This is a genomic window from Pseudomonas sp. NBRC 111139, from assembly GCF_001753955.1.
Lineage (GTDB): Bacteria > Pseudomonadota > Gammaproteobacteria > Pseudomonadales > Pseudomonadaceae > Aquipseudomonas > Aquipseudomonas alloputida.
Map to the genome: position 1 here is coordinate 1 of NZ_BCBP01000060.1, position 45,802 is coordinate 45,802.

At 61.5% G+C, this 45,802-nt stretch carries 43 protein-coding genes and 6 tRNA genes; 12 read left to right on the forward strand and 37 right to left on the reverse strand.

Translation table 11 applies throughout. The features are described from left to right. Positions 1-17 precede the first annotated feature (17 nt). The 14 genes from BJQ17_RS22530 to BJQ17_RS22595 all read right to left on the reverse strand — a co-directional run bounded on the left by BJQ17_RS22530 (position 18) and on the right by BJQ17_RS22595 (position 13,872). Positions 18-1,580, reverse strand: a complete 1,563-nt coding sequence (locus BJQ17_RS22530) for a flagellar hook-associated protein 3 (RefSeq protein ID WP_060538762.1) — start codon at positions 1,578-1,580, stop codon at positions 18-20. 13 nt (positions 1,581-1,593) lie between these two features. After that, positions 1,594-3,636 (reverse strand): flagellar hook-associated protein FlgK, encoded by a 2,043-nt coding sequence (flgK, locus tag BJQ17_RS22535; RefSeq protein WP_070096679.1) that lies wholly within the window; start codon positions 3,634-3,636, stop codon positions 1,594-1,596. A 12-nt stretch (positions 3,637-3,648) separates the two neighbouring features. Beyond that, entirely contained in the window at positions 3,649-4,803 is a 1,155-nt protein-coding gene (gene flgJ, locus BJQ17_RS22540) for a flagellar assembly peptidoglycan hydrolase FlgJ (protein ID WP_003254457.1), read from the reverse strand. A gap of 11 nt (positions 4,804-4,814) precedes the next feature. Next, positions 4,815-5,924 (reverse strand): flagellar basal body P-ring protein FlgI, encoded by a 1,110-nt coding sequence (locus BJQ17_RS22545; protein ID WP_004575771.1) that lies wholly within the window; start codon positions 5,922-5,924, stop codon positions 4,815-4,817. A gap of 12 nt (positions 5,925-5,936) precedes the next feature. After that, positions 5,937-6,632 (reverse strand): flagellar basal body L-ring protein FlgH, encoded by a 696-nt coding sequence (flgH, locus tag BJQ17_RS22550; protein ID WP_003254461.1) that lies wholly within the window; start codon positions 6,630-6,632, stop codon positions 5,937-5,939. Positions 6,633-6,668: 36 nt separating this feature from the next. Beyond that, positions 6,669-7,454, reverse strand: coding sequence for a flagellar basal-body rod protein FlgG (gene flgG, locus BJQ17_RS22555; RefSeq protein WP_003254462.1), 786 nt, complete (start codon positions 7,452-7,454; stop codon positions 6,669-6,671). A 47-nt stretch (positions 7,455-7,501) separates the two neighbouring features. After that, a complete protein-coding gene (flgF, locus tag BJQ17_RS22560; protein WP_003254463.1) occupies positions 7,502-8,242 on the reverse strand; it encodes a flagellar basal-body rod protein FlgF in 741 nt (246 codons plus the stop codon). 160 nt (positions 8,243-8,402) lie between these two features. Then, on the reverse strand, positions 8,403-8,600 hold the full coding sequence (locus BJQ17_RS22565) for a hypothetical protein (RefSeq protein ID WP_070096680.1): 198 nt from the start codon (positions 8,598-8,600) through the stop codon (positions 8,403-8,405). Between the two features lie 70 nt (positions 8,601-8,670). Further along, entirely contained in the window at positions 8,671-9,993 is a 1,323-nt protein-coding gene (gene flgE, locus BJQ17_RS22570) for a flagellar hook protein FlgE (RefSeq protein WP_003254466.1), read from the reverse strand. Positions 9,994-10,021: 28 nt separating this feature from the next. Further along, positions 10,022-10,723 (reverse strand): flagellar hook assembly protein FlgD, encoded by a 702-nt coding sequence (gene flgD / locus BJQ17_RS22575; protein WP_070096681.1) that lies wholly within the window; start codon positions 10,721-10,723, stop codon positions 10,022-10,024. Positions 10,724-10,735: 12 nt separating this feature from the next. Further along, positions 10,736-11,179 (reverse strand): flagellar basal body rod protein FlgC, encoded by a 444-nt coding sequence (flgC, locus tag BJQ17_RS22580; RefSeq protein ID WP_003254469.1) that lies wholly within the window; start codon positions 11,177-11,179, stop codon positions 10,736-10,738. Positions 11,180-11,181: 2 nt separating this feature from the next. Then, the gene (flgB, locus tag BJQ17_RS22585) at positions 11,182-11,592 is read right to left on the reverse strand and encodes a flagellar basal body rod protein FlgB (protein WP_012051595.1); all 411 of its coding nucleotides are present in this window, start codon (positions 11,590-11,592) and stop codon (positions 11,182-11,184) included. A 472-nt stretch (positions 11,593-12,064) separates the two neighbouring features. Further along, a complete protein-coding gene (cheR, locus tag BJQ17_RS22590) occupies positions 12,065-12,892 on the reverse strand; it encodes a protein-glutamate O-methyltransferase CheR (protein WP_003254473.1) in 828 nt (275 codons plus the stop codon). Positions 12,893-12,942: 50 nt separating this feature from the next. After that, on the reverse strand, positions 12,943-13,872 hold the full coding sequence (locus BJQ17_RS22595) for a chemotaxis protein CheV (RefSeq protein WP_003254476.1): 930 nt from the start codon (positions 13,870-13,872) through the stop codon (positions 12,943-12,945). 77 nt (positions 13,873-13,949) lie between these two features. On the opposite strand from BJQ17_RS22595, the gene flgA reads away from it, so the two are divergent. The 4 genes from flgA (at position 13,950) to BJQ17_RS22615 (ending at position 16,521) form a co-directional block, all read left to right on the forward strand. Continuing rightward, positions 13,950-14,702 carry a flagellar basal body P-ring formation chaperone FlgA gene (gene flgA, locus BJQ17_RS22600; protein WP_003254477.1) on the forward strand — a complete coding sequence of 251 codons (753 nt, stop codon included), beginning with the start codon at positions 13,950-13,952 and terminating at the stop codon, positions 14,700-14,702. A 164-nt stretch (positions 14,703-14,866) separates the two neighbouring features. After that, positions 14,867-15,181 carry a flagellar biosynthesis anti-sigma factor FlgM gene (flgM, locus tag BJQ17_RS22605; RefSeq protein WP_003254479.1) on the forward strand — a complete coding sequence of 105 codons (315 nt, stop codon included), beginning with the start codon at positions 14,867-14,869 and terminating at the stop codon, positions 15,179-15,181. A gap of 49 nt (positions 15,182-15,230) precedes the next feature. After that, positions 15,231-15,698 (forward strand): flagella synthesis protein FlgN, encoded by a 468-nt coding sequence (locus BJQ17_RS22610; protein WP_003254480.1) that lies wholly within the window; start codon positions 15,231-15,233, stop codon positions 15,696-15,698. 79 nt (positions 15,699-15,777) lie between these two features. Then, complete coding sequence (locus tag BJQ17_RS22615) at positions 15,778-16,521, forward strand: flagellar brake protein (RefSeq protein WP_003254481.1); 744 nt, start codon at positions 15,778-15,780, stop codon at positions 16,519-16,521. Positions 16,522-16,614: 93 nt separating this feature from the next. Here the strand turns inward: BJQ17_RS22615 and BJQ17_RS22620 are convergent, their stop codons facing one another. The 3 genes from BJQ17_RS22620 to bkdR all read right to left on the reverse strand — a co-directional run bounded on the left by BJQ17_RS22620 (position 16,615) and on the right by bkdR (position 20,068). Next, positions 16,615-17,955, reverse strand: a complete 1,341-nt coding sequence (locus tag BJQ17_RS22620; RefSeq protein ID WP_064614948.1) for an MFS transporter — start codon at positions 17,953-17,955, stop codon at positions 16,615-16,617. A 132-nt stretch (positions 17,956-18,087) separates the two neighbouring features. Further along, complete coding sequence (locus BJQ17_RS22625) at positions 18,088-19,329, reverse strand: glutamine synthetase family protein (RefSeq protein ID WP_175442752.1); 1,242 nt, start codon at positions 19,327-19,329, stop codon at positions 18,088-18,090. A gap of 253 nt (positions 19,330-19,582) precedes the next feature. Continuing rightward, a complete protein-coding gene (gene bkdR / locus BJQ17_RS22630; RefSeq protein WP_003254485.1) occupies positions 19,583-20,068 on the reverse strand; it encodes a Bkd operon transcriptional regulator BkdR in 486 nt (161 codons plus the stop codon). Positions 20,069-20,266: 198 nt separating this feature from the next. Between bkdR and BJQ17_RS22635 the strand changes: the two genes are divergently transcribed. Genes BJQ17_RS22635 through lpdA form a run of 4 tightly spaced genes read left to right on the forward strand, consistent with a single transcriptional unit; the run spans position 20,267 to position 25,213 of the window. Continuing rightward, a complete protein-coding gene (locus BJQ17_RS22635; RefSeq protein ID WP_003254486.1) occupies positions 20,267-21,499 on the forward strand; it encodes a 3-methyl-2-oxobutanoate dehydrogenase (2-methylpropanoyl-transferring) subunit alpha in 1,233 nt (410 codons plus the stop codon). 1 nt (position 21,500) lies between these two features. Beyond that, the gene (locus BJQ17_RS22640) at positions 21,501-22,559 is read left to right on the forward strand and encodes an alpha-ketoacid dehydrogenase subunit beta (RefSeq protein ID WP_003254487.1); all 1,059 of its coding nucleotides are present in this window, start codon (positions 21,501-21,503) and stop codon (positions 22,557-22,559) included. Then, on the forward strand, positions 22,560-23,831 hold the full coding sequence (locus BJQ17_RS22645) for a dihydrolipoamide acetyltransferase family protein (RefSeq protein ID WP_004575764.1): 1,272 nt from the start codon (positions 22,560-22,562) through the stop codon (positions 23,829-23,831). A gap of 2 nt (positions 23,832-23,833) precedes the next feature. Then, on the forward strand, positions 23,834-25,213 hold the full coding sequence (lpdA, locus tag BJQ17_RS22650; RefSeq protein WP_003254489.1) for a dihydrolipoyl dehydrogenase: 1,380 nt from the start codon (positions 23,834-23,836) through the stop codon (positions 25,211-25,213). Positions 25,214-25,485: 272 nt separating this feature from the next. On the opposite strand, the gene BJQ17_RS22655 is transcribed toward lpdA, so the two are convergent. Continuing rightward, positions 25,486-26,484, reverse strand: a complete 999-nt coding sequence (locus tag BJQ17_RS22655; protein ID WP_014861695.1) for a diguanylate cyclase — start codon at positions 26,482-26,484, stop codon at positions 25,486-25,488. Positions 26,485-26,699: 215 nt separating this feature from the next. On the opposite strand from BJQ17_RS22655, the gene BJQ17_RS22660 reads away from it, so the two are divergent. Beyond that, a complete protein-coding gene (locus BJQ17_RS22660; RefSeq protein WP_003254492.1) occupies positions 26,700-27,227 on the forward strand; it encodes a hypothetical protein in 528 nt (175 codons plus the stop codon). Between the two features lie 312 nt (positions 27,228-27,539). Then, positions 27,540-28,922, forward strand: coding sequence for an amino acid permease (locus BJQ17_RS22665; RefSeq protein ID WP_003254493.1), 1,383 nt, complete (start codon positions 27,540-27,542; stop codon positions 28,920-28,922). An 82-nt stretch (positions 28,923-29,004) separates the two neighbouring features. On the opposite strand, the gene BJQ17_RS22670 is transcribed toward BJQ17_RS22665, so the two are convergent. From BJQ17_RS22670 to BJQ17_RS31335, 3 genes are all read right to left on the reverse strand, one after another. Continuing rightward, positions 29,005-29,081: transfer RNA gene (locus tag BJQ17_RS22670), tRNA-Arg, on the reverse strand. Between the two features lie 111 nt (positions 29,082-29,192). Then, positions 29,193-29,786 (reverse strand): phosphonate metabolism protein/1,5-bisphosphokinase (PRPP-forming) PhnN, encoded by a 594-nt coding sequence (phnN, locus tag BJQ17_RS22675; RefSeq protein WP_054888707.1) that lies wholly within the window; start codon positions 29,784-29,786, stop codon positions 29,193-29,195. 71 nt (positions 29,787-29,857) lie between these two features. Further along, entirely contained in the window at positions 29,858-30,061 is a 204-nt protein-coding gene (locus BJQ17_RS31335) for a hypothetical protein (protein WP_014755754.1), read from the reverse strand. Between the two features lie 69 nt (positions 30,062-30,130). On the opposite strand from BJQ17_RS31335, the gene BJQ17_RS22680 reads away from it, so the two are divergent. Continuing rightward, positions 30,131-30,457 (forward strand): Arc family DNA-binding protein, encoded by a 327-nt coding sequence (locus BJQ17_RS22680; RefSeq protein WP_003254499.1) that lies wholly within the window; start codon positions 30,131-30,133, stop codon positions 30,455-30,457. 106 nt (positions 30,458-30,563) lie between these two features. Here BJQ17_RS22680 and mgtE read toward each other — a convergent pair whose 3' ends face one another. After that, positions 30,564-32,006, reverse strand: coding sequence for a magnesium transporter (mgtE, locus tag BJQ17_RS22685; protein WP_003254500.1), 1,443 nt, complete (start codon positions 32,004-32,006; stop codon positions 30,564-30,566). A 193-nt stretch (positions 32,007-32,199) separates the two neighbouring features. Between mgtE and BJQ17_RS31340 the strand changes: the two genes are divergently transcribed. Next, positions 32,200-32,382, forward strand: coding sequence for a hypothetical protein (locus BJQ17_RS31340; RefSeq protein ID WP_127644222.1), 183 nt, complete (start codon positions 32,200-32,202; stop codon positions 32,380-32,382). 20 nt (positions 32,383-32,402) lie between these two features. Here the strand turns inward: BJQ17_RS31340 and BJQ17_RS22690 are convergent. The 15 genes from BJQ17_RS22690 to BJQ17_RS22760 form a co-directional block, all read right to left on the reverse strand. Then, positions 32,403-32,479: transfer RNA gene (locus tag BJQ17_RS22690), tRNA-Arg, on the reverse strand. A 73-nt stretch (positions 32,480-32,552) separates the two neighbouring features. Further along, a tRNA-Arg gene (locus BJQ17_RS22695) sits at positions 32,553-32,629 on the reverse strand. Positions 32,630-32,703: 74 nt separating this feature from the next. After that, positions 32,704-32,780: transfer RNA gene (locus tag BJQ17_RS22700), tRNA-Arg, on the reverse strand. 71 nt (positions 32,781-32,851) lie between these two features. After that, positions 32,852-32,928, reverse strand: a tRNA-Arg gene (locus BJQ17_RS22705). A gap of 106 nt (positions 32,929-33,034) precedes the next feature. Next, positions 33,035-33,125 (reverse strand) — tRNA-Ser (locus BJQ17_RS22710). Positions 33,126-33,197: 72 nt separating this feature from the next. Further along, positions 33,198-33,386: a carbon storage regulator CsrA gene (gene csrA / locus BJQ17_RS22715; RefSeq protein WP_003254503.1), complete on the reverse strand. Its 189-nt coding sequence runs from the start codon at positions 33,384-33,386 to the stop codon at positions 33,198-33,200. 166 nt (positions 33,387-33,552) lie between these two features. Next, entirely contained in the window at positions 33,553-34,788 is a 1,236-nt protein-coding gene (locus BJQ17_RS22720; RefSeq protein WP_003254504.1) for an aspartate kinase, read from the reverse strand. 102 nt (positions 34,789-34,890) lie between these two features. Further along, on the reverse strand, positions 34,891-37,515 hold the full coding sequence (gene alaS / locus BJQ17_RS22725) for an alanine--tRNA ligase (protein WP_070096683.1): 2,625 nt from the start codon (positions 37,513-37,515) through the stop codon (positions 34,891-34,893). Between the two features lie 384 nt (positions 37,516-37,899). Next, entirely contained in the window at positions 37,900-38,907 is a 1,008-nt protein-coding gene (astE, locus tag BJQ17_RS22730) for a succinylglutamate desuccinylase (protein ID WP_003254507.1), read from the reverse strand. Between the two features lie 10 nt (positions 38,908-38,917). Continuing rightward, the gene (locus BJQ17_RS22735; RefSeq protein ID WP_003254508.1) at positions 38,918-39,208 is read right to left on the reverse strand and encodes a topoisomerase II; all 291 of its coding nucleotides are present in this window, start codon (positions 39,206-39,208) and stop codon (positions 38,918-38,920) included. 14 nt (positions 39,209-39,222) lie between these two features. After that, complete coding sequence (gene astB, locus BJQ17_RS22740) at positions 39,223-40,572, reverse strand: N-succinylarginine dihydrolase (protein WP_070096684.1); 1,350 nt, start codon at positions 40,570-40,572, stop codon at positions 39,223-39,225. Positions 40,573-40,595: 23 nt separating this feature from the next. Continuing rightward, the gene (gene astD / locus BJQ17_RS22745; RefSeq protein WP_003254512.1) at positions 40,596-42,059 is read right to left on the reverse strand and encodes a succinylglutamate-semialdehyde dehydrogenase; all 1,464 of its coding nucleotides are present in this window, start codon (positions 42,057-42,059) and stop codon (positions 40,596-40,598) included. Next, positions 42,060-43,088 (reverse strand): arginine N-succinyltransferase, encoded by a 1,029-nt coding sequence (astA, locus tag BJQ17_RS22750; protein WP_003254513.1) that lies wholly within the window; start codon positions 43,086-43,088, stop codon positions 42,060-42,062. A gap of 78 nt (positions 43,089-43,166) precedes the next feature. Further along, entirely contained in the window at positions 43,167-44,186 is a 1,020-nt protein-coding gene (gene aruF / locus BJQ17_RS22755) for an arginine/ornithine succinyltransferase subunit alpha (RefSeq protein WP_003254515.1), read from the reverse strand. A gap of 147 nt (positions 44,187-44,333) precedes the next feature. Continuing rightward, entirely contained in the window at positions 44,334-45,554 is a 1,221-nt protein-coding gene (locus BJQ17_RS22760) for an aspartate aminotransferase family protein (protein WP_003254516.1), read from the reverse strand. Positions 45,555-45,802: the final 248 nt, after the last annotated feature.

Sequence of the window (45,802 nt, forward strand, 5' to 3'; positions counted from 1 at the left end):
AGGATCAGGCAGGCAGATCAGAGCTTGTTGAACAGGCTCAGCTGGGAAATACGCGAGAAGGCCAGCTGCGAGGCCTCCAGCATGGCCTGCTGCAAGGTCAAGGTGATGGCCGCCTGCGACATGTCGGTGTTGCCGATGGCGTTCTGGGTGGTCTTGTTGGCCAGACCCAGGCTGGTGTTCTCCTGGCGTTGAATCTCAAGCGAGTTGCCGCGAGCACCGATCGAACCACGGGTGATATCGACCTGCTCACGGGCACTGGCCAGGTTTGCAATGGCCGAGGCCGCCGCATCTTTCAGCGCATTCGCCGCGCCAGCGCCGGTCACCGGTGTTTCCAGTGCCGCGCGCAGCTGGCTGAGGGTTTCCAGCACGTTCTGGTTCTGGTGAGTATTGGCCGTGACCGCAAACTGGTCGCCTGCCTCCGGCGAACCGGACACCTGGTAGGTCACCCCGGCCACCGTCAACGACGGCGCCGAAAAGGTACCTTTGGCGACCGGCTTGCTGTCGGCCGTCAGCGGCTGGGCATAGAACTCGTAAGCGCCCGGCCCCGTGAACTTGATCACCGCACCATCACTGGGGAACGTGCTGCGATAGGCGGCCTCATCAGTCACACTACTGCTGGTGACCTGGGCGCTGGAGGTGTTGCTGCCATTTCGGGTGGTATTGAACGAATCCGGGCGTGCTTCCAGAGAGAACTCGCGACCGCCCACGGCGGCGTCGGCATCGGCACCCTCCTCCAAGGTAACGGTTATTTCGAACTCGACGCCACGCAGGGCAATCTTGTTGGCACCTTCGGTTTTGCTGTCAAAGGTACCGTTGGTGGGCGTTTCCGAAGTGATGTCATTACCGTTGGCGTCAGTGATGGTGTACTGCGTCGCGCTGGTGAAGGTCAGCTTGTAGGGCTGGCCTGCCGTGAAACTGTTGTTGTAGGTGGTGCTTGAGGTCAGCAGACCGGACGACACCCCGACCACGCTGTCGTCAGTCGCCGGCACCAGCAGGGTCGATTGGGTGCGGCTCTTGTTGCTGGCCGAGTCGAAGATGCTGAAACCGGTGTCGTTGGTGGCCAGGCTCAGGGTATCGGATACCTGCAGGCTCAGCTGGGTCTGGTCGCCGTGGTAGCTGTAGGTGCCATCGGAGTTACGCACATAGGGCGGCGTGGTGCTCTTGGAGCCTCCAAACATGTAATCGCCGTTGGCATCGCGCGAGTTGAGCAAGCCAAAGATGTTGGCCTCGATCTCTTTGAGTTCGGTGCCGATGGCCACACGGTCAGAATCGGTCACCCCGGCGCCACCGGCACGGATCGCCAACTCGCTGGCACGCTGCATGGCATCGTTGATGGTAGAGAGCACACTCTCTTCCTGCAGCAGCGAGTTGCTCACGGTGTTGATGTTGCCGCTGTACTGGTCCAGCAACGATTGCTGCTGTTGCAGCAGCAGCAGGCGCGCAGCACCGACCGGGTCATCGGCAGCGGTCTGGATACGGATACCCGACGTCACCTGGTCGTTGGTCTTGTTCATGCTGGAGAAGTTCTTGGAGTAGCTACTGGCGCTGGCCTCATAGAACTGAGCAGTGGAAATACGCACGATAGTCTACTCCTTACAAAGCGTTGATCAGGGTGCTGAAGGTTTCTTGCGCCGCCTTGATGATCTGCGAGGACGCCGTGTAGTAATGCTGGAACTTGACCAGGCTGGCCGCTTCGTCATCCAGGTTGACCCCGGACACCGCGCTGCGGCTTTCGCTGGCGGACTTGAGCACCGCCTCGGTCGCAGTGCTGTCGATGGACGCCTGGTTCGCCTTGGCACCCACGCGCTCGACCAGCGAGGCGTAGGCCGAAGTGAAGCTGGTACCGCCGCCGGAACCGGTGTTCACCGTCGACTTGGTCTGCAGGTCGAGCAGTGCCGTTGCGTTGCGGTTATCGGCCTTGCCGTCGGCATTGAACGACAGGGTAAAGCTGTCATTGGCCGCAGGGCTGCCGCCGATGGTGGTCTCGACGGCGAACGTGCGCGGGTTGCCGCTGCCATCCAGAATCGGGTCGCCGGCCGCATCGAGCATCGGCACGGTCACCGACAGTTTGTTGTCGGTACCGGGCACCACGCTGCCGGTACCAATCTGGGTGCCCTTGGCATCGAACAGCTTGTAGCCCTGGGAGCCACCGCTGGCAGCGTCGAACACCACGCGCACCGGCATCGAATCGCGAATCGACTGCTGGATCAGCGCGGTATCGGCACCGCCGTAGATGTCCAGCGACTCGCTCAGGGTCGGCTGGGTGATGGTGCCAGTACCGCTGTTGCCACTGCCCGAGGTCGCGCTGACAGGGCCGGCGAAGGCCAGCTTGTTGCCATCGGTCAAGGTCGTGGTAATGCTCCCGGCAGCTGCACGGGTGGGGATGACCTTGAAGCTGTCGCCGGCCGCCAGGCCGCCGCCTTTCAACGCCAGGCTGAAACCATCGATTACCGGTGCCGGGTCGGCATTCAGGTCGAAGCTGCCCATGTCGGTGCCGTCCGAGCGGCGCACACTGTACTGGTTGGCGCTGGTGAACTTCACCTCGTAGTCGTAGGTGGTCAGCGCACCGCTGTTGGCGATGGTGACATCCAGATTGCCAGAGCCGGCACTGTTGTTCGACGAGGCCAGGCTGCGCTGGGCAATGGCGGTGGCGCTGTTGATGCTGGAGAACAGCGAGCTGCCGAACTGGCCGTTGGCATCCAGGCCCTGCCCCAGCTGGCTATTGATGCTGTCGGCGACGACCAGGGCAACGCGACCAAGCTCGTTCATCGACGGCGTCAGCACGTCCTGGCGATAACGCAACAGGCCACCAATGGCGCCACCAGACACCACCGAGGTCACGTCCGAGCTGAACGAGTCATAGTTGATGCGCAGGGCAACCTGGCTCTTGTCGGCCACACCCGGCTCCACCGACAAGGTGTTGGCCTTGGTTCCGGTGACCAGCGATTGGCCACTGCCCAGGTACACGTCGTAGTTGCCATCACGCTCCTGCACCGTCACCCCTACCAGCTCGTTGAGCTGGCGCACGGCTTCGCTGCGCGCATCCAGCAGGCTGTTGGGGGTGTTGCCGGAGGCGCTGGCGGCGGTGATCTGCTTGTTGTACTCGGCAATGTTGGCGGTGAGCTTGTTCACCTGGCCGGCCATGGTGTCGAGCTGGGAGTTGATCGTGGCGTTCTGCTGGGTCAGCTGGGTGCTCACCGCGTTGAAACGGTTGCTGAGGGTTTGCGCCTGGGTCAGCAGCAGCTGACGCGAGGCAACGTCACCCGGTTTCGCCGCCGCAGTCTGCAGGGCCGAAAAGAAGGCGGTAAGGACCGAGCTGATGCCGGTGTCACGGTCGGCCAGCAGTTTGTCGACGCTGGTGATCTGATCCTGGAACGTCAGTGAGTCTGCCTGCAACGAGGTGGCTGTCTGCAGCTGGTTGTCCAGGTAGGAACTGTAGATGCGACGCACATCCGCCAGCGTGGTCCCGGTACCCAGGAAACCTGCGCCAATGTTATGCGAGGGCCCCGCCGCCTGAACTGTCTGCTGGCGCGAGTAGCCACTGGTCGCGGCGTTGGCGATGTTGTTACTGGTTACCGACAAGGCCGCCTGGCTGGCACTCAGGCCACTCAGGCCGATGGAAATCAGGCTCGACATGATTTAGTCCTTTTATAAGTTCGTGGTTCTGCCAGCCATGGCGTATTGCGGGGTTGACTGCATTTGCTGGGCAATGCTGATGATTTTCTTCGCATAGCCCGGGTCGGTCGCGTAACCTGCTTTTTGCAGCTCTCTTGCAAACTGCTCAGGGTTATCGGCCGCATCCAGCGCACCTTGATAGCGAGCATTGCTCTGCAGCAAGGTAACGAGATCGTGGAAGCTGTCCTGGTAGGAGTCGTAGCTGCGGAACGCCGCGGTTTCCTTGACGAACTGGCCATCGCGGAATTCGCTGGTGATCGCCCGCGCCTGCTCGCCTTGCCAGCTGCCGGTGGCTTTGATGCCGAACAGGTTGTGGCTGCTGCTGCCGTCGCTGTTGCGCATCACCGACTTGCCCCAACCGGTTTCCAGCGCGGCCTGGGCCACCAGGTAGCGTGGGTCGACACCAATGCGCCGGGCGGCCTGCTCGGCCATTGGCAGCATGGTGGCGACGAAGGCGTCGCTGTCGGTGAAAGCCTTGTTCGGCGCCAGCGGTGGCTGGGCCACGGCGCGGCCGACAATGCGCAGGCCGTTGTCCGGTACGGCGAAGGCCTTGGCGACTGGCTGACCGTCACGGGCAGGCACGGCGGCGTTATTGGTGGTTTGCGCCGACGGCACGATACCGGCCAACAAGCGGTCGGTGAGTTTGCTGGGCAAGGCCAGGCGCCGCGCGTTGAGTGCAGCAACGTCATTGCGGGTAGCGGACGAGGCCATGGCATGCGCTGGCTCCGCCACCTTGTTGCCCCACAATGCCGGACCACCGCTATCAACGCGCGGGAACGGGCTGGTATTGGCCGCTGCACTGCGGCCCTTGGTCAGCTGGCGCACCAGCACGTCCTGCAGGCCGATACCGCCACCTTCGCGAGACATGCTCACGGCCAACTGCTGGTCGTACATGTCACGGTACTGCTTGACCGTTTCGGTGTTCATCGGGTTGTCGTCGGCCAGCACGTCACTGGCCTTGCGCGAGGCCTTGAGCATTTCGCTGATGAACAGCGACTCGAACTCCTGGGCCACCTTACGCACATTGGCTTCGCTGTCGCGATCGCCGTGCTTGAGGGCACTCAGACGGTTGAGGTCGGTGTAGGCGCCGCTGTCGGCACTACCGGATACCTGGCTTTTGATATTCATCCGCGCCGTCCTCAAATCACGATCAGGTCGGCCTGCAAGGCGCCGGCCTGTTTCAAGGCTTCGAGGATCGCCATCAGGTCGCCGGGCGCTGCGCCCACCTGGTTCACCGCGCGGACGATTTCATCCAGCGTGGTGCCTGGGCCGAACTTGAACATCGGCTTGGCTTCCTGCTCGGCATTGACCCGCGAGCGTGGCACCACGGCAGTCTGGCCATTGGAGAAGGCACCCGGCTGGCTGACGATCGGGTCTTCGGTGATGGTCACGGTCAGGCTGCCGTGGGTCACCGCCGCCGGCGACACCTTGACGTTCTGGCCGATGACGATGGTGCCGGTACGCGAGTTGATGATGACTTTGGCCACCGCCTGGCCCGGGTCGATTTCGAGGTTTTCGAGGATCGACAGATAATCCACGCGCTGGCTTGGGTCCATCGGCGCGCTGACCCGTACCGAACCACCATCCACGGCCTGGGCCACGCCAGGGCCGAGCAGGTCGTTGACCTTGTCCACGATGCGCTTGGCGGTCGTGAAGTCGGGACGATTGAGGTTCAGGGTCAGGGTATTGCCCTGGTTGAAGCCGCTCGGCACCGCACGCTCGACACTGGCACCACCCGGAATACGACCGGCCGACGGCACGTTGACAGTGATCTTCGAGCCGTCACGACCTTCGGCATCAAAGCCGCCCACGACCAGGTTGCCCTGGGCAATGGCGTAGACATTGCCGTCGATACCCTTGAGCGGGGTCATCAACAGGCTGCCGCCGCGCAGGCTCTTCGAGTTACCGATCGACGACACGGTGATGTCCACCACCTGGCCCGGCTTGGCGAACGGTGGCAGGTCGGCATGCACCGACACTGCGGCAACGTTCTTCAGCTGCACGTTGCCGGAACCGGCCGGCACCTTGATGCCGAATTGCGACAGCATATTGTTGAAGGTTTGCAGGGTGAACGGCGTCTGGGTGGTCTGGTCACCCGTGCCATTGAGGCCCACCACCAGGCCGTAACCAATCAACTGGTTGGAACGTACGCCAGAGATGCTGGCAATGTCCTTCAGGCGCTCGGCCTGGGCAGCGAAGGCGCAGGACAAAAGCAGGGTTGTGGCAATCAGCTGCCTTACGTTGAACATGGTCATCCGTACTCAGAAAGGCCAAAGCGGGCTGATGAAGAAGCGGTCCAGCCACCCGGGCTGGCTGGCATCGGCGAACGAACCGGTACCGGAGTAGGTGATGCGCGCGTCGGCCACACGGGTGGACGGCACGGTGTTGTCGGTGGCGATATCGTCAGCGCGAACCATACCGGCAATGCGCACCAGCTCTTCGCCGGTGTTCAGGGTCAGCCACTTCTCGCCGCGCACGGCGATGATGCCGTTGGGCAGCACCTCGGCCACGGTGACGGTGATCGAACCGGTCAGCGTGTTGCCCTGGGTGGCTTTGCTGTCGCCCTTGGTCGCGCGATCGCCGCTATAACCGGCCTCCAGCGAAAGGTCACCGCCACCAAACGGATTATTGGTGTTGGGCGTGCTACCAAACAGCGAAGTCAGGCCAATGTCGGTCTTGCTGGTCTTGGCGATCTGCGAGCCCGCGTTCTTGCTGGCGGACGTGCGCTCATTGAGCGTGATGGTGATGATGTCACCCACCCGGAACGCCTTGCGGTCGCTGTACAGGTTCTGCTCGAAACCGGCCTGGTAGATCGAACCGTTGTTGGCCGCTGCCGGCAACGGGGTGCGCGGCAACACCGGCGCATAGTACGGGTCGTTGGGCTTGGGCGTCGGTGCGACGCAACCTGCCAGCAACACCGCCCCCCCCAGGGCGAAAACGGACAACAGACGATTCATGACACTTACCTCACGGGCGCAGCTGAGTGACAGGGCTTAGAGCTGTTGAGTAACGAACGACAGCATCTGGTCGGCCGTGGAAATGACTTTGGAGTTCATCTCATAGGCACGCTGAGTGGTGATCATGTTCACCAGCTCTTCCACGGTGCTGACGTTGGAGTTCTCCAGCGTCTGCTGCAAGGTGGTGCCAAAACCGTTCAGGCCTGGGGTACCGACCTGCGGTGCGCCACTGGCGGCGGTCTCGAGGAACAGGTTGTCGCCGATCGCCTGCAGGCCAGCCGGGTTGATGAAGTCGGCGGTCTGGATGTTGCCGATCACCTGTGCAGCCGGGTTGCCGGCGGTGGTGATCGACACGGTGCCGTCCTGGCCAACGGTGAAGGTCTGGGCGTCGTTAGGCACGACAATGGCAGGTTCCAGGGCGTAGCCGTTGGCGGTGACGATCTGGCCATCGGAGTTCAGGTGGAAGGTGCCGTCACGGGTGTACGACACGGTGCCGTCCGGCTGCAGGACCTGGAAGAAACCGCGGCCGTTGACTGCCATGTCCAACGGGTTTTCGGTGGTTTGCAGGCTGCCGGCGACGAAGCTTTTCTGGGTGCCCACAATACGCACACCGGTACCGACCTGCAGGCCCGAGGGCAGCTCGCTGTCCTGAGTCGACTGGGCGCCAGGCTGGCGCTTGATCTGGTAGAGCAGGTCTGCGAATTCGGCGCGATCACGCTTGAAGCCGGTGGTCGAGACGTTGGCCAGGTTGTTGGAAATGACCGTCAGGTTGGTGTCCTGAGCGGACAGGCCGGTTTTAGCGACCCAAAGAGCCGGAAGCATGTGAGTTCTCCTCGTGCGCCTGTTTTACGGCACCCGTTCAAAAGTGATTAGCCGATTTGCAAAACCCGAGCCATGGCTTCGTCGCCTTCCTTGGCCGTATTCATCATCTTGACGTGCAGTTCGAACTGGCGGGACAGCGCCAGCACCGAGGTCATTTCCTCGACAGCGTTGACATTGCTGCCCTCCAGGAAGCCAGCCACCACCCGCACGTTGACGTCGGCATCGGCCGGCTGGCCGGAGGCGGTATGGATCAGGCCGTCCAGGCCCTTTGTCAGGCCTTTGGTGTCCGGGTTGACCAGCTTGATGCGGTCGACCTCGGCCATCACCCGCGGGTCTTCACCCATGGAGCGGATGCTGATGGTACCGTCGGCACCCACTTCCACTTTCTGCTCCGGCGGGATGGCGATCGGTCCACCGTTGCCGATCACCGGCATGCCATTGCCGGCACGCAGCACACCGAGGGCATCGATGTTCAGGCTACCGGTACGCACATAGGCTTCGCTGCCGTCCGGCGCCTGCACGGCGATAAAGCCTTTGCCGGTCACCGCCACGTCAAGGTCGCGGCCAGTTTCGACCAACGGGCCTTCACTGAAGTCGGTGGCCGGGCGCTCGGTCATGGCGAATGCACGCGCCGGAAAGCTGTCACCGAACACCGGCATCGAGCGGGCCTGCTCCAGGTCGCGCTGAAAACCGTTGGTGGAAATGTTCGCCAGGTTGTTGGCGTGGGCCTTCTGCGCCAGCGCATTCTGGCTGGCGCCGGTCATGGCCACATAAAGCAACTTGTCCACAGTTTCTCCTCTGCGCGTAGCTGCCGCGCTGTCACTGGGCAGGTTCCAAGCAATAATTGAACCAAGTCTGAAACACCCGTTTTACGGGGCTTTCAGCGCGGCAAAGGGCAATAACCGTCAGTTTGTCGGCGGATGTTTGCCGCCTGCGGCAAAGGCTTGCTCAATGGGCGCGGCAGGCGGCGTTGTTGTAGGGGCCGGAATGGCGCACCCAGCCTTTGCCCGGGTTGTGGGCCGAACACAGGTAGCGGCCGGTGACCAGGCTTTGCCATTGATAGAACGGGGCGGGGGCGGCGGGGGCCGGCAGAACCAGCACCAGCACCAGCAAGGGGAACAAGGCCAGTAACGACAGCCGCTTCATTGGCGTGAACCTTCACATTCTTGGGGCCGCGTTGCGGCCCCAATTACAAACACCACAGCCAAAACAATCATCAGGTCATCTGAATGATGGTCTGCATGATGGTGCTTTCAGTGGAAATGGTCTTGGCATTGGCCTGGTAGTTGCTCTGCGCCTTGATCAGGTTGACCAGCTCGCCGGTCAGGTCGACGTTGGAGTCTTCCAGGGCACCACCGGAAATCTGGCCGAGGGTACCGGTGTCCGGAGCGCCGACCACCGGCACGCCCGAGGCATAGGACTCTTTCCAGTTGGTACCGCCAATCGGCGTCAGGCCCTGCAGGTTGGCGAAGCTGGCAATCGCCACCTGGCCGATCACCTTGTCCTTGCCGTTGGTGAAGCTGGCAAACAGGTAGCCGCTCTGGTCGATGCTCAGCCCCGACAGCTCACCGGTGGCGAAGCCATCTTGGGTCTTGGCGACTTCTGCGGACGACGCGTTGTATTGGGTGGCACCCAGCATGTCCAGCTTCACACCGTCCGCGTTGGCGATGGCGCCATTGGCCGACCACTCTCCGGCGGCATTTTTCTGTGCCGGGATCCAGTCGTTGAGCTGGAAGATCTTGTCTTCGCCAATGCTCAGGCCGCCCGCGACGTCACCCGCAGTCATTGCATCCTTGTCCAGCGTACCATCGGACTTGAACGGCACGGCGTTGACCAACGGCGTGGTGGAAGCCGGGTCAGCCGGGTTGCGCCCATCGATAGTGGTGTGCATCGACCAGGTATTGGTCGTGTCGTCCTTGATGAAATACTGATTCATCTGGTGTTCGTTACCCTGGCTGTCGAACACCGGGGTATTGAACGTGAAGTTGTACGAACTGGCGTTGGTGGGATCGAAGGGCGTCACCGAAGGGGAGGTCGCGGCCGAGTTCAGGTTGATCTTCTCAGTGATGAGGCTGGTCGGCTTCGGCGTCAGGTTGGACGTGTCGATCTGCAGGTTGGTCAGTATGCCCTGGATGATCTTGCCATCCTCGCCGACCGCATAACCCTGCAGGTTGGCACCCGAAGCATTCACCACATAACCGGCCTTGTCACTGTAGAACGCGCCCGCACGGGTGTAGATCTTCGAACCGTTGTCGTTCAGGGCAAAGAAGCCGTTGCCATCAATGGCCATGTCCAGCGCCTGGCCGGTGGCGTTGATGTTGCCTGGCGTGAACAGCTGCGAAACCGCGGCAGTCTTTACCCCGGTGCCGATCACGGTCTTGCCTGCGCTGGTGCCGCGAATGGAGTTGGAGTACTGGTCGGCGAACTCGGCACGCGACGACTTGAAGCCGGTGGTGGCAACGTTGGCAATGTTGTTGCCGGTAACGTTCAGGGCCTTGTTTGCTGCATAGAGGCCGCTAAGGCCGATATTGAAAGACATGTGTAACTCCTGTCGTTTTGCTCAGGCCCTAGATGCCGATGCTTTGGATTTTGGAAAGCGCAACACTGCCCAGCCCGGCCAGGTTGAGCGTCATCTCCGAACCGTTGCTACCCATGGTCACACTGGTTACCGAGGCCGGCAGGTTGGTGGTCATGGCCGTGGCCTTGCCATCGATCGAGGCGGTGGCCTTGAAGGTGTAAGTCCCGGCGGCCGCGACTTCACCGTCATCGTTCAGGCCATCCCAGGTAAAGTCGATGCTGCCAGACTTCTGGGTACCGAGCTCGATGGTGCGCACCAGCTTGTCGTCCTTGTCGTAGATCCCCACCGAGGTGGAGGTACTGGACGACGTCAGGTTGACCGAGCCCTTCATGTCCTTGCTGGTATCGACCACGGCCTTGTCGGTCTGGACAATGACATTGCGCCCGACCAGCGAGGAGGCCTGCAAGGCCTGGGAAGATTGCAGCCCGGCCGCGATGTAGGTCACTGCGTCGTTCAACGACTGCATGCTTTCCAGGCTGCTGAACTGCGCCAACTGGGCCACGAACTCGCCGTTTTCCTGCGGGTCGAGCGGGTTCTGGTTCTGCATCTGGGTGACCAGCAACTGCAGGAACGCGTCCTTGCCCAGCGCGCTGCCGGCGGCACCGGTAGAACTGTCAGTCTTGGACGCCTGCTTCTGCAGCGAGGTCAGGTATGCGCTGCCGACGTCTGTAGTGGAATTGGTGGTGGTCATGTCGGCTTCCTATCACTGCCCCAGGGTCAGCACTTTCTGCATCATGTTCTTGGCCGTGTTCATCAGTTCAGCGTTGGTCTGAAACGCGCGGCTGGCGGAGATCATGTCAGCCATCTCCTCGACCACATTGACGTTCGGGTAGTAGACGTAGCCGTCCTTGTTCGCCGCCGGGTGGTTCGGCTCGTAGCGTGCTTCCAGCGTGCTCTGGTCTTCGACGATGCCTTTTACCTGCACGCCCTGCCCTGCCTCGCCCTGGTCTTCGAACAGCGACTGGCTGCTGCCGGCCTGCGCATTCTGGAAGGTGGTGGCGAATACCGGGTGGCGGGCGCGGTACGTCTGGTCGATGCTCGAAGACACGGTCTCGGCGTTGGCGATGTTGGACGCCACGGTGTTCAGACGCGTGTTCTGTGCGCTCATGCCGCTACCGGCAATGTTGAAGACACTGGAAAGGGACATGGTCATTCTCCCCGCAGGGCGGAAACCAGCCCTTTGAATTTACTGTTGAGCAAGGTGAAGCTGGCCTGGAAGCCAATCGCGTTTTCCGTGTAGTTCGATTGCTCGATCTGCGCATCCACGGTGTTCTGGTCGATCGACGGCTGCAGCGGCGTGCGGTACTTGAGGGTATCGTCAGCCGCGATGGCGAGGCCTTCGGCTTCGATATGCCGGCTGTTGGTACGGTCCATGGCGAAGCGGCCGCCTTGCTGCTTGCTGGTCTCGGCGGCGAGCACCGAAGAAAAGTCCATGTCACGCGCCTTGTAATTGGGCGTGTCGGCGTTGGCGATATTGTTGGCTAACACCTCGGCGCGCTGAGCGCGGAAGCCCAGGGCCTTTTCGTGGATACCAAGCGCCTTGTCGAAACTGATGCTCATGTCGGGGAAACCTTCAGAGGTTGACCGGAATTTCGTTGAGCAAGGTATAGCAAGGGCTGTGCCAACCACTGAAAAGCCCGTGTTTAGGGAGGATTGCGGCGCAGTACTGTCAGGTTGATGCCAGAAAAGCGGCAAAGGCCTTCCGCCTGAGGTGACAAAAGCGGCAATTGATGGGCGGCAAAAGCGGCAAAACAAAAAATTGACGTCAGTGTTTTCCTGAGCGGGCCTCTTCGCGGGTAAACCCGCTCCTACACGCGGCCTGTGCCCAACCACCGACCTATGTCCACCCCCGATCCGTCGTAGGAACGGGTTTACCCGCGAACATGGTAACGGCGGTAACGGTGAACGGCGGGTGGAGATTGGCCAGCAGGGCCGGCCTCTTCGCGGGTAAACCCGGTCCTACGGGGAGCTCGGCAGGAACAGCGGATAGGCAAACAAAAAGACTGGCATCTCTCGATACCGGCCTTCGTGCTTACTTGGCCTGGTAGATGATCCCCGGGCTGCACTGCACCATCTGGTAATGGTCCGGCAAGCCGTTCAGCGCTTCCGAGGCGCCGAGGAACAGGTAGCCACCTGGCTTGAGGGTACTGTGAATGCGCAGCAGGATGTCCTTCTTCACCTGCGCCGAGAAATAGATCAGCACATTGCGGCAGAACACGATGTCGAACTTGCCCAGACTGGCATAGCTGTCGAGCAGGTTGAACGAGCGAAACTCGACACGGCTGCGAATCGCTGGCTTGACCGCCCAACGCCCCGGCCCCTTGGGGTCGAAGTAGCGCTGCAGGCGCTCCTGGGACAGGCCGCGGGCAATCGCCAGGCTATCGTATTCGCCGGTCTTGCAGTTGGTCAGCATGGTGCCGGAGAGGTCGGTGGCGACGATCTGCGCCCCCATCTTCAACTGGCCGAGGTTGCTGCGCTCGAACTCGTCGATCGCCATCGAGATGGAATACGGCTCCTGCCCCGACGAACAGGCCGCCGACCACATGCGCAGGCGCTGGCCGGGGTTGCTGCGGATGAACTCGGGGATCACCTTGTTCTTCAACACCTCAAAGGGGTAGGTGTCGCGAAACCACAGGGTCTCGTTGGTGGTCATGGCATCGACCACCTGCTCGCGCAAACCACCGCGCGGCTGGGCCTGAATGCGCTGCACCAGCTCACCCAGGCTCTTGATGCCCTGTTGTTCCATCAGCTTGTTGAGACGGCTGGAAACCAGGTACTGCTTATTCTCGCCCAGCAGGATGCCACAGGCTTTCTCCAGGAAGACCCGGAACTGTTCGAAATCCAAATTACCCGTAGACACTACTGCCGCCTCTTTTCAATCACTGGTGCCGGGGGCATGCCCCGGCTGCTTCAATGCGCTGCCTTGATCCGGTCGACCACCCGCTGGGCCAGGTCGTCCGGCTTGAACTTGGCCAGGAAGTCATCGGCGCCGACCTTCTTGACCATTGCCTGGTTGAACACCCCGGAAAGCGAAGTATGCAGGCAGATGTGCAATTTTTGCATGCGCGGATCGCTGCGAATCTCCGCGGTTAGCGTATATCCGTCCATTTCCGGCATTTCAATGTCCGAGATCATCATCAGGAACTCTTCTTCCGGCTTTTTGCCCTCATCCACCAGCTGACGCAGGTAGTTCAGTGCCTGACGGCCATCATTGAGCGCCACCACCTCGACCCCAACGGTTTGCAAGCAACGGCTGACCTGCTTGCGCGCCACTGACGAGTCGTCGACGGTCAGCACCCGCATCAACACCGCCTTGTCCTGCACTTCGGCATCGATCACACCGGCCGATACCGACTCGGACGACGGCGACACTTCGGCCAGCACCTTCTCCACGTCGATGATCTCGACCATGCGGTTGTCCACCCGGGTGACCGCGGTGAGGTAGTGATCACGGCCAGTACCCTTGGGTGGCGGATGGATCTCTTCCCAGTTCATGTTGACGATGCGCTCCACCGAATGCACCAGGAAGCCTTGGGTCTTGGTGTTGTACTCGGTGATGATCACGAAGCTGTTGCGTGTGTCTTCCTGCAGCGGTCGCAACCCGGTGGCCATCGACAAGTCGAGGATCGGGATGGTCGACCCACGAATATTGGCAACGCCACGCACCACAGGGTGCGCCTTGGGCAGCAGGGTCAGCGCAGGGCATTGCAGTACTTCCCTGACCTTGAACACATTGATGCCGTAAAGCTGTTCGCCATTGAGGCGGAACAGCAGCAATTCCAGGCGATTCTGCCCCACCAGCTGCGTGCGCTGGTTGACCGAATCCATAACACCCGCCATGCCAGACTCCTTAACGTTTCAGCCTTTCGTTGCAACTCAGGTAGCGAGTCGGCACGGGCTTTGCTTTTTTGAGTGTCATGCACACGAAAACGACATTTTCCCGACGATTGACACGCCTGCTGACTGGCCCGCTGGCCACGCTGTGCCTGCTGATGCCCGGCGTTCGCACGGTGGCGAACGCGTTCACCTTGCCTGAACAGCTTATCGGTGTCACCCAAGGGTTTCTTGAATTCACCGTTGAAGATTATCTGTCCACTACCCAGACCGCCGGCCGCTATGAAATCCAGGTCAACCCGCTGGACCCACGCCTGCGCATGCCGTTGTGCAGCCAGCAGCTAGACGCCTCACTGGAAAGCCCGGCCCAGCCGCTGGGCCGGGTGACGGTACGGGTACGTTGCAACGGCGCAGCACCGTGGACGGTATTTGTGCCGGCCACCGTGCGACTTTTCCGCGACGTGGTGGTGGTGACCCGCCCGCTCAAGCGCGACAACACGGTCGGCGAAGGTGACGTGGCCCTGCGCGAGCGCGATGTCGGCACCCTGGGCCAGGGCTTTCTGACCGAGCTGGACCAGGCGGTGGGCATGAAGATGCTGCGCCCCACGGTGATCGACCAGGTGCTCACCCCGCAACACCTGGAACAGGCCGAGGTAGTGCGCAAGGGTGACCAGGTGGTGATCATTGCCCGCAGTGGCAGCCTGAGTGTGCGCATGCCGGGCGAAGCCCTGAGCAAGGGCGGCCTGAGCGAGCAGATCCGGGTACGCAACCTCAATTCAAAACGCGTGGTCAAGGCCAGGGTGACCGGCCCGGGCCAAGTCGAGGTCAGTATGTAGGCCAGCCACCAGATTGCGCTGGCAGTGAGGAACCGCTTTTCCTAAACTGTGTCAGAACACGGGTTCGCGGGCTTGCCGACAGGCGGCAATGCATTTGTGCCTAAAGTTTATATCGGGTTGGCCGAAAACAAGGCAAGCGTCCAAATACCCAGAGGTTTCTGATCATGGTCATCGACTTCAGTCGTTTGAATAACTCTCCGTCCGTCACGGGCGGCGTGCGCGGCAACACCGCGTCCGGCAGCGCCGAAAAACCGGCAGCCAGCCAGGAAGCGGTGAAAGACACCAGCGCCAGCGGAGAGGCGGTACACCTCAGCCAGGAGGCACAGCAGTTGCAGAAAATCAGCGACAAGCTGCGCGACGAGCCCGTGGTCAACAGCGCCCGTGTGGCCCAGTTGAAGCAGGCAATCGCCGACGGCAGCTACCAGGTCGATGCCGGCCGGGTCGCCAGCAAACTGCTTGATTTCGAAGCCCAGCGCTGACCGTACGGCGCGCTGACTTCACGGACGCCAGAAAAGCCAAGAGTTAGCCATGCACGACACCACCTTGCTGCAACTGATCGAAGATGACATTGCCCCGATGCAGGAACTGCTCGACCTTCTGCACAAGGAAGCAATCGCCCTGCATGGCCGCGACATGCCGCTGCTGGAGCAAATCCTGGCGCGTAAGCAGTCGTTGATCATCTTGCTCGAGCAGCACGGCCAGCGCCGCAGCCAATTGCTCGGCAGCCTGGGCCTGAGTGCCGACCGCACCGGCGTGCAGGCTGTAGCCGCGCAGTCACCCCATGGTGATGTGATGCTGCAGCGGCTCGACATGTTGTCGCAACTGATGGACGAGTGCCAGCAGGTCAACCAGACCAATGGCCGGATCATCCAGGTGCAGCAACACGTCACCAACAACCAGATTCGCATCCTTCAGGGCGGCGACTCGCCTTCGCTCTACGACAGCCGTGGCAGCACCTCGCCGCTGGCCAAGCCGCGCGCGCTCAGCCAAGTGTGATTTTTCTATCAAGGCACAGAACATAGTGGCAAAATGCCGTTACTTGCGTGTGTCGCTTTTGCCTGGAGAACGATAAGCTGTGTTCAATGAATCCGATGCCCCGCAACCACCCAAGGTGTTGAGCACCCCCTTGGAGATTGCGGCCAACTTGCGGCAGCTGCAGGAAAGCCACGACCCCCTGATCATCACCTTCCATGACCGCAGCCAGCGCTTCCAGAGCTATGTGGTGCACGTGGACCGCGAAAGCAACACCCTGGCACTGGATGAGATGATCCCCCGTGACGGCGAGAAATTCATTGAGAACGGTGAGCACTTCCGTGTCGAAGGCTTCCACGATGGTGTACGCATCGCCTGGGAATGCGATCACACGCTGAAAATCAGCGAAGTCGACGGCCACCGTTGCTACAGCGGCGCCCTGCCACAAGAGATGACCTATCACCAGCGCCGCAACGCCTTCCGCGCCGCGCTGAAGCTATCGCAGCTGGTCGACATCATCCTCGACGGTGCTCACCTCAAGGGCAACGGCGCCATGCGAGGCAAGCTGCTGGATATCTCGGCCACTGGCTGCAAACTGCGCTTTGAAGGCAATGTCGAAGACCGTTTGCAACTGGGCCAAGTGTATGAGCGTTTCAAGGCGGGCAACCCACTGGGCCTGGTGGACACCATGGTCGAGCTGCGTCATCTGCACTATGAAGAGCGCATCAACACCACCTTTGCCGGCGTACGCTTCCACAACCTGAGCGGCCAGGCTCAACGCAAGATCGAGAGTTTCGTGTACCAGCTGCAGCGTGAAGCTCGGCGGTTCGACAAGGACGATTATTGATCGTCGGTCGGTAAAACAGAAAACGCCACCTGCTGAGGTGGCGTTTTCATTTGTGTTTCTGCTGGGCTGGCCTCTTCGCGGGTAAACCCGCTCCTACACCGACTTGCTGACCTCTTCAGGTTCAGGCGCCTGTTGCTGCGCGCCCTTCTCTTCATCCTCGGTATCTTCAGCCGCCACCGGCGCCTGCATCACGTCCTGCACCGTCTGCTCATCCACCCGCGGGTCCAGCGCCGCCGACAACGGCGAACCGGCCGCCGGCATCGCCACGTGGCCCAGCGGTGCGTCCTGCACCTGATGCAGGCCGGTAACCGCTTTCGGCCGAATACGCCAGACCAGCACCAGAGCAAAGAATACGAAGAACGCATACAGCATCTGCGCGCCCAGCACTTTCATCAGAACCCCTGCCGCCAGGGGGCCGACGCATGCACCCACACCGTAGGTCACCAACAGCATCGCCGTCAGCGATACCCGGCGCTCGCTTTCCACGTGGTCATTGGAAAAGGCAACCGCCAGCGGGTACAGGCAGAACTGCAGCAACGAGATCAGGAAGCCGATACCGAACAGCAACTCCAGCGGCACACTGGGCAGTATCGCCAATGGCGCAGCCGCCAGCGCCAGCCCCACTGCCACACTCCGAATCAGCACCGCCCGGTCATAACGGTCAGACAACCAGCCCAGCGGCCACTGCACCAGCAGGCCGGCAAAAATGCAGCTACCCATGAACAGACCGATCTGCTCGGTACTCATCCCCTGGCTTGACGCATATAAAGGCGCCAGACCGTAGAACGAGCCGACAATCAGCCCCGAGCCCAAAACCGTACTGAGCGACTGCGGCACGCGCTTGATGAAAAACTTCGGCTCCATCGGTGCCGGGCGCAAGGGCGCCGGGTGAATACGCCGGGTCATCGCCACGGGCACCAGGCACAGGGCAAAGCACATCGCCACCAGCATCAGCAGCTCAGGGCCGAGCTGCGGGTGCACCACCAGAATCAACTGGCCAAGCACCAGCCCCAGGTACGAGGCAATCATGTAGCCGCTGAACACCGCGCCCCGGTGTTTCACATCGGCCTGCTCATTGAGCCAGCTCTCGATGACCATGTATTGGCACATCATCCCCAGGCCGACGATCATGCGCAGCCCGACCCAGGCCGGCAGCCAGCTGGTCAGGCCATGACCGAGCACCGCAGCGCCGACGATACCGGCACAGGTGGCATAGGCGCGTATGTGCCCTACCCGTCCGATCAGCCGGTGGCCAACCTTGCCGCCAACCGCCAGACCAAAGTAGTTGGCCGCCATCAACGCACCCACCCACAGGCTGTCGACGTGGTCGGCAGCCAGGCGCAGGGCCAGGTAGGTGCTGAGCAGGCCCGAGCCGATCAACATCATCAGCGCGGCGAAATACAACGACTGAAACGGCTTCCATACATTTCGCATACGTCCCGTGGAGCTCCCTGGTCAGGTGGCAGTTTTGGGTGCTAGCAGCATAAAGGCAAAAACCGCCTGGCGCAGGCCCCCCGACAGCTATTTGGCATTGCGGGGGCGTGCCCGGTGCAGGTTGTGTCGCGCTCAGGCCTGTGCCGCCAGGACCCGGCGCTCCCACGGCGTGATCTCGTCGAAGAAATCGCTCAGCTCAAGCGTCTTGCTGGCAATGTAGCCTTCGATGAACTCGCTGCCGAACAGTTCCCGCGCCAGCGCGCTGCGCTTGAGCCTTTCAAGGGCCGCGTGCAGCGTGCACGGCAGGCTCAGGTGCTCGGGCACTTCGAATTCGCCCTGGATGGCCGGCGACGGTTGCAAGCGCTGCTCGATGCCATGCAGCCCGGCGGCCAGGCTGGCAGCAATGGCCAGGTACGGGTTGGCATCGGCGCCAGGCAGGCGGTTTTCCACCCGTCGCGCTACCGGTGCACTGGCCGGAATGCGCAAGCCAGCGGCGCGATTGTCCTCGGACCAGCACGCATTGTTCGGCGAGGCATAGGGGTGGCACAGGCGCTGGTAGGAATTGACGTTGGGCGCGAACAGGGCGGTGAAGTCGGCCATGCACGCCTGTAACCCACCGATGAAGTGGTGGAAGGTGTCTGTCGGCAGGCCCTGCTCGTCACTGAACACGTTACGCCCGCTGCCGGCCTCGACCAGGCTCTGGTGAATGTGCATGGAACTGCCGGGCGTACGCGCCAGCGGCTTGGCCATGCAGACTACGGTCAGCCCGTGCTTGAGCGCCACTTCCTTGAGCAGGTGCTTGAACAGGAAGGTCTGGTCGGCCAACAGCAGCGGGTCGCCGTGCAGGAGGTTGATCTCGAACTGGCTGACACCCATTTCGTGCATGAAGGTGTCACGTGGCAGGCCGAGCGCGGCCATGCAGTGGTACACCTCCTTGAAGAACGGGCGCAGGCCGTTGTTGGAACTGACACTGAACGCCGAATGGCCCAGCTCGCGGCGGCCATCGCTGCCTACAGGCGGCAGGAACGGTTGCTGCGGGTCGGTGTTGGGGGCAAAGACGAAGAACTCCAGCTCGGTTGCCACTACCGGCGCCAGGCCCAGTGCCGCATAGCGGGCTATCACGGCTTTTAGCTGGCCCCGGGTGGACAGTGCCGAGGGCCGGCCATCCAGCTCGTTGGCATCGCAGATGGCCAAGGCGCGGCCGTCCTTGCTCCAGGGCAGGCGGTGGACCTGACTGGGTTCGGCCACCAGTGCCAGGTCGCCGTCGTCACTGCCGTAGAACTTCGCCGCTGGGTAGCCACCCATGATGCACTGCAGCAGCACACCCCGGGCCATCTGCAGGCGACGGCCTTCGAGGAAGCCGTCGGCGGTCATCACCTTGCCGCGCGGGACGCCGTTGAGGTCGGGGGTGACGCATTCGATTTCATCGATGCCCTGGAGCTGAGCGGTGCTCATGACGCTTGTCCTTGTTGTTGTAGGCTGACAACAACATAGGCTGCGGGTGTTTAAAATATCAAGCAGCCTATATAGGTGCCTGTGTCGGCCTCTTCGCGGGTGACCCCGCGCCTACAGGTGGGTGCGCCCCGTGTAGGACTGGGGTCACCCGCGAAGAGGCCGGCACAGCCCCCTACTCCCGCAAGGTCATGCCATTGGCCGGCAACGGCAACGCCGTCTTGTAGCGCACCTGCTTCAGGGCAAAACTCGAACGAATATTGGCCACCCCCGGCAAGCGCGTCAGGTAATCGAGAAACCGCTCCAGCGCCTGGATGCTCGGCAGCAGCACCCGCAACAGGTAATCCGGGTCCCCGGTCATCAGGTAGCACTCCATCACCTCGGGCCGCTCGGCGATCTCTTCTTCAAACCGATGCAACGACTGCTCCACCTGTTTTTCCAGGCTGACATGGATAAACACATTCACATCCAGCCCCAGCACCTCAGGCGACAGCAAGGTCACCTGCTGGCGGATCACCCCCAGCTCTTCCATGGCCCGCACCCGGTTGAAACAAGGCGTGGGCGACAGGTTCACCGAGCGTGCCAGCTCGGCATTGGTGATGCGGGCGTTCTCTTGCAGGCTGTTGAGAATGCCGATATCAGTACGATCGAGTTTGCGCATAAGACAAAATCACCGGTTTTTTGTGTTTATGCGGAATGTTTATCTGCCCCGCTCAGCAAAGGCAATCAACTTGAGAGAAAAATTCTCCTGCCGGGCCACTAAGATGTAGGTGACGCTGACTTACCAGTCACAAGCCGGTACTCAGCGGCGGCCGCTTCAGAGCTCACAAAAACAAATACCCGAGCGAGCGTAAAAAGCATGAACGAGTACGCCCCCCTGCGTTTGCATGTGCCCGAGCCCACCGGCCGGCCAGGCTGCCAGACCGATTTTTCCTACCTGCGCCTCAACGATGCAGGTCAAGCCCGTAAACCCGCGATCGATGTCGATGCTGCCGACACTGCCGACCTGTCCTACAGCCTGGTCCGCGTGCTCGACGAGCAAGGCGACGCGCAAGGCCCCTGGGCCGAAGACATTGACCCGCAGATCCTTCGTCAAGGCATGCGCGCCATGCTCAAGACGCGGATCTTCGACAGCCGCATGGTGGTTGCCCAGCGCCAGAAGAAGATGTCCTTCTACATGCAAAGCCTGGGCGAAGAAGCCATCGGCAGCGGCCAGGCGTTGGCGCTGAACCGCACCGACATGTGCTTCCCGACCTACCGCCAGCAAAGCATCCTGATGGCCCGCGACGTGTCGCTGGTCGAGATGATATGCCAACTGCTGTCCAACGAGCGCGACCCCCTCAAGGGCCGCCAGTTGCCGATCATGTACTCGGTGCGCGAAGCCGGCTTCTTCACCATCAGCGGCAACCTGGCGACCCAGTTCGTACAGGCGGTCGGCTGGGCCATGGCATCGGCGATCAAGGGCGATACCAAGATCGCCTCGGCGTGGATCGGTGACGGCGCTACTGCCGAGTCAGACTTCCACACCGCCCTTACCTTTGCCCACGTATACCGCGCCCCGGTCATCCTCAACGTGGTCAACAACCAGTGGGCCATTTCCACCTTCCAGGCCATCGCCGGTGGCGAGTCGACCACCTTTGCCGGCCGTGGCGTGGGTTGCGGTATTGCTTCGCTGCGGGTTGACGGCAACGACTTCGTCGCCGTGTACGCCGCCTCGCGCTGGGCGGCCGAGCGCGCCCGCCGCGGCCTGGGCCCAAGCCTGATCGAGTGGGTCACCTACCGTGCCGGCCCGCACTCGACGTCGGACGACCCCTCCAAGTACCGCCCTGCCGACGACTGGAGCCACTTCCCGCTGGGTGACCCGATCGCCCGCCTGAAGCAGCACCTGATCAAGATCGGCCACTGGTCCGAGGAAGAACACCAGGCCGTCACGGCCGAGCTCGAAGCTGCGGTGATTGCCGCACAGAAAGAAGCCGAGCAGTACGGCACCCTGGCCAACGGGCACATCCCGAGCGCCGCCTCGATGTTCGAGGATGTGTACAAGGAGATGCCCGAACACCTGCGCCGTCAACGCCAGGAACTGGGGGTTTGAGATGAACGACCACAACAACAGCATCAACCCGGAAACCGCCATGGCCACCACTACCATGACCATGATCCAGGCCCTGCGCTCGGCCATGGATGTCATGCTTGAGCGCGACGACAATGTGGTGGTGTACGGCCAGGACGTCGGTTACTTCGGCGGCGTGTTCCGCTGCACCGAAGGCCTGCAGAACAAGTACGGCAAATCGCGCGTGTTCGACGCGCCCATCTCCGAGAGCGGCATCGTCGGTACCGCCGTGGGCATGGGTGCCTATGGCCTGCGCCCGGTGGTGGAGATCCAGTTCGCCGACTACTTCTACCCGGCCTCCGACCAGATCGTCTCCGAGCTGGCCCGCCTGCGTTACCGGTCGGCCGGCGAGTTCATTGCCCCGCTGACCCTGCGCATGCCTTGCGGCGGCGGCATCTATGGCGGCCAGACTCACAGCCAGAGCCCGGAAGCGATGTTCACCCAGGTCTGCGGCCTGCGCACCGTGATGCCGTCCAACCCTTATGACGCCAAAGGCCTGCTGATTGCCTCGATCGAATGCGACGACCCGGTAATCTTCCTGGAGCCCAAACGCCTGTACAACGGCCCGTTCGATGGCCACCACGACCGCCCTGTAACCCCGTGGTCGAAGCACCCGCACAGCGCCGTGCCCGACGGCTATTACACCGTACCGCTGGACAAGGCCGCCATTACCCGCCCTGGCAATGACGTGACCGTACTGACTTACGGCACCACGGTGTACGTGGCCCAGGTGGCCGCCGAAGAAAGCGGCGTCGATGCCGAAGTGATCGACCTGCGCAGCCTGTGGCCGCTGGACCTGGACACCATCGTCGAGTCGGTGAAAAAGACCGGCCGTTGCGTGGTGGTGCACGAGGCCACCCGCACCTGCGGCTTCGGTGCCGAGCTGGTGGCGCTGGTGCAGGAGCACTGCTTCCACCACCTGGAGGCGCCGATCGAGCGCGTCACCGGCTGGGACACCCCCTACCCTCACGCACAGGAATGGGCTTACTTCCCCGGCCCTTCGCGGGTAGGTGCGGCACTGAAAAAGGTCATGGAGGTCTGAATGGGCACGCACGTCATCAAGATGCCGGACATTGGCGAAGGCATCGCGCAGGTCGAGTTGGTGGAATGGTTCGTCAAGGTCGGCGACATCATCGCCGAGGACCAGGTGGTGGCCGACGTCATGACCGACAAGGCCACTGTGGAAATCCCCTCGCCGGTCAGCGGCAAGGTGTTGGCCCTGGGTGGCCAGCCCGGGGAAGTGATGGCGGTCGGTAGCGAACTGATCCGCATCGAAGTGGAAGGCAGCGGCAACCATGTGGACGTGCCTCAGCCAAAAACGGTAGAGGCCCCGGCCGCCCCGATTGCAGCCAAGCCGGAACCGCAGAAAGACGTAAAACCCGCCGTGTACCAGGCGCCCGCCAACCACGAAGCTGCGCCCATCGTGCCGCGCCAGCCGGGCGACAAGCCGCTGGCCTCGCCGGCCGTGCGCAAACGCGCCCTGGACGCCGGTATCGAACTGCGTTATGTGCATGGTAGCGGCCCGGCCGGGCGCATTCTGCACGAAGACCTCGACGCCTTCATGAGCAAGCCGCAAAGCAATGCCGGGCAAGCACCTGATGGTTATGCCAAGCGCACCGACAGCGAACAGGTGCCGGTGATCGGCCTGCGCCGCAAGATCGCCCAGCGCATGCAGGACGCCAAACGCCGGGTCGCGCACTTCAGTTATGTCGAGGAAATCGACGTCACCGCCCTGGAAGCCCTGCGCCAGCAACTCAACAGCAAGCACGGCGACAGCCGCGGCAAGCTGACCTTGCTGCCATTCCTGGTGCGCGCCCTCGTCGTGGCGCTGCGTGACTTCCCGCAGATCAACGCGACCTACGACGACGAAGCGCAGATCATCACCCGCCATGGCGCGGTGCATGTGGGTATTGCCACCCAGGGTGACAACGGCCTGATGGTACCCGTGCTGCGCCACGCCGAAGCAGGCAGCCTGTGGGCCAATGCCGGCGAGATTTCGCGCCTGGCCAACGCTGCACGTAACAACAAGGCCAGCCGTGAAGAGCTGTCCGGCTCGACCATCACCCTGACCAGCCTCGGCGCCTTGGGTGGCATTGTCAGCACGCCGGTGGTCAACACCCCGGAAGTGGCAATCGTCGGGGTCAACCGCATGGTCGAACGGCCGGTGGTGATCGACGGCCAGATCGTCGTGCGCAAGATGATGAACCTGTCCAGCTCGTTCGACCATCGCGTGGTCGATGGCATGGACGCCGCCCTGTTCATCCAGGCCGTGCGTGGCCTGCTCGAACAACCCGCCTGCCTGTTCGTGGAGTGAGCATGCAACAGATTATCCAGACTACCCTGTTGATCATCGGCGGCGGCCCTGGCGGCTATGTAGCAGCCATCCGCGCCGGGCAACTGGGCATTCCTACCGTACTGGTGGAAGGCCAGGCACTGGGCGGCACCTGCCTGAACATCGGCTGCATCCCGTCCAAGGCGCTGATCCACGTGGCCGAGCAGTTTCACCAGGCCTCGCGCTTTACCGAACCCTCGCCGCTGGGCATCAGCGTGGCTTCGCCGCGCCTGGACATCGGCCAGAGCGTCACCTGGAAGGACGGCATTGTCGACCGTCTGACCACCGGTGTTGCCGCCTTGCTGAAAAAGCACGGGGTGAAAGTGATGCATGGCTGGGCCAAGGTACTGGACGGCAAGCAGGTCGAGGTCGATGGCCAGCGTATCCAGTGCGAGCATCTGTTGCTGGCGACCGGTTCCAGCAGTGTCGAACTGCCGATGCTGCCGCTGGGTGGCCCGGTGATTTCCTCGACCGAAGCTCTGGCGCCGAAAGCCCTGCCGCAACACCTGGTGGTGGTTGGCGGTGGCTATATCGGCCTGGAGCTGGGCATTGCCTATCGCAAGCTGGGTGCACAGGTGAGTGTGGTGGAAGCACGTGAGCGCATCCTGCCGACCTACGACAGCGAATTGACCGCCCCGGTGGCCGAGTCGCTGAAGAAACTGGGCATCGCGTTGCACCTGGGCCACAGCGTCGAGGGCTACGAAAATGGCTGCCTGCTGGCCAGCGACGGCAAGGGTGGGCAACTGCGCCTGGAGGCCGACCAGGTACTGGTGGCCGTTGGCCGCCGGCCACGCACCAAGGGCTTCAACCTGGAATGCCTGGACCTGAAGATGAACGGCGCCGCCATTGCCATCGACGAGCGCTGTCATACCAGCATGCACAACGTCTGGGCCATCGGCGACGTCGCTGGCGAACCGATGCTGGCGCACCGGGCCATGGCCCAAGGCGAGATGGTCGCCGAAATCATCGCCGGCAAGGCCCGACGCTTCGAGCCGGCAGCGATTGCCGCCGTGTGCTTTACCGACCCGGAAGTGGTGGTGGTCGGCAAGACCCCGGAACAAGCCAGCCAGCAGGGCCTGGACTGCATCGTCGCGCAGTTCCCGTTTGCCGCCAATGGCCGGGCCATGAGCCTGGAGTCGAAAAGCGGTTTCGTGCGGGTGGTGGCGCGCCGTGACAACCACCTGATCGTGGGTTGGCAGGCGGTTGGCGTGGCGGTCTCCGAGCTATCCACCGCGTTTGCCCAATCGCTGGAGATGGGCGCGTGCCTGGAAGATGTGGCCGGCACCATTCATGCCCACCCCACGTTGGGTGAAGCGGTGCAAGAAGCCGCCCTGCGCGCGTTGGGCCACGCCTTGCATATCTGACACTGAAGCGGCCGAGGCCGATTTGGCCCGCTGCGCCGAGAGGCGCTGCGGGTCTTTTTTCATTCAGGCCATCCAAGCCTCCAGAAAACAGCGCGCTCTTTGAGGGGCTAGTGTGGTGTTTTGCAAATACGGCCAATAACTCGCGAGCGATTTTTGCGCTCAGGCAAGGCGTCGCGACGAGTCGTAGCCCAGCTACGGCGAGGAGCGACAACGCCGCATGAGCGCAAAAAGCGCCGCGAATTATGGTCGTTATTTGTGAAACACCACACTAGCTACTCGGCAATTGCGTTCTTGCCTGTACCCTTGGCCCTGTAGAGCGCCTTGTCGGCACGCGCCAGCAGCGCGTGCTGGTCCTCCCCTTCCAGCCATTGCACCACGCCATAGCTCATGGTCAGCCGGCAATCACCCACCGGCTCCACCTGCTCCAGCACCTGACGCAAGCGCGCCGCCACATCCAGCGCCTCCCCCAGCGCGGTCTGCGGCAGCACGATGACGAACTCGTCGCCGCCCCAGCGCGCCAGCAGGTCCAGTTCGCGCAAGCAGGTGCGCAGGCTTTCGGCCACCCGGACCAGCGCCGCATCGCCACGGGCGTGACCGTAGCGGTCGTTGATCGGCTTGAAATCATCCATGTCCATGGCAATCAGCGACAACGGCTGGCGGAAGCGCTGGGCGCGCTGGCACTCCCGCTGCAACGCGCTCTCCAGCCGGTAACGGTTGGCGACACGGGTCAACGCATCGCGTTCGGCCAATTCACGGTTTTCGTCCAGTTGCCGCTGCAACTGCTGGTTCACCCAGGACAACTCACGGGTGCGTTCGGCCACCTGAAATTCCAGCGACTGGTTCTTCTGTTCCAGTTGCGTCACCAAGCGCTTGCCAGCGTCGATATTGCGATGCGCACCCAGCATGCGTGCCACGGAACCGTCCTCGTTATGCGCGATGACGTAGCCGCTGTCTTCGATCCAGATGTAGCTGCCGTCCTGACAACGGCAACGGTATTCAATGCGGTAGCGCTCGTTGCGCTGATTGATATAGGCCTCGAAATGGGCCATTACCCGAGGGTAGTCTTCGGGATGGATCACGCTTTCCCAGGTAAATACCGAGTTGGCCATGGAGTGGCTGGCATAACCCAGCATGTTGTACCAGCCCGGGTTGCGATAAACGTAGCCGGTATTGGCATTCCAGTCCCAGATGCCATCGCTGATCAAATCGAACAAGGTGTGCAACTGCTGTTCACTGAAGCCGGCAGGTACCGGCCTGGTGTCTTGACTCATGGACGCTCTCCCTGATGCCCAGCAACTGCGCTCCGATCAAGGGGCTGCCGACAGTGGTGTTGATTGCCGCGAGCGGCAAGATGATGCCTATCACGGGCAAGCATATGCCCACCCGCGTGCAACCGAAATAGTGCCAACGCCCTGATTTCGACCGGCACAGCGCTGGCATGGCTTTTGCGCTTGGTACCTGCCAACGAGATTTCCAAGGAGGAAACATGATAATCGCCCCTAACGGCGTCAGCTGGCAGCCCACGCTCCATCAGCCTCGGTCCACCAGCGATGAGCAGGCAGTGGCCCAGATTGCACCGGTCCGCACGCCAATATCCACCGCCAACACGGCGAGCCAACAGCAGAATGGAGGCAGCACCGCTCAGCAAAACGCAGAGGATGCTCGTGCAGAAGCCTTTGCCAAATTCAAGGTGATGCTGCAAAACCTGAGTTCTGCGACCACCGAGCCGGTCATCGGAGAACCTCTGCCGTCCAAGACTGCCCGGCAGGAATTTCACGACTTCATGTCCAAGTCGCCCGGCGAGATGATCAAGGAAAAACTGCTGCGTGAAATAGGCTTGACCGAAGAAGAGTACGACGCCCTGCCGCCCGAAATGAAAGCAAAGGTCGACGAGTTGATCGCCCAGCGCATGAAAGAAGACATCAAGCGCAAGATCGAGGAGAAAGCGCAAGAGCAGGTCGCCAAGGTGGACGGCGGCGTGGATGAAGAGCAACAAGCGGCAAGCCCGGTGTGAGGGAATGCCAGCGGCCGCTAAGGAGAGCGCCACGGTTCGTCCAAGGCGCCCCAGCCTGAGCGGTTTGAAGGCGTGCGGTGGCGTCGATGTTCAGGTGGTGCATGGCTTCGTCAACTGCAACGCTGCCGGCGCCATGACCGGTCTCAGGAAAAATCGGCAGGATGTTGTGCAGAGAATTCGTTTGAGGTCCTTGGCCTTATTGTCCAGGGTGGCAGGCTGGTAGCTATTTGCCACGCGTGGACGCAGGCGCATGACGATGCCTGCGTAGGGGGACGATGTCGGATCCCTCCTAAAATAAGAGAGGACAAGGAAATGCAATCACACGGTTTGAAGCAAAGCCTCAAGCAGCGGCATATCACCATGATCGCGCTGGGTGGGGTGATCGGTGCAGGGCTGTTCATGGGCTCGGGCTCACTGATCGCATCGGCAGGGCCCGCGGCCATACTGTCGTATTTCATTGGTGGCCTGGTGGTCACCCTGGTCATGTTCATGCTGGGCGAAATGGCCTGCCGCAACCCGGATGCAGGGTCGTTCTCGACCTACGCCAACACCTACCTCGGTGACTGGGCAGGGTTTGCGGTCGGCTGGCTGTACTGGTTCAAGTCGATGATGACCATCACCCTGGAAGCGGTACTGCTGGGCGCCATCCTGCATGACTTCCTGCCCTGGCTACCGATCTGGGCAGGTGCCTTCCTGATGCTGGTGACACTCATGGCCAGCAACGCCTACTCGGTGCGTTCGTTTGCCGAAGTCGAGTATTGGCTCGCCGCGATGAAGGTCGCCACCATCCTCATCTTCATGCTGCTGGGCGTCTCGATCCTGCTCGGCCTGCACAGTGAGATTCCCGCCCCCGGCCTGATCAACCTCACCGCCCATGACGGCTTCATGCCCAACGGCCTGTCACCGGTGATGGCCGGCGTTATCGTGGTGATTTTCTCCCTGGGCGGCAGCGAAATTGCCGCTGTGGCCGCGGGTGAGTCAGAGAACCCGCGACAGAACGTGATCCGTGCGATCAAGAGCGTGATCCTGCGGGTGATGCTGTTCTACGTAGGCTCTGTGTCGATCCTGATCCTTTGCCTGCCCTGGACCGACAAGGCCAACCTGGCCTCGCCCTATGTTTCGCTGTTCAGCCTGGCCGGGTTCGGTGGTGCTGCAGTGGCCATGAAACTGGTGCTGTTCGTCTCGTTCATGTCGGTGATGAACTCGTTCATGTTCTCCAACTCGCGCATGCTGTTCTCGCTGAGCCAGCGCGGTCACGCGCCCAAGCTGTTCTCACGCACCAGTGCCAAGGGCGTACCGATCAATGCACTGCTGCTGAGCCTGTCGATCTGCACGATGATCCTGACCGTGCACTTTGTCAGTGGCGGCGACCTGTTCATGACCTTGGCCAAGAGTACCGGCAGCCTGGTCATGGTCGTATGGATCTTCATCATCATCGCCCACGTGGCGATGCGCAGGAAAACCCGCCACGAAGCGGTCGCCCCAAACGCCTTCCGTGCCTGGCTGTTCCCCTACACCAATATCATTGCGCTGTTCGCCTTGCTGGCAGTCATCGGCACCCAGGCGTTCGACCCGGCATCGCGTTTCCAATTCTGGTTCACGGTGCTGACGGTACTGCTGGTGGTGGCGGGGTACTTCCTGATGCGTCAGCGGCTGGCCCCAAGCGCGGCGTTAGCCCACGGACGTGATGCATGACAGCGCTGGCCAAGCGCAGGTGCTGTCAACAGCAGCACGACGGCGACAAAGGCAACGGAGACAATAATGGGAATGACGAGAATGGCGTCCCAGGCAGGAATTGAACCTGCAACCTTCCCCTTAGGAGGGGGATGCTCTATCCAATTGAGCTACTGAGACGCTACGACCGGCAGCGAGCGCTGCACAGCGGGATGGCCAGCATGTTAACCAGCATGCTGGCGTTTGTCATGCCTCAACTGGGCTTTTTCGCGTAATCCTTTTCTGCCGCTGCTATCCCCGTGGTAGCACGCCCTGATGGCGAAGCAGCGAAACAAATGCGGCGACCGCCGCCTCCAGTGTGGAAGAATTATCCAGCACATGTACCGACGGGTCGGCTGCAGCTTGCAAGCGTGCGCTGCGCGCCAGGCGCTGCTCCACTTCTTCTGCAGTTTCCCGACCCCGGGCCAGCAAGCGCTGGCGCAGCACCTCAGGCTTGACCTCGACCAACACGGCCAACAAATCCGGGTAGCGCTGACGGGCTTCTGGCAGATAAGCCCGCGAGCCATTCACCAGCACTGCCCTCCCCGCCGCCAACCACTGGTCCACCTGCCGGGGTATGCCATAGTCCAGGCCATTGGCCCGCCAGTGCATGGCAAACGCACCCTGCGCACGCAAGGTATCAAACTGCTCAGGCGTGACCCCTTGGGCAGCTTCGCCTTTGGCTTCGGCCGAACGGGTGATGACCCGGCGGGCAATTTCTACCCCGGCGAGGGCCAGTTGCTCACGCGAAGCGTCGATCAGGGAGTCTTTCCCGGAACCCGACGGCCCAACCAGAAATATCAACCGGCCCGTCCCTGATCGGCGGTCGCTTGCGTCATGTTGCATAGCCACTATGCTCTATGGAGAGAACCGGCGCATTCTAGGGCTTTTCTGGGCATTTTTCTGCGTTTTACCGATTATTGACGGCAAAAGACTGACGGCCAGGCTAGCCAGAGCATGTAAAACTTTTCAAACCAGTGCTCATTTCTGATAATTGGTACTGGCATAAAGCCTTTATCCGGCTCACTATTTGTCACATAATTGACGCCAAGCAAACGGCGACCATGAGGCAAGATGAGCATCCATTTTTCACTGGCGGTTGAACATTTTGTCGTCGCCACGGTCGTACTTCCATCCCGTGCGGCCAATTTGAGAACCGCTTCCCCTGAACCAAACTCTGGTCAATTTATATGCGCCCAATGAAACAGGCTATTTATTCGAGCCGCACTGCTGACAAGTTCGTCGTCCGCCTGCCTGACGGAATGCGTGAGCGCATTGCCGAGGTAGCGCGCAACCACCACCGCAGCATGAACTCCGAGATCATTGCACGCCTGGAGCAGAGCCTTATCCAGGAAGGTGCGCTGGGTGATGAACTGAGCATGCGCCTGGACAGCCCCGAGCTGTCCCTGCATGAGCGCGAGTTGCTGCAGCGTTTCCGCCAACTGTCCCACCGCCAGCAGAACGCCCTGGTCGCCCTCATCGCTCACGATGTGGAAATGGCCGCAGACGCTTCCTGAGGCCTGCAGCGAACACAAAAAAGCCAGCGTAAGCTGGCTTTTTTGTGGATGACTGATTGGCAGCAAAGGCATTTCCCTGTGGGACGTTCCCACAGGGAGGACCGGCTTACAACAGGAACAGCGTCGCCAGCCCAAGGAAGATGAAGAAACCACCGCTGTCGGTCACAGCAGTGATCATCACGCTCGCCCCCATCGCAGGGTCGCGCCCCAGGCGGGCCAATGTCATCGGGATCAGCACGCCCATCAGCGCTGCCAACAACAAGTTCAAGGTCATCGCTGCAGTCATCACCACCCCCAGCGACCAGCTGCCATACAGCCAGAAAGCCACCGCACCAATCACTCCGCCCCAAACCAGGCCGTTGATCAGCGACACCGCCAATTCCTTGCGCATCAAGCGGCTGGTATTGCCTGGCGACACTTGGTCCAGGGCCATGGCGCGGACGATCATGGTGATGGTCTGGTTACCAGAGTTGCCACCAATACCCGCAACGATCGGCATCAACGCAGCCAACGCCACCAGCTTTTCAATCGAACCTTCGAACAACCCGATCACTCGCGAAGCAACGAACGCGGTAATCAGGTTGATGGCCAGCCACGCCCAACGGTTGCGGAACGAACGCCAGACCGAGGCGAAAATATCTTCCTCTTCACGCAGACCCGCCATGTTGAGGACTTCGCTCTCGCTTTCCTCACGGATCAGGTCAACCATTTCGTCGATGGTCAGACGGCCGATCAGGCGTTCGCTCTTGTCCACCACCGGGGCGGATACCAGGTCATAACGCTCGAAAGCCTGCGCTGCATCGTAGGCATCTTCCTCGGGCTGGAAGGAGACAGGGTCGGTCGCCATGACCTCCGCCACCTTCTTCTCCGGGTCGTTGACCAGCAGGCGCTTGATCGGCAATACCCCCTTGAGGATGCCGTCGTAATCGACCACGAACAACTTGTCGGTGTGGTTCGGCAATTCTTTCAGGCGGCGCAGGTAGCGCAGCACCACTTCCAGGCTGACGTCTTCGCGGATGGTGACCATCTCGAAGTCCATCAGCGCACCGACCTGCTCCTCGTCATAGCTCAGCGCCGAACGCACCCGCTCGCGTTGCTGGGCATCGAGGGTTTCCATCAGCTCGTGAACAACGTCACGCGGCAGCTCTGGGGCGAGGTCGGCCAGTTCGTCGGCGTCCATCTCCTTGGCGGCAGCCAGCAGCTCGTGATCGTCCATGTCGGCGATCAGCGATTGGCGAACCGAATCGGAAACTTCCAGCAGGATGTCGCCATCGCGCTCCGAGCGCACCAGCTGCCAGACCGTCAGGCGATCTTCCAGGGGCAAGGCTTCGAGGATGTAGGCGATGTCGGCGGGGTGCAGGTCATCGAGCTTGCGCTGCAGCTCGACGAGGTTCTGGCGGTGGACCAGGTTTTCCACCAGGTCATTGTGCGCGCCTTCCTGGCGATGGGTCAGGTCTTCGACCATGCGCTGACGCTGCAGCAGTTCGACCACCTGGGCCAGGCGATCCTGCAGGCTTTCTTGCGCTTTTTTAACTTCTACTTCGGTCATAGGCGAACTCCACTCCCAGCAGCGGAGCACGCCGAGGGAATCAATCGGTCAGATCTTTCTGTATGAATCGTGTTAGCGAGTAACTACTGGGTAAGTCCATGGTGGTTTTCCACAAGCCCCGGCGGGGCTGACGGGCGCAATCATACACTGCTAAAGCTGTCAGATCGCTTAAATTTTTGGCCAGAACAATCGTTTGCGTGATAAAGCTGGGACAACGCTCGAAGCTATCAGTGCGACGGTTGTTGTGGATGAGAAAGCACATTTGATTTTTGAGGCCGCTCAGCGGCTCAAGACTACACCGCAATCATTACAGAAGAGCGTAGATCGACAGGCTCAAGAATTCATTGGCGCACAAACAAAAAGCCCGCTCTATTGAGCGGGCTTTTTGATGGGGTATGGCGGACTCAGCAGGATTCGAACCTGCGACCGCTCGGTTCGTAGCCGAGTACTCTATCCAGCTGAGCTATGAGTCCGTGATGGTAGTTTTAGACCAGGTTACCACTGGCTTACTGAAATGGCTTTGCAAGCAGAACCACTTCGAGAAAGTGGCGGACTCAGCAGGATTCGAACCTGCGACCGCTCGGTTCGTAGCCGAGTACTCTATCCAGCTGAGCTATGAGTCCGCGATTGGCAGTTTTAAACCAGATTACCGCTGGTTGACTGAAATGGCTTTGCAAGCAGAACCACTTCAAGAAAGTGGCGGACTCAGCAGGATTCGAACCTGCGACCGCTCGGTTCGTAGCCGAGTACTCTATCCAGCTGAGCTATGAGTCCGCGATTGGCAGTTTTAGACCAGATACCGCTGGTTGATTGAAGCAGCCTTGCAAACAAAGCCACTTCAAAAGTGGCGGACTCAGCAGGATTCGAACCTGCGACCGCTCGGTTCGTAGCCGAGTACTCTATCCAGCTGAGCTATGAGTCCGTGTCTTGCCGCGCATTATAGGTCGCTGAAACATTTTTGCAAGAAGCTTTTCGTTATAAAACAACTACTTAGCGTTCCTACCGTTTACAGCGCCCTACGCAAATAATGGCGGTGAAGGGGGGATTCGAACCCCCGATACCCTTATGAGGTATACTCCCTTAGCAGGGGAGCGCCTTCGGCCACTCGGCCACCTCACCGCAACACGAGGCGAATATTAAAGAACCTCTTTCACCTTTGCAACCCTTTTTTTGAAAAAAACTTCAAAAAAATTAAAGGCTTGGCTCTTCATCCTTCTCCTTCTTGATCCGCAGGTAGATTTCCTCGCGGTGAACTGCCACTTCTTTCGGGGCGCTCACGCCAATACGCACCTGGTTGCCTTTGACGCCAAGCACCGTCACGGTGATCTCGCCGTCTCCAATGATCAGGCTCTCGGCGCACCGACGAGTCAGAATCAACATAGCTTTCTCCTTACGCAAAACATTCAGGGGTAACAGTCTTGGATATCGGGCCGGGTCGCGGACGACGACCATGGCCCCGGTTACTCGCCGCACAGGGCAGGACAGGGCCTGCGCGGCGAGCAGAAACGCGAAGGGCGCGGCAAGCCGCGCCCTTCCAGGCAGCGCCTTACTCGCCCTGTCGGGCAGGAGCATCCAGATCGAACGCGGTATGCAGCGCGCGCACGGCCAGCTCCAGGTACTTCTCTTCGAGCACCACCGAAACCTTGATCTCGGAAGTGGAGATCATCTGGATGTTGATGCTCTCCTTGGCCAGGGCTTCGAACATGCAGCTGGCAACACCGGCGTGCGAACGCATGCCGACACCAACGATCGAGACCTTGGCGATCTTGGTGTCGCCGATCACTTCACGGGCACCGATTTCGCGCGCAGTGTTTTCCAGCACGCTCTGCGCCTTCTCGTACTCGTTGCGGTGCACGGTGAAGGTGAAGTCGGTGGTGTTATCGTGAGCAACGTTCTGCACGATCATGTCGACTTCGATGTTCGAAGCGCTGATCGGGCCGAGGATCTTGAAGGCCACGCCCGGGGTATCCGGCACGCCGCGAATGGTCAGCTTTGCTTCATCACGGTTGAAGGCGATACCGGAAATGATCGGCTGTTCCATGGATTCCTCTTCATCAATGGTAATGAGGGTACCCGGACCCTCCTTGAAGCTGTGCAGCACGCGCAGCGGAACGTTGTACTTGCCGGCGAACTCCACCGAACGGATCTGCAGCACCTTGGAACCAAGGCTGGCCATTTCCAGCATCTCTTCGAAGGTGATCTTCTCCAGGCGACGAGCCTGTGGCACGACGCGCGGGTCGGTGGTGTAGACGCCATCAACATCAGTGTAGATCTGGCACTCATCAGCCTTCAGCGCCGCCGCCAGGGCCACGCCGGTGGTATCAGAGCCACCACGACCCAGGGTAGTGATGCTGCCGTGCTCGTCGACACCCTGGAAGCCTGCAACCACGACCACGCGACCTTCCTTGAGGTCGGCACGAATCTTCTGGTCGTCGATTTGCAGAATGCGCGCCTTGTTGTGCGAGCTGTCGGTGAGAATACGCACCTGGTTGCCGGTGTAGGACACCGCTGGCACACCACGCTTGATCAAGGCCATGGTCAGCAGGGCAATGGTGACCTGCTCACCCGTCGACACGATCACGTCCAGTTCACGAGGAACCGGCTGATCGGTGATCTGCTTGGCCAAGTCGATCAGGCGATTGGTTTCACCGCTCATGGCCGACAGCACAACCACCAGGTCGTCGCCCGCTTCACGGTGTTTCTTGACCTTTTCGGCTACCTGCTCGATCCGCTCGATGGAACCGACAGAGGTGCCGCCAAATTTCTGTACGATCAACGCCATTTCAATGGTGCCTCAGCCCATACAGGGCCCCAAAAAACAATCCAACATGAAGGGGTGGACGGGAGTGGCCTGTGTGGCCACTAGACCCTCCACCCCCTCATCTCAAAGTCCCTGCTCTGCGAATGGCACGGCCAGCGCCAGGGCCTGGTCCAGGGCAGCGACGTCGACGCCACCACCCTGGGCCATGTCCGGACGGCCGCCGCCCTTGCCACCCACCGCCGCAGCGGCTTGTTTCATCAGATCGCCAGCCTTGAGTTGGCTGGAGAGGTCCTTGGTCACGCCGGCCACCAGCACAACCTTGCCCTCATGCTCGCTGCCCAGCAGGATCACTGCGTGGCCGAGCTTGTTCTTCAGCTGATCGACCAGGGCCAGCAGGGCCTTGCCATCCTGCCCATCCAGGCGGGCGGCGAGGACCTTGGCACCCTTGACCTCAACGGCCGCGTTGGAGAGATCGTCCCCGGCGGCGCTGGCGGCCTTGGCCTGCAGCTGTTCCAGCTGCTTCTCCAGCTGGCGGTTGCGCTCAAGCACAGCCGACAGCTTGTCGATCAGGTTGTCGCGGTTACCCTTGACCAGTTGTGCGGCTTCCTTGACCTGCTCTTCGGCAGCGTTCAGGTAAGCCAGCGCAGCGGCACCGGTTACGGCTTCGATACGGCGCACGCCAGAGGCTACGCCGCCTTCGCTGATGATCTTGAACAGGCTGATGTCACCGGTGCGCTTGGCGTGGATACCGCCGCACAATTCCACCGAAAAATCACCGCCCATGCTCAGCACACGCACGGTGTCGCCGTATTTCTCGCCGAACAGCGCCATTGCGCCTTTGGCCTTGGCAGTTTCGATGTCGGTCAGTTCGGTTTCAACCGGGGTGTTCTTGCGAATCTCGCGGTTGACGATGTCTTCCAGCTGCTTGATCTGCTCCGGCTTCACCGCTTCGAAGTGGCTGAAGTCGAAGCGCAGGCGCTGGCTGTCGACCAGCGAGCCCTTCTGCTGTACATGCTCGCCCAGTACCCGGCGCAATGCTTCGTGCAGCAGGTGGGTGGCGGAGTGATTCAACGAGGTGGCGTGCTGTACGTCGGCATCGACCTTGGCCTCGACGGGCGAACCGATCAGCAGCGCACCGCTGGCCACCACGCCGTGATGCAGGAAGGCGCCGCCGGTCTTGGTGGTATCACGCACGTCGAAGCGTGCAGTACCCGCCTGCAGGAAGCCGCTGTCACCGACCTGGCCACCGGACTCGGCGTAGAACGGCGTGCGGTCGAGCACCACAACGCCCTGCTCGCCTTCACCCAGCTGGTCAACGGATTGGCCGTCCTTGTACAGGGCGATGATCTTGCCCTGGCCCTCGGTGGTGTCGTAACCGAGGAACTCGGTGGCGCTGTCGACCTTGACCAGGCTGTTGTAATCCATGCCGAAGGCGCTGGCGGAACGGGCACGCTCACGCTGGGCGTCCATTTCACGCTCGAAGCCGGCTTCGTCGATAGTCAGCTCACGCTCACGGGCGATGTCGGCAGTCAGGTCCATCGGGAAGCCATAGGTGTCGTACAGCTTGAACACCACGTCGCCCGGTACCACGTCGCCTTTCAGCTGGGCCAGGTCTTGCTCGAGGATGCGCAGGCCCTGCTCCAGGGTCTTGGCGAACTGCTCTTCTTCGGCCTTGAGCACGCGCTCGATGTGCGCTTGCTGGCTCTTCAGCTCCGGGAAGGCTTCGCCCATTTCAGCGGCCAGTGCGGCAACGATCTGGTAGAAGAAGCTGCCCTTGGCGCCCAGCTTGTTGCCGTGACGGCAAGCGCGGCGAATGATGCGGCGCAGCACGTAGCCACGGCCTTCGTTGGACGGCAGCACGCCGTCGGCAATCAGGAAGCCGCACGAACGGATGTGGTCGGCGACCACTTTCAGCGAGGCCTGGCCGTCATTGCTGCAACCGATGGCCTGGGCTGCGGCAGCCAGCAGGTTCTGGAACAGGTCGATCTCGTAGTTCGAATGCACGTGCTGCAGCACGGCGCTGACGCGCTCCAGGCCCATGCCGGTGTCCACCGACGGCGCTGGCAGCGGGTGCAACACACCGTCGGCTGTACGGTTGAACTGCATGAAGACGTTGTTCCAGATCTCGATGTAGCGGTCACCGTCTTCTTCTGGCGAGCCAGGTGGGCCACCCCAGATATCCGGGCCGTGATCGTAGAAAATCTCGGTGCATGGGCCGCACGGGCCGGTATCGCCCATGGTCCAGAAGTTGTCGGAGGCGTACGGGGCGCCCTTGTTATCGCCGATGCGCACCATGCGCTCGGCCGGCACGCCGACTTCCTTGGTCCAGATGTCGTAGGCTTCGTCGTCGGTGGCGTAGACGGTGACCCAGAGCTTTTCCTTGGGCAGGTTCAGCCACTGCTCAGACGTCAGGAAGGTCCAGGCGAAGGTAATGGCATCGCGCTTGAAATAGTCGCCGAAGCTGAAGTTGCCCAGCATTTCGAAGAAGGTGTGGTGACGCGCGGTGTAACCGACGTTTTCCAGGTCGTTGTGCTTGCCACCGGCACGCACGCACTTCTGGCTGCTGACAGCACGCGTGTAGGCGCGCTTCTCCGCACCGAGGAAGCAGTCCTTGAACTGGTTCATGCCTGCGTTGGTGAACAGCAGGGTCGGGTCGTTGTTCGGGATCAGCGAACTGGAGGCGACTCGGGTATGTCCCTGCTCTTCGAAGAAGCGAAGGAAGGCTTCACGGATTTCTGCGCTTTTCATAGGTTCTTCCACGGAAACGGCGGCCCTGTTGGGCAAACGCGTCGACGAAACGACGGCAAAGGGCCGCATTATATCGGTCCTGCAGTCTTGATGCAGTGTGTTTATACGATAGAAGCCATCGTTTGGACGGTTTTTCGGGCTATGCAAACGAAAACGACATGACCGGATGCTAAATCCTGTGTTTCGCCACTGGCAAGCCAATTACCGCTTAAGGGAGGGGAAAAGGGAACAGGCGGTGAATTAAAAGGTTTTCATCATGGATAGGATCCGAAACTGTGTCGCCTGGTTCGCGGGTAAACCCGCTCCTACAAGGTATGTTCAAGGCCTTAATGTGGCGCCGTGCCCGTAGGAGCGGGTTCACCCGCGAAACAGGCGACACCGCTCTCACCCCAGTCGCTGCCCCGAATCCGGCACGATCAGAATGCCGGCGCGCAGGCCGTTCCTGACCTTGGGATTGGGGAAGATGATGCGCGCACCCTCCTCCTCAACCACCCAGCGCATCTCGGCCAGGTCTTCAGCCAGCAGGTAACCCTTGCTCAGCTCGGAGAAGTTTTCGATGTCCGCCGGCAGGTGCAGGTGGAAGCTGTCGCTGTGCTTGATGATTTCGCGGGAAACACTGAACAGCTGCAGGCCATCCAGCGAACTTTCGTTTTCGGGCTCGGTAGCCTCGATGATGCGGATCAGCCGCTCTTCGAGCTTGTCGAGGTTCACCTGCTCGTTCTGGCCGAACGGGCGGGCCTTGCCCAACTCCAGGGTGAAAGCTTCAGCCTCAAGCTGTTCGTAGGTGAAAGCACTGAAGGTGATGGACGACTTGCTTTGCAGCAGCACCGCCTCCATACCTGCCGCCGCCAGGCGCGCCAGCTCACGACGGGAGTGCTTGCGCCCCTCTTTATAAGGGTACAAGGCGAATTGCTCGATCTTCGAACCGCGGATGGCAGTATGCAGGTCGTAATGCAGGCGGTTGCGCCCCGGCTTGCTGAAGAACACCCGGGCGAACTGTTCAAGCTCGGCAGCACGCAGTGCTTCGAACCCGCTGGACAGCTCATGGCGACCATTGAACAAGCGGTTGATGTCCTGTTCGATAAAGCGCTCGCCCTTGCGGATCGCCGCCGGGTTGCCGAACAGGAACAGCACCCGTGCCCTGGGTTTGATCTTGCCGTTGGCCACGCCGTGCAGCAGCCGTTCGAGCAATTCGATCGGCGCTGTTTCGTTGCCATGAATGCCGGCGGACAACAGCAAGTCCAGCCCGCAATCTTCGCTTTCGGCCGGACGCACTTCGAGCGCGCCCTCCCCCAGCCATCGCAAACGCGCGCCCCCGGGTGTCACTTGGGTCTTCTCAGCCGGTTCGTGAGCGGTGAGGGTCAGCTCAAGCAATTTGCCAAGGGCGAGCATAGGTGCTTCCTTAGTGGTGGTGACCGCAGTCAGGGCCATGAACGTGATCGTCGTCTTCGCCAAGTTCTGCCGGTTCCATTTCCAGCTGCAGGCTGACCAGATTGGTGGCCATCGGGCGCAGCAGCAAGTTGGCATACTCGGTGTCGTCTTCCTCGACATCCACGCCGATCAGCAACTGGCCACGGCCATCCTGCTGAATCCACACTTCCTTGCCTTGCCAGACCACAGCAAAGCGGGTGCAGGAAGTTTCCAGCTGGGTGCCGTCTTCATCTTCAAGGATCAGGCGCAAGGCGTCGGTCATTACAGAGTCTCTCTTCAAGGTTGGCGTTGGAACGGATACACCGAGCCCAACTTCAGGATCTGGGTCAATTCGTCCAGTGCCGTACGGCATTCCACCAGCAGTTGCGGGTCAGCCAGGTCTGCTTCGCCAAGGCGATCGCGGTAGTGCCTGTCGACCCACTGCAGCAGCGTGTCATACAGCGGGGCCGTCATGATAACGCCTTGGTTGACGGCTGCCAGTTCCGCTTCTTTCAAAGCCACGCGCAAACGCAGGCAGGCCGGGCCGCCGCCGTTTTGCATGCTTTGCTTGAGGTCGAATACCTTGACCTCCTTCACCGGGCCTCCCTGGCTGGTCAGCTGGCCCAGATAGGCCCAGACCCGCTCGTTGTTGCGACACTCTTCCGGCACGACCAACACCATGGAACCATCGTCGCGGCTGAGCAGCTGGCTGTTGAACAGGTAGGAACGCACCGCGTCCTCCACCGCCACCGCGGCCCTGGGCACGCAGATGGCCTGGAAGTTGCCACCCTTGCTGGCCAGTTTAGCTCGCAGTTGCCCAAGTACCGCGTCGGTCTCGAGAAACGCGTCCTCGTGGTAGAACAGCACCTCGCCGTTACCGACCGAAATCACATCATTGTGGAACACACCCTGGTCGATCACCGCCGGGTTCTGTTGAGCGTAGACCACACCGTCATCGCTCAGGCCGTGCAGCCGGGCCACAGCTTGCGAGGCCTCCAGGGTTTGTCGGGCCGGGTACTTCTGTGGCGCGGGGTAACGGCTGTCGAAGGCACTGCGACCGTAGACAAAAAATTCCACGCCAGCCTCGCCATAGGCGCGGCAGAAGCGCGTGTGGTTGGCCGCGCCCTCGTCACCGAACTGTGCCACGGCAGGCAGCGCAGCGTGGTGGGCAAAGTGTTTCTCGTTGTTGAACATGGCGCCCAGCACGCGGCTGGTGGTCGGGTGTTCGATGCTGCGGTGATATTTGCAGTTGAGGTTGGCGGCAGTGAAGTGCACGCGACCGTCAGCAGTGTCGGCACTCGGGCTGACTGTCGCGGCGTTGGCCACCCACATGCTCGAGGCCGAGCAACTGGCCACCAGCAACGGCATGGCATCGCGGGCGGCGCGCTGGATAACTTCGGCATCGCTACCACTGAACCCCAGGCGGCGAAGCGCCGCCACGTCCGGGCGCTCTTGCGGCGCCAACACACCCTGCTTGAAGCCCATGTCAGCCAGCGCTTTCATCTTCGCCAGGCCCTGGCGCGCTGCCTCACGCGGGTTGGACGCCTGCTGGCTGTTGCTCTGCGAAGCCACGTTACCGTAAGACAGGCCGCCATAGTTGTGGGTAGGCCCCACCAGGCCATCAAAATTCACTTCATAGGATTTCATCGGCTAGGCTCCGTGACCTGTTGTTATAGGGTGACGCCCGGCGTCAGGGTCGCCGGCAAGGCAAGGCTGGCGGTCTCCAGCGAAGCCACGGGGTAAGCGCAGTAGTCGGCTGCGTAATAGGCACTGGCGCGATGGTTGCCACTGGCTCCCACGCCACCGAACGGCGCGCTGCTGGCAGCCCCCGTCAGCTGTTTGTTCCAGTTGACGATGCCCGCGCGACTGCGCAGCCAGAAGTACTGGTAGCGGGCTCGCGAATCAGACAATAAACCGGCGGCCAGGCCATACTGGGTGTTGTTGGCTTCATCGATGGCAGCATCGAAGTCGGCGTAGCGGATCACCTGCAACAGCGGGCCGAAAAACTCTTCATCCGGGCGGTCAGCCACGGCGGTGACATCGACAATGCCCGGGGTCAGCAGTGCGGCATCGGCCTGCGGCTGAGTCATTTCCAGCAGTTTCACGCCACCTTTGGCGGCCAGTTCAACCTGGGCGGCAAGCAGCGCCCGAGCCGCCTGCAGCGAAATCACCGACCCCATGAAAGGCGCCGGCTGTTCATCGAACGCCCCCACCGTGATGGTTTTGCACACTTCGACCAGGCGCGCGATCAGCGCATCGCCCCAGGCGCCTTGCGGCACCAGCAGGCGCCGCGCGCAGGTGCAACGCTGGCCGGCGGAAATGAACGCCGACTGGACAATGGTATACACCGCCGCATCGAGGTCCTTGACCTCGTCCACCACCAGCGGGTTGTTACCCCCCATTTCCAGGGCCAGGATCTTGTCTGGGCGGCCTGCGAACTGTTGATGCAGCAGGTTGCCGGTGCGGCTGGAGCCGGTGAAGAACAGGCCATCGATACCTGGGTTGGCGGCCAGCGCCACACCGGTTTCACGTGCGCCCTGCACCAGGTTCAGCACACCCGCCGGCAGGCCGGCAGCAATCCAGCAGTTGACGGTAAGCTCAGCGACCTTGGGGGTGAGCTCGCTGGGCTTGAACACCACGCAGTTGCCTGCCAGCAGCGCCGGCACGATATGGCCATTGGGCAGGTGCCCGGGGAAGTTGTAAGGGCCGAACACCGCCACGACGCCGTGAGGCTTGTGCCGCAGAACAGCCGTGGCATCGGCCAGCGGACCACTCTTTTCGCCGGTGCGCTCGCGGTAGCTCTGTACTGAAATCGCCACCTTGTTGATCATACTGGTGACTTCAGTCGCAGATTCCCACAGCGGCTTCCCGGTTTCCTCGCCAATGCACTGGGCCATGGCTTCGGCATGCACTTTCAGCTGCGCGGCAAACTTCTCCAGCACATCGATACGTGCCTCCAGGCTCAATTGCGCCCAGGCCGGAAAGGCCTGCCGCGCGGCCTGCACGGCAGTGTCGACCTGGCTGGCGTCAGCGCCCTGCCCTTGCCAGATCACGGCCTGGGTCACCGGGTTGAGCGACTGCAGGGTTTCACCCTGGCCGGCCTGCCAATTGCCTGCGATGTAATGCGTGGTCATTTACTGGGCCTCCCGGCTGGCCGACAGCGGCACCGCGCGGACATTGTCGCCGACGCCCATGCGCAGGCGCTTGGCGGTCAATGGGTCGACCACCAGGGTGCCGGCGGCCAACCGTGCAGGTGCAGCAGTGATGCGGCAATCGTCGCGCTTGCGGTTGTGGATGATGAAAGGGGTCGCGTCATCGCCTGGCGTACCTACCGCCAGCACCAGGGTCTGGCTCTCGCGCACGGCGCGGATCTTGGCAGTGTCACACTCGATGGCCGGGCCGGCATCGAAGATGTCGACGTAGCCCTGGTAGTTGAAGCCTTCCTGCTTGAGCATAGCCAGCGCCGGCTCGGTGTCTTTGTGCACACGGCCGATCACACTGCGCGCCGCTTCGGACAGGAAGCAGGTGTACAGCGGGAACTTGGGCATCAGTTCGGCGATGAACGACTTGTTGCCCACGCCAGTGAGGTAATCGGCCTGGCTGAACTCCATCTTGAAAAAATGCCGGCCCAGGCTTTCCCAGAACGGCGAACGACCCTGCTCGTCAGACATGCCGCGCATTTCGGCAATGATCTTCTTGCCGAACAGCTCGGGGAACTCGGCAATGAACAGCATGCGCGCACGCGACAGCAGGCGGCCATTGAGGCCCGAGCGGTAGTCGCTACGCAGGAACAGCGAGCACAGCTCGGAGTTGCCGGTCAGGTCGTTGGCCAGGAACAGCGTCGGGATTTCGCGGTAGATCTTCAGCTCCTGCGAGGCGCTGACAGTCAGGCCGACCCGGTAGTTGTACCAAGGCTCACGCAGGCCGACGGCGCCGGCGATGGCACTGATGCCCACCACCAGACCTTCGTCGTTTTCCAGCACGAACAGGTAATCGGTGTCGCCACGCTCGGCTTCGCCACGAAAGCTTTTTTCCGCCCAACCAACGCGATGCCCCAGGCGCTCTTCGTTGGCCGGCAGCGTGGTCAGCCCGGTGGTGCCGGTGCTGCGTGCCAATTCGATCAACGCAGGCAAATCGCTGCTGCGTACAGGACGAACGATCATGCTATCTCCTTGTGCGGCGGCATCGGCCGGCGCGAAACTCTGCTAACGCATCAATCCCGAAACGTCTGTTGCCAGACCTCAAACCGCGACCAGGCGCACGCTGGCGCCCTCGCCCACGCCCAGCGCGTCGGCTGCTGCCACGCTCAGGCTGACCGGCTTGCCAGGCACCCAGTCCAGGTCCAGCAACACCGCGCGGTAGTCCTGCAACAGGCCGTTGCACACCAGGTACGGGCGACCGCCTTTGGCCGGGGCCTCTTCGATCTTCACCGGGACCACCCGGCTCTGGGCGATCGAGCGGATGCCAGAGGTGCGCGCATGCAGGGTCGGGCCGCCGTCGAAGATGTCGATGTAGTGCTCGGTCTCGAAGCCTTCGCGCATGAGTATGTCGAAGGTGATCTGCGCTCGCGGATGTACCTGGCCCATGGCTTCCTGCGCCAGGTCTGGCAACAACGGCACGTAGATCGGGTAGTGGGGCATCAGCTCGGCGAGAAAGGTACGGCTCTTCAGGCCGCACAGGCGCTCGGCGTCGGCATAGTTGAGGTCGAAGAAGTTGCGGCCGATGGCATCCCAGAACGGCGATTCACCCTGATCGTCGCTGAAGCCGACGATTTCGGTCACCACCGAATCGGCAAAGCGCTCCGGGTGCGCAGCCATGAACAGCAGTCGGCCGCGCGAGTTGAGCTCGGCCCAGCCACTGTTCACCAACTCCGGCGCCACATAGAAACTGGTCAGCAGGCTGTTGCCGGTCAGATCGTGGCACAGCGACAGCACATGGATCTTGTTGTGTATCTTCAGCTCGCGTGAGGCGTGCACGAATGTTTCGTTACGAAAACTGTAGAACGGCTCGGAGTACCCGGCCGAAGCGACGATGGCCGAGCAGCCGGCCAACTTGCCTGTTTCACTGTCTTCGAGCACGAAAAAGTAACTCTCTTCACCGTTGAAGCTGACCTCGGCGGCGAAGGATGTCTCAGAGGCGGCAATCTTGTCGCCCAGACGAGCAGTGTCGTCCGGCAGCGAGGTGACACCAATGGGGCTGTCTGCAGCCATGCGCTGCACGTCGTTCAGATCAGCCATTTGCGCGGGGCGCATCACCAGCATGGTGTCACTCCTTTGGAATACGGGCCATTCACGTCGGCACGGAAAAACGGCAGGCACCCAGGCACCTGCACTGGAATCGGGTATCGCCGGCCCGGCGTAGCCTCGGGTTGAGGCTGCGCCGGGACCGGCGAAAGGACCGCTGGCGGATCAGCCTTTGGTCAGTGTGGCCACAGCGCGTTCGAAGCGGTCCAGGCCTTCGTCGATGTCGGCGTCTTCAACCACCAGGCTTGGCGCGAAGCGGACCACGTCCGGGCCGGCCTGCAGCACCATCACGCCTTCTTTCTCGGCAGCATTGAGCACGTCCTTGGCCTTGCCTTGCCAGGCCTCGGTCAAGACACAGCCCAGCAGCAAGCCGACGCCACGCACCTGGCTGAACAGGTTGTACTGCTGGCCGATCTGTTCCAGGCGGGTTTTGAAGCGCTCGTGCTTAGCCTTGATACCGGCCAGGGTTTCCGGGGTATTGACCACATCCAGCACCGCGCAGGCAACGGCGCAGCCCAGCGGGTTGCCGCCATAGGTGGTGCCGTGGGTGCCAACGGCCAGGTGCTTGGCCAGCTCGGTGGTGGTCAGCATGGCGCCAATCGGGAAGCCGCCGCCCAGGCTCTTGGCACTGGTCAGAATGTCCGGGGTCACGCCGTAGTGCTGGTAGGCATACAGCGAGCCGGTACGGCCCACGCCAGTCTGCACTTCGTCGAAGATCAGCAGCGCATTGTGCTCGTCACACAGCTTGCGCGCGCCTTCCAGGTAGGCCTTGTCGGCCGGCACCACGCCGCTCTCGCCCTGGATCGGCTCGATCACCACGGCGCAGGTCTTGTCGGAAATCTGTGCCTTCAACGCTTCCAGGTCGTTGTACGGCACATGGCTGATACCGGTGATCTTCGGGCCAAAGCCATCGGAGTACTTCGGCTGGCCACCCACGCTGACGGTAAACAGGGTGCGACCGTGGAAGCTGTTCACGGTGGCGATGATTTCGTGCTTTTGCGGACCGAAGCGGTCATGAGCCACACGACGGGCCAGCTTGAAAGCGGCCTCGTTGGACTCGGCGCCGGAGTTGCAGAAGAACGCGCGGTCGGCAAAGGTGGCGTCCACCAGCTTGTGGGCCAGGCGCAGGGCCGGCTCGTTGGTGAACACGTTGGAGACGTGCCAGAGGGTGTTGGCCTGTTCAGTCAGGGCCTTGACCAGTGCCGGGTGGCAGTGGCCCAGGGCATTGACCGCGATGCCGCCGGCAAAGTCGATCAACTCGCGACCCGACTGGTCCCAGACGCGGGAACCCTCGCCTCGCACAGGAATGAAGGCCGCCGGAGAATAGTTGGGGACCATCACCTGGTCGAAATCGGCACGTTGCACCGGGGCTTGCTCAACGGACATCTGAGTCTCCTGAAGAGGAACGCTGGCCTGGAAGTGGCGAGCGATGGGGGGATTGTAAGGACTGATCCGCGCCTGTCCTTGCGGCCAAGCGACAACTTGTTACAGCGCAAAACCCAGTTTTGACAAGGCTTTCGGCAATGCGACAAACACTGTCGCAATCGCGCAGTGTACGGGAGAGAGGGGGCTGGGTGAACGGGTGTTCACACAGGTTTGTGAGGGGGCAGGATGTACGGCGATGTTGAGGTGTT

Bases quoted from the DNA above. Each gene is read 5' to 3' on its own strand.
- flgK (WP_070096679.1), bottom strand. From the start codon at position 3,636: ATGTCGAGCCTGATTTCCATCGGCCTGAGTGGCCTGAGTGCCAGCCAG.
- flgJ (WP_003254457.1), bottom strand. From the start codon at position 4,803: ATGAATATCAAAAGCCAGGTATCCGGTAGTGCCGACAGCGGCGCCTAC.
- BJQ17_RS22545 (WP_004575771.1), bottom strand. From the start codon at position 5,924: ATGTTCAACGTAAGGCAGCTGATTGCCACAACCCTGCTTTTGTCCTGC.
- flgH (WP_003254461.1), bottom strand. From the start codon at position 6,632: ATGAATCGTCTGTTGTCCGTTTTCGCCCTGGGGGGGGCGGTGTTGCTG.
- flgG (WP_003254462.1), bottom strand. From the start codon at position 7,454: ATGCTTCCGGCTCTTTGGGTCGCTAAAACCGGCCTGTCCGCTCAGGAC.
- BJQ17_RS22565 (WP_070096680.1), bottom strand. From the start codon at position 8,600: ATGAAGCGGCTGTCGTTACTGGCCTTGTTCCCCTTGCTGGTGCTGGTG.
- flgE (WP_003254466.1), bottom strand. From the start codon at position 9,993: ATGTCTTTCAATATCGGCCTTAGCGGCCTCTATGCAGCAAACAAGGCC.
- flgD (WP_070096681.1), bottom strand. From the start codon at position 10,723: ATGACCACCACCAATTCCACTACAGACGTCGGCAGCGCATACCTGACC.
- flgC (WP_003254469.1), bottom strand. From the start codon at position 11,179: ATGTCCCTTTCCAGTGTCTTCAACATTGCCGGTAGCGGCATGAGCGCA.
- flgB (WP_012051595.1), bottom strand. From the start codon at position 11,592: ATGAGCATCAGTTTCGACAAGGCGCTTGGTATCCACGAAAAGGCCCTG.
- BJQ17_RS22595 (WP_003254476.1), bottom strand. From the start codon at position 13,872: ATGGCGGGTGTTATGGATTCGGTCAACCAGCGCACGCAGCTGGTGGGG.
- flgA (WP_003254477.1), top strand. From the start codon at position 13,950: ATGCACACGAAAACGACATTTTCCCGACGATTGACACGCCTGCTGACT.
- flgM (WP_003254479.1), top strand. From the start codon at position 14,867: ATGGTCATCGACTTCAGTCGTTTGAATAACTCTCCGTCCGTCACGGGC.
- BJQ17_RS22610 (WP_003254480.1), top strand. From the start codon at position 15,231: ATGCACGACACCACCTTGCTGCAACTGATCGAAGATGACATTGCCCCG.
- BJQ17_RS22620 (WP_064614948.1), bottom strand. From the start codon at position 17,955: ATGCGAAATGTATGGAAGCCGTTTCAGTCGTTGTATTTCGCCGCGCTG.
- BJQ17_RS22625 (WP_175442752.1), bottom strand. From the start codon at position 19,329: ATGACCGCCGACGGCTTCCTCGAAGGCCGTCGCCTGCAGATGGCCCGG.
- bkdR (WP_003254485.1), bottom strand. From the start codon at position 20,068: ATGCGCAAACTCGATCGTACTGATATCGGCATTCTCAACAGCCTGCAA.
- BJQ17_RS22635 (WP_003254486.1), top strand. From the start codon at position 20,267: ATGAACGAGTACGCCCCCCTGCGTTTGCATGTGCCCGAGCCCACCGGC.
- BJQ17_RS22640 (WP_003254487.1), top strand. From the start codon at position 21,501: ATGAACGACCACAACAACAGCATCAACCCGGAAACCGCCATGGCCACC.
- BJQ17_RS22645 (WP_004575764.1), top strand. From the start codon at position 22,560: ATGGGCACGCACGTCATCAAGATGCCGGACATTGGCGAAGGCATCGCG.
- lpdA (WP_003254489.1), top strand. From the start codon at position 23,834: ATGCAACAGATTATCCAGACTACCCTGTTGATCATCGGCGGCGGCCCT.
- BJQ17_RS22655 (WP_014861695.1), bottom strand. From the start codon at position 26,484: ATGAGTCAAGACACCAGGCCGGTACCTGCCGGCTTCAGTGAACAGCAG.
- BJQ17_RS22660 (WP_003254492.1), top strand. From the start codon at position 26,700: ATGATAATCGCCCCTAACGGCGTCAGCTGGCAGCCCACGCTCCATCAG.
- BJQ17_RS22665 (WP_003254493.1), top strand. From the start codon at position 27,540: ATGCAATCACACGGTTTGAAGCAAAGCCTCAAGCAGCGGCATATCACC.
- phnN (WP_054888707.1), bottom strand. From the start codon at position 29,786: ATGCAACATGACGCAAGCGACCGCCGATCAGGGACGGGCCGGTTGATA.
- BJQ17_RS22680 (WP_003254499.1), top strand. From the start codon at position 30,131: ATGCGCCCAATGAAACAGGCTATTTATTCGAGCCGCACTGCTGACAAG.
- mgtE (WP_003254500.1), bottom strand. From the start codon at position 32,006: ATGACCGAAGTAGAAGTTAAAAAAGCGCAAGAAAGCCTGCAGGATCGC.
- csrA (WP_003254503.1), bottom strand. From the start codon at position 33,386: ATGTTGATTCTGACTCGTCGGTGCGCCGAGAGCCTGATCATTGGAGAC.
- BJQ17_RS22720 (WP_003254504.1), bottom strand. From the start codon at position 34,788: ATGGCGTTGATCGTACAGAAATTTGGCGGCACCTCTGTCGGTTCCATC.
- alaS (WP_070096683.1), bottom strand. From the start codon at position 37,515: ATGAAAAGCGCAGAAATCCGTGAAGCCTTCCTTCGCTTCTTCGAAGAG.
- astE (WP_003254507.1), bottom strand. From the start codon at position 38,907: ATGCTCGCCCTTGGCAAATTGCTTGAGCTGACCCTCACCGCTCACGAA.
- BJQ17_RS22735 (WP_003254508.1), bottom strand. From the start codon at position 39,208: ATGACCGACGCCTTGCGCCTGATCCTTGAAGATGAAGACGGCACCCAG.
- astB (WP_070096684.1), bottom strand. From the start codon at position 40,572: ATGAAATCCTATGAAGTGAATTTTGATGGCCTGGTGGGGCCTACCCAC.
- astD (WP_003254512.1), bottom strand. From the start codon at position 42,059: ATGACCACGCATTACATCGCAGGCAATTGGCAGGCCGGCCAGGGTGAA.
- astA (WP_003254513.1), bottom strand. From the start codon at position 43,088: ATGATCGTTCGTCCTGTACGCAGCAGCGATTTGCCTGCGTTGATCGAA.
- aruF (WP_003254515.1), bottom strand. From the start codon at position 44,186: ATGCTGGTGATGCGCCCCGCGCAAATGGCTGATCTGAACGACGTGCAG.
- BJQ17_RS22760 (WP_003254516.1), bottom strand. From the start codon at position 45,554: ATGTCCGTTGAGCAAGCCCCGGTGCAACGTGCCGATTTCGACCAGGTG.